The sequence below is a fragment of the Paraburkholderia sp. BR10923 genome, from assembly GCF_040948765.1.
GTDB lineage: Bacteria > Pseudomonadota > Gammaproteobacteria > Burkholderiales > Burkholderiaceae > Paraburkholderia > Paraburkholderia youngii.
Genome location: NZ_JBFPKO010000020.1, coordinates 113860 through 169830, shown reverse-complemented (window position 1 = coordinate 169830; position 55971 = coordinate 113860). Strand labels below are relative to the sequence as shown.

56 protein-coding genes and 2 pseudogenes (2 of these 58 cut by a window edge) are annotated in these 55971 nt (G+C 60.3%); 32 read left to right on the top strand and 26 right to left on the bottom strand.

The genetic code is table 11. The features are described from left to right. The 3 genes from AB3X94_RS30075 to AB3X94_RS30065 all read left to right on the top strand — a co-directional run. Positions 1–125, top strand: the final stretch of a protein-coding gene (locus tag AB3X94_RS30075) for an AAA family ATPase (RefSeq protein WP_368613487.1). 400 nt of this gene lie to the left of the window's left edge; only the last 125 of its 525 coding nucleotides appear in the window; its start codon lies beyond the left edge, outside the window; its stop codon occupies positions 123–125. 130 nt (positions 126–255) lie between these two features. Beyond that, a complete protein-coding gene (locus tag AB3X94_RS30070) occupies positions 256–558 on the top strand; it encodes a VF_A0006 family four-cysteine protein (protein ID WP_303246658.1) in 303 nt (100 codons plus the stop codon). A gap of 261 nt (positions 559–819) precedes the next feature. Beyond that, on the top strand, positions 820–1518 hold the full coding sequence (locus AB3X94_RS30065) for a TonB family protein (RefSeq protein ID WP_368613486.1): 699 nt from the start codon (positions 820–822) through the stop codon (positions 1516–1518). A gap of 407 nt (positions 1519–1925) precedes the next feature. On the opposite strand, the gene AB3X94_RS30060 is transcribed toward AB3X94_RS30065, so the two are convergent. From AB3X94_RS30060 to AB3X94_RS30045, 4 genes are all read right to left on the bottom strand, one after another. Next, on the bottom strand, positions 1926–2081 hold the full coding sequence (locus AB3X94_RS30060) for a hypothetical protein (RefSeq protein WP_246391884.1): 156 nt from the start codon (positions 2079–2081) through the stop codon (positions 1926–1928). Further along, positions 2078–3181, bottom strand: coding sequence for a PHB depolymerase family esterase (locus AB3X94_RS30055; protein WP_368613485.1), 1104 nt, complete (start codon positions 3179–3181; stop codon positions 2078–2080). The genes AB3X94_RS30060 and AB3X94_RS30055 overlap by 4 nt, the downstream gene beginning before the upstream one ends. A gap of 33 nt (positions 3182–3214) precedes the next feature. Continuing rightward, positions 3215–3631, bottom strand: a complete 417-nt coding sequence (locus tag AB3X94_RS30050) for a CopG family transcriptional regulator (RefSeq protein WP_176106400.1) — start codon at positions 3629–3631, stop codon at positions 3215–3217. 229 nt (positions 3632–3860) lie between these two features. Continuing rightward, positions 3861–4565, bottom strand: a complete 705-nt coding sequence (locus tag AB3X94_RS30045; RefSeq protein ID WP_176110446.1) for a hypothetical protein — start codon at positions 4563–4565, stop codon at positions 3861–3863. Positions 4566–5024: 459 nt separating this feature from the next. On the opposite strand from AB3X94_RS30045, the gene AB3X94_RS30040 reads away from it, so the two are divergent. From AB3X94_RS30040 to AB3X94_RS30015, 6 genes are all read left to right on the top strand, one after another. Next, the gene (locus AB3X94_RS30040; protein WP_176106399.1) at positions 5025–5228 is read left to right on the top strand and encodes a cold-shock protein; all 204 of its coding nucleotides are present in this window, start codon (positions 5025–5027) and stop codon (positions 5226–5228) included. 275 nt (positions 5229–5503) lie between these two features. Continuing rightward, positions 5504–5728 (top strand): hypothetical protein, encoded by a 225-nt coding sequence (locus AB3X94_RS30035; protein ID WP_176123685.1) that lies wholly within the window; start codon positions 5504–5506, stop codon positions 5726–5728. A 389-nt stretch (positions 5729–6117) separates the two neighbouring features. Then, complete coding sequence (locus tag AB3X94_RS30030) at positions 6118–6414, top strand: RidA family protein (RefSeq protein ID WP_312883545.1); 297 nt, start codon at positions 6118–6120, stop codon at positions 6412–6414. 562 nt (positions 6415–6976) lie between these two features. Next, a complete protein-coding gene (nthA, locus tag AB3X94_RS30025; RefSeq protein WP_368613484.1) occupies positions 6977–7666 on the top strand; it encodes a nitrile hydratase subunit alpha in 690 nt (229 codons plus the stop codon). Then, entirely contained in the window at positions 7663–8319 is a 657-nt protein-coding gene (nthB, locus tag AB3X94_RS30020) for a nitrile hydratase subunit beta (protein ID WP_368613483.1), read from the top strand. Before nthA ends, nthB begins: the two co-directional genes overlap by 4 nt. A gap of 35 nt (positions 8320–8354) precedes the next feature. Then, on the top strand, positions 8355–8711 hold the full coding sequence (locus tag AB3X94_RS30015; RefSeq protein ID WP_184228467.1) for a nitrile hydratase accessory protein: 357 nt from the start codon (positions 8355–8357) through the stop codon (positions 8709–8711). Between the two features lie 292 nt (positions 8712–9003). On the opposite strand, the gene AB3X94_RS30010 is transcribed toward AB3X94_RS30015, so the two are convergent. From AB3X94_RS30010 to AB3X94_RS29990, 5 genes and pseudogenes are all read right to left on the bottom strand, one after another. Next, on the bottom strand, positions 9004–10158 hold the full coding sequence (locus AB3X94_RS30010) for an ABC transporter substrate-binding protein (RefSeq protein ID WP_246392141.1): 1155 nt from the start codon (positions 10156–10158) through the stop codon (positions 9004–9006). A gap of 599 nt (positions 10159–10757) precedes the next feature. Beyond that, a complete protein-coding gene (locus AB3X94_RS30005; RefSeq protein ID WP_368613482.1) occupies positions 10758–12464 on the bottom strand; it encodes a 3-(methylthio)propionyl-CoA ligase in 1707 nt (568 codons plus the stop codon). Positions 12465–12764: 300 nt separating this feature from the next. Then, positions 12765–12887 carry a hypothetical protein gene (locus AB3X94_RS30000; RefSeq protein ID WP_255214999.1) on the bottom strand — a complete coding sequence of 41 codons (123 nt, stop codon included), beginning with the start codon at positions 12885–12887 and terminating at the stop codon, positions 12765–12767. 6 nt (positions 12888–12893) lie between these two features. Next, on the bottom strand, positions 12894–13247 hold the full coding sequence (locus AB3X94_RS29995; protein WP_368613481.1) for a ketosteroid isomerase family protein: 354 nt from the start codon (positions 13245–13247) through the stop codon (positions 12894–12896). Between the two features lie 272 nt (positions 13248–13519). Further along, a pseudogene (locus AB3X94_RS29990) lies at positions 13520–13687 on the bottom strand (IS30 family transposase); the annotation flags it as partial. A gap of 483 nt (positions 13688–14170) precedes the next feature. Here AB3X94_RS29990 and AB3X94_RS29985 point away from each other — a divergent pair. The 4 genes and pseudogenes from AB3X94_RS29985 to AB3X94_RS29970 all read left to right on the top strand — a co-directional run. Further along, positions 14171–15979, top strand: a complete 1809-nt coding sequence (locus tag AB3X94_RS29985; protein WP_368613480.1) for a cytochrome P450 — start codon at positions 14171–14173, stop codon at positions 15977–15979. A 414-nt stretch (positions 15980–16393) separates the two neighbouring features. Beyond that, positions 16394–16645: a hypothetical protein gene (locus tag AB3X94_RS29980; RefSeq protein WP_176106392.1), complete on the top strand. Its 252-nt coding sequence runs from the start codon at positions 16394–16396 to the stop codon at positions 16643–16645. Positions 16646–17170: 525 nt separating this feature from the next. Further along, positions 17171–18259 carry a hypothetical protein gene (locus AB3X94_RS29975; RefSeq protein ID WP_368613479.1) on the top strand — a complete coding sequence of 363 codons (1089 nt, stop codon included), beginning with the start codon at positions 17171–17173 and terminating at the stop codon, positions 18257–18259. Between the two features lie 174 nt (positions 18260–18433). Further along, positions 18434–18733, top strand: a pseudogene (locus tag AB3X94_RS29970) (hypothetical protein); the annotation flags it as partial. Positions 18734–18848: 115 nt separating this feature from the next. On the opposite strand, the gene AB3X94_RS29965 reads toward AB3X94_RS29970, so the two are convergent. After that, complete coding sequence (locus AB3X94_RS29965; protein ID WP_368613478.1) at positions 18849–19301, bottom strand: PPC domain-containing DNA-binding protein; 453 nt, start codon at positions 19299–19301, stop codon at positions 18849–18851. 158 nt (positions 19302–19459) lie between these two features. After that, entirely contained in the window at positions 19460–19885 is a 426-nt protein-coding gene (locus AB3X94_RS29960; RefSeq protein WP_368613492.1) for a CBS domain-containing protein, read from the bottom strand. Between the two features lie 201 nt (positions 19886–20086). Here AB3X94_RS29960 and AB3X94_RS29955 point away from each other — a divergent pair, with 201 nt between their 5' ends. Together AB3X94_RS29955 and AB3X94_RS29950 are read left to right on the top strand one after the other, a co-directional pair. Then, entirely contained in the window at positions 20087–21025 is a 939-nt protein-coding gene (locus tag AB3X94_RS29955) for an MBL fold metallo-hydrolase (RefSeq protein ID WP_368613477.1), read from the top strand. A 59-nt stretch (positions 21026–21084) separates the two neighbouring features. After that, entirely contained in the window at positions 21085–22194 is a 1110-nt protein-coding gene (locus tag AB3X94_RS29950; protein WP_246391880.1) for an SDR family oxidoreductase, read from the top strand. A 53-nt stretch (positions 22195–22247) separates the two neighbouring features. On the opposite strand, the gene AB3X94_RS29945 is transcribed toward AB3X94_RS29950, so the two are convergent. Both AB3X94_RS29945 and AB3X94_RS29940 read right to left on the bottom strand, forming a co-directional pair. After that, entirely contained in the window at positions 22248–22490 is a 243-nt protein-coding gene (locus tag AB3X94_RS29945; RefSeq protein ID WP_368613476.1) for a hypothetical protein, read from the bottom strand. A 182-nt stretch (positions 22491–22672) separates the two neighbouring features. Then, positions 22673–23164 (bottom strand): hypothetical protein, encoded by a 492-nt coding sequence (locus AB3X94_RS29940; protein ID WP_176106386.1) that lies wholly within the window; start codon positions 23162–23164, stop codon positions 22673–22675. A gap of 36 nt (positions 23165–23200) precedes the next feature. Here AB3X94_RS29940 and AB3X94_RS29935 point away from each other — a divergent pair, with 36 nt between their 5' ends. Both AB3X94_RS29935 and AB3X94_RS29930 read left to right on the top strand, forming a co-directional pair. Further along, a complete protein-coding gene (locus AB3X94_RS29935; RefSeq protein ID WP_368613475.1) occupies positions 23201–23599 on the top strand; it encodes a DUF2971 domain-containing protein in 399 nt (132 codons plus the stop codon). Between the two features lie 551 nt (positions 23600–24150). After that, the gene (locus AB3X94_RS29930; RefSeq protein WP_368613474.1) at positions 24151–24528 is read left to right on the top strand and encodes a hypothetical protein; all 378 of its coding nucleotides are present in this window, start codon (positions 24151–24153) and stop codon (positions 24526–24528) included. Here the strand turns inward: AB3X94_RS29930 and AB3X94_RS29925 are convergent. Then, positions 24485–25114 (bottom strand): TetR/AcrR family transcriptional regulator, encoded by a 630-nt coding sequence (locus AB3X94_RS29925; protein ID WP_368613473.1) that lies wholly within the window; start codon positions 25112–25114, stop codon positions 24485–24487. The two genes, AB3X94_RS29930 and AB3X94_RS29925, sit on opposite strands and share 44 nt — an antisense overlap. Positions 25115–25244: 130 nt before the next feature. Here AB3X94_RS29925 and AB3X94_RS29920 point away from each other — a divergent pair, with 130 nt between their 5' ends. Genes AB3X94_RS29920 through AB3X94_RS29905 form a run of 4 tightly spaced genes read left to right on the top strand, consistent with a single transcriptional unit; the run spans position 25245 to position 29080 of the window. Then, a complete protein-coding gene (locus AB3X94_RS29920) occupies positions 25245–26327 on the top strand; it encodes an alkene reductase (protein WP_368613491.1) in 1083 nt (360 codons plus the stop codon). A 50-nt stretch (positions 26328–26377) separates the two neighbouring features. Further along, the gene (locus AB3X94_RS29915) at positions 26378–27166 is read left to right on the top strand and encodes an SDR family oxidoreductase (RefSeq protein ID WP_176106382.1); all 789 of its coding nucleotides are present in this window, start codon (positions 26378–26380) and stop codon (positions 27164–27166) included. A gap of 42 nt (positions 27167–27208) precedes the next feature. Next, positions 27209–28072, top strand: a complete 864-nt coding sequence (locus AB3X94_RS29910) for an alpha/beta fold hydrolase (protein ID WP_176106381.1) — start codon at positions 27209–27211, stop codon at positions 28070–28072. A gap of 6 nt (positions 28073–28078) precedes the next feature. Next, the gene (locus AB3X94_RS29905) at positions 28079–29080 is read left to right on the top strand and encodes an NADP-dependent oxidoreductase (RefSeq protein WP_176106380.1); all 1002 of its coding nucleotides are present in this window, start codon (positions 28079–28081) and stop codon (positions 29078–29080) included. Between the two features lie 398 nt (positions 29081–29478). Here AB3X94_RS29905 and AB3X94_RS29900 read toward each other — a convergent pair whose 3' ends face one another. Then, the gene (locus AB3X94_RS29900; protein WP_176106379.1) at positions 29479–30057 is read right to left on the bottom strand and encodes a TetR/AcrR family transcriptional regulator; all 579 of its coding nucleotides are present in this window, start codon (positions 30055–30057) and stop codon (positions 29479–29481) included. 256 nt (positions 30058–30313) lie between these two features. Here AB3X94_RS29900 and AB3X94_RS29895 point away from each other — a divergent pair, with 256 nt between their 5' ends. From AB3X94_RS29895 to AB3X94_RS29870, 6 genes are all read left to right on the top strand, one after another. Beyond that, complete coding sequence (locus tag AB3X94_RS29895; protein ID WP_176106378.1) at positions 30314–30946, top strand: isochorismatase family cysteine hydrolase; 633 nt, start codon at positions 30314–30316, stop codon at positions 30944–30946. 93 nt (positions 30947–31039) lie between these two features. Next, entirely contained in the window at positions 31040–31390 is a 351-nt protein-coding gene (locus AB3X94_RS29890) for a CidA/LrgA family protein (protein WP_246391878.1), read from the top strand. After that, positions 31377–32087 carry an LrgB family protein gene (locus AB3X94_RS29885; RefSeq protein ID WP_176106376.1) on the top strand — a complete coding sequence of 237 codons (711 nt, stop codon included), beginning with the start codon at positions 31377–31379 and terminating at the stop codon, positions 32085–32087. Before AB3X94_RS29890 ends, AB3X94_RS29885 begins: the two co-directional genes overlap by 14 nt. A gap of 117 nt (positions 32088–32204) precedes the next feature. Further along, complete coding sequence (locus AB3X94_RS29880; protein WP_368613490.1) at positions 32205–32825, top strand: sensor histidine kinase; 621 nt, start codon at positions 32205–32207, stop codon at positions 32823–32825. A gap of 349 nt (positions 32826–33174) precedes the next feature. Beyond that, a complete protein-coding gene (locus AB3X94_RS29875) occupies positions 33175–33567 on the top strand; it encodes a tautomerase family protein (RefSeq protein WP_368613489.1) in 393 nt (130 codons plus the stop codon). A 622-nt stretch (positions 33568–34189) separates the two neighbouring features. After that, positions 34190–35218 (top strand): glycosyltransferase family 9 protein, encoded by a 1029-nt coding sequence (locus tag AB3X94_RS29870; RefSeq protein ID WP_176106374.1) that lies wholly within the window; start codon positions 34190–34192, stop codon positions 35216–35218. Positions 35219–35379: 161 nt separating this feature from the next. Here the strand turns inward: AB3X94_RS29870 and AB3X94_RS29865 are convergent, their stop codons facing one another. From AB3X94_RS29865 to AB3X94_RS29850, 4 genes are all read right to left on the bottom strand, one after another. Further along, positions 35380–37092, bottom strand: a complete 1713-nt coding sequence (locus AB3X94_RS29865) for a class I SAM-dependent methyltransferase (protein ID WP_368613472.1) — start codon at positions 37090–37092, stop codon at positions 35380–35382. Positions 37093–37130: 38 nt separating this feature from the next. Continuing rightward, positions 37131–41243, bottom strand: a complete 4113-nt coding sequence (locus AB3X94_RS29860) for a hypothetical protein (RefSeq protein ID WP_176106372.1) — start codon at positions 41241–41243, stop codon at positions 37131–37133. After that, on the bottom strand, positions 41243–44767 hold the full coding sequence (locus AB3X94_RS29855; protein WP_176106371.1) for a hypothetical protein: 3525 nt from the start codon (positions 44765–44767) through the stop codon (positions 41243–41245). The genes AB3X94_RS29860 and AB3X94_RS29855 overlap by 1 nt, the downstream gene beginning before the upstream one ends. 614 nt (positions 44768–45381) lie before the next feature. Next, positions 45382–45582 carry a hypothetical protein gene (locus AB3X94_RS29850; protein WP_176106370.1) on the bottom strand — a complete coding sequence of 67 codons (201 nt, stop codon included), beginning with the start codon at positions 45580–45582 and terminating at the stop codon, positions 45382–45384. Between AB3X94_RS29850 and AB3X94_RS29845 the strand changes: the two genes are divergently transcribed. After that, positions 45582–46013 carry a hypothetical protein gene (locus AB3X94_RS29845; RefSeq protein ID WP_176106369.1) on the top strand — a complete coding sequence of 144 codons (432 nt, stop codon included), beginning with the start codon at positions 45582–45584 and terminating at the stop codon, positions 46011–46013. The genes AB3X94_RS29850 and AB3X94_RS29845 overlap by 1 nt on opposite strands. Positions 46014–46470: 457 nt before the next feature. Here AB3X94_RS29845 and AB3X94_RS29840 read toward each other — a convergent pair whose 3' ends face one another. After that, complete coding sequence (locus AB3X94_RS29840) at positions 46471–46884, bottom strand: hypothetical protein (RefSeq protein WP_176106368.1); 414 nt, start codon at positions 46882–46884, stop codon at positions 46471–46473. Between AB3X94_RS29840 and AB3X94_RS29835 the strand changes: the two genes are divergently transcribed. Then, positions 46871–47974, top strand: a complete 1104-nt coding sequence (locus AB3X94_RS29835) for a hypothetical protein (RefSeq protein ID WP_176106367.1) — start codon at positions 46871–46873, stop codon at positions 47972–47974. The genes AB3X94_RS29840 and AB3X94_RS29835 overlap by 14 nt on opposite strands. Positions 47975–48605: 631 nt before the next feature. On the opposite strand, the gene AB3X94_RS29830 is transcribed toward AB3X94_RS29835, so the two are convergent. From AB3X94_RS29830 to AB3X94_RS29820, 3 genes are all read right to left on the bottom strand, one after another. Then, positions 48606–48899 carry a hypothetical protein gene (locus AB3X94_RS29830; protein WP_176106366.1) on the bottom strand — a complete coding sequence of 98 codons (294 nt, stop codon included), beginning with the start codon at positions 48897–48899 and terminating at the stop codon, positions 48606–48608. Between the two features lie 204 nt (positions 48900–49103). Beyond that, the gene (locus tag AB3X94_RS29825) at positions 49104–49448 is read right to left on the bottom strand and encodes a DoxX family protein (protein WP_176106365.1); all 345 of its coding nucleotides are present in this window, start codon (positions 49446–49448) and stop codon (positions 49104–49106) included. A 2-nt stretch (positions 49449–49450) separates the two neighbouring features. Continuing rightward, the gene (locus AB3X94_RS29820; protein ID WP_246391876.1) at positions 49451–50428 is read right to left on the bottom strand and encodes an NAD-dependent epimerase/dehydratase family protein; all 978 of its coding nucleotides are present in this window, start codon (positions 50426–50428) and stop codon (positions 49451–49453) included. 75 nt (positions 50429–50503) lie between these two features. Between AB3X94_RS29820 and AB3X94_RS29815 the strand changes: the two genes are divergently transcribed. Further along, positions 50504–51109 carry a TetR/AcrR family transcriptional regulator gene (locus tag AB3X94_RS29815; RefSeq protein ID WP_368613471.1) on the top strand — a complete coding sequence of 202 codons (606 nt, stop codon included), beginning with the start codon at positions 50504–50506 and terminating at the stop codon, positions 51107–51109. Positions 51110–51260: 151 nt separating this feature from the next. Here AB3X94_RS29815 and AB3X94_RS29810 read toward each other — a convergent pair whose 3' ends face one another. Together AB3X94_RS29810 and glaH are read right to left on the bottom strand one after the other, a co-directional pair. Continuing rightward, positions 51261–52499, bottom strand: coding sequence for an alpha-hydroxy acid oxidase (locus AB3X94_RS29810; protein ID WP_368613470.1), 1239 nt, complete (start codon positions 52497–52499; stop codon positions 51261–51263). Positions 52500–52584: 85 nt separating this feature from the next. Next, positions 52585–53517: a glutarate dioxygenase GlaH gene (gene glaH, locus AB3X94_RS29805; RefSeq protein WP_176106363.1), complete on the bottom strand. Its 933-nt coding sequence runs from the start codon at positions 53515–53517 to the stop codon at positions 52585–52587. Positions 53518–53612: 95 nt separating this feature from the next. Between glaH and AB3X94_RS29800 the strand changes: the two genes are divergently transcribed. Continuing rightward, the gene (locus AB3X94_RS29800) at positions 53613–54530 is read left to right on the top strand and encodes a LysR family transcriptional regulator (RefSeq protein ID WP_176106362.1); all 918 of its coding nucleotides are present in this window, start codon (positions 53613–53615) and stop codon (positions 54528–54530) included. Positions 54531–54664: 134 nt separating this feature from the next. Here the strand turns inward: AB3X94_RS29800 and AB3X94_RS29795 are convergent, their stop codons facing one another. Next, on the bottom strand, positions 54665–55288 hold the full coding sequence (locus tag AB3X94_RS29795) for an isochorismatase family cysteine hydrolase (protein WP_368613469.1): 624 nt from the start codon (positions 55286–55288) through the stop codon (positions 54665–54667). 254 nt (positions 55289–55542) lie between these two features. Between AB3X94_RS29795 and AB3X94_RS29790 the strand changes: the two genes are divergently transcribed. Next, on the top strand, positions 55543–55971 hold the 5' portion of the coding sequence (locus tag AB3X94_RS29790; RefSeq protein ID WP_176106360.1) for a helix-turn-helix domain-containing protein. Its footprint extends 84 nt past the window's final position; 429 of the gene's 513 nt are visible here — the first part of the coding sequence; its start codon is at positions 55543–55545; its stop codon lies off the right edge, out of view.

Below are 55971 nucleotides of genomic sequence, written 5' to 3'. Positions count from 1 at the left end.
GTCAATACGAACCATGGGAATCGGTAAACCTCGTCGTCGACACCGCAAAGGTTTCGGTCGAACAAGCCGTTGAAGCAATCATGCAGCACCTATTAGCGGCACCTCCGGATAATAGAACGGTTTAGCGTGCGAGACGCCGAGCATGCTGATTGCATGAGGCGGCGCTCGGCCAGTCTGAGACGTTCGACATTGGGGCCTGAATCGTCGACAATCGGTGGCTGCACCCTGTGATACCTCCGGACCTCGGCTACAAGCATGCTCAAACTCGCTTATCTCTTTCTCTCGATCACGCTCGCTACCCCGCTCTCGGCCTTGGCATACGGTGGTGATAATTCAGACTACGATCAATGCATTCTGCATTCGTTGGCAAATAGTCAGAGCAGCTTTGCGGCTCGCGAGATTAGCAACTCGTGCGACGCGCTTTACCGAAATGGCGCAATGCTTCTGCCGCGCGAAAGAGCGTATCACTTGTGTGTTCTGCAAAATGTGCAAACCGTGAGAGGAGCGTTCGCGGTCAACGAGATACTGCATGCATGCCGACGTCAAAATCAGATGTAGCACCGACGTCGTTGACGATTGCAGCGCTGAGATTCGCAAGATTCAGTTTCGATTGTTTCGTTGACCTCGCCCCGTCGTGACGTAGCGTGACCGTGGCATGGACGGCTCCTTTCGGAAGGTCCCAAGGTCCGAGTCGTCCTGAACCGGTCGCCGTCGGGCCCTGTGCGGCCAGCTTGAGACGTTCGATGCAGTCGCTTAGATCATTGACAATCGGTAGGGCTATGCCATTATTGCGCCCGTTCATTCTGCGACAATCGAAGCATGAAGCGCTTTGCAACGTTATTGTTTGGTCTATATGCGATCTCCGCTCTTGCACAGGCAAGCACGCAGAACGACGCGGGCACGAGCGCTGACGCTGTGCCAACATCCGCTCGGTTGGTATCTGCCAACGAAATACCTTGCGAGTATGGCTTGCCAGCAAACGCTTCCTACGGGACGGTCCCGCTTGGACTCGCCTCAGTCGCCGTAATAATCGACGAAAAGGGAAAAGTACAAAGCGCCAGGATTGCGCAAACGTCTGGCAACGCTGCTTTTGACGACCTTGCACTAAGTCAGTCACGTCTGGCCACCTGCAAGCCGTTTCCGGGCTTATTCGGCAAGAGCATCCCGATAGAGACGACCTTCGTGTTTGTGGCCGGCCCGGCACATCAACCCTTGCCGCAGAAGATCAGACGTCTGGTTCACTCTCACCTCGTATGGCATGGCGACAGCGTCAGTCTGCCGACTGTGATTTCAGTGAAATGTGCTCCGGACGGCAAGCTGTTGTCGGCAACGATCGTTCAGTCAAGCGGTAATTTTGCATGGGATGCAGCCGCTCTAAATGCGGTTCGACTCTCCGATCCGCTGCCGACCGATGATAGCGGGAAAACGCCGGCGCTCATCAAGATCACGCTCTATCAGCAGGAGCCAGTGCCGAAACGGAACGCCGGCGTACCTCGCAGTTGGGGACGGCATCATTGAGTGGATCGCGCACAATGAAACAATAATCGGCTGACGGTGCTCACGCGACTGCTTCGGGAGAAGTGTGACCGTCTGCAATGGGCGAACGACTGCTTTCGAGATTTGCGACTGTCCCTAAAGGGTCGGTTTGGTGCATTCGCCGACGGCCCGGTGGCGGCCAAGTGCCAGCGGTCGCCGTCAGGCAGAACCCGGCCACGAACCGCCGTTCACCTGCGTTTTCGATCGGACATTCGTGCGTCGGCTCCGCCCCGTGATCGGCCCTCCGATCGATCAACACAACCGCTCGTTCGTCGCACGAAGTGACTGCTCCGTTTGTGCCTTCTTCGCATGATGATGGGTGACAACAGGAGGGCAGACACACCGAGTACCTGCAACCCGCCTTCAACACCGCGAATAAGCCCTTTCGCTCAACCGACAAGGAGCGCCAGACCGATTGCCAGTTCGACGGCAATGATCGCAAGATTGGTTGGCAGGCGCGTTCGGGAAAGGAGCATGGCAACCTGCGCCTCCGTTGCGCGCCCTCCTTGCACCGGATACAGCAGCGCGGCGCGCTGGACGCTCACTGACGACGAGGATGCTCGAGAAAAAATCGCACCATCTCCGCACTGGCGTCGGGGCCGGATGGATCGGTATAGCTCCCGCTTGAAGAGCCTCCGGCCCACGCATGAGGCGCGCCGTGGATGATCCATAGTTCGGCATGTACCCCGGCTCGTGACGTCATGTGCCGGACCGTATGCTTGCGCGCCTGCCCATTAGCGCCCGACGGGCGAGCGGCTATCGGATCACTTGAGGAGAATCCGTGTACCAATCCGTTGGCGTTGGCAGGATGCACGGTCGCATCCGCGTCGCCGTGAAAAACGATGAGCGGGCATTGAGACGCCTGCGTGTCGTGAATGTCCGCTCGGCCAGGTTTGCGCGCTTTGGAGCCGGTCTTGCCGCCGCGCATTGCCGCCAGCGCGGACGGCAAGTCGTGCGCGCATCCGACGGGCAGGCCCGAATGAATACCCGCTGCTGCGTACAGATCGGGATAGGCTTGCGCGACGATCGCCGCCATCGCGCCGCCGGCCGAAAGACCGGCAACGAACACGCGTTTCGGATCGACGTTGTAATTTGCCATGACTTCGCGCGTGATGCCCGCGATCAGCGACGGCTCGCCGTGGTCGCGCAGCTGATCGGCAGGCCTGAACCAGTTCCAGCATTTCGAGGTATTTGCGCGTTGCGGCTGGGTCGGATAAGCGACGATAAAACCGTGCGTTTCGGCAAGGGCGTTCATCCGCGTGCCGGCTGCGAAATCGTCAGCGTCCTGCGTGCAACCGTGCAGCATGACGATGAGGGGCAGGGGATCACTGCGATATTGACTGGGGACGTAGACCTTGTAGTTACGCTGGCCCGCGGCGTTGACGTAGCGCCGCATGCTGAAGTGCCCACGATCCTGCACGTCCGGTTCGGTTTGCGTCTGATGGGCGCGATGCCGGGGTTGCAGGAGGTCGGCGAAGCGCGTTGTCGTCGTGTTCTCATGCCGGTCTGCATGCGCGGTTGCCACGTCCGTCGGCTCGCCACGCATGGCGCGTTTGACGATCTCCGCGGCCGCCGCGGCGTCATTGCGGCGAAAGAGGGCGAACGCCTCTTTCATCGAGTCCAGAAAGCCTTCGTTGAGTTTCATGTTTTTTCCGATAGCGGGAAAGAGTCAGGGACGTCAGCGAATTCGATCCGCCAGCGCGGCCTTGACCGCCGGTGAGGCATGGAGTGCGCCTCGAACCAGAATCGAGTCGATCGCTGCCAGCGCAAGTTCGGGTGAGACGTCTGTAGCAATGCTCGCCAGTCCCAGCACCTGAATTCTGAGTCGCTGACGGGCCGCGCATGCTGCCTCGAGGTCTTGTTTCGAGAAATGCTGGAGACCCAGTACAAGCTCACGGCGCGTTACGGTTTCCTTGACGGCAGGAGCATGAATCGACAGCTGATTGCGGATGGCCGTACGGATCAGATCCGTGCGGTTCGAGTAAAAGCCCTCTTCGACGAGCAAATCGATTTGCCCCAGATCGACTGGACCAAGATTGATCGTAATTTTTTCGGTCTCGCTACCTCGCGAGCGATCCGGCACTTCTTTTGCCATATGCAGAAATCCTCCAGTCACCATCCATATGGATGGTTATAGGATGATTTCAAGAGGGCGTCAACGCTGATCGCTGTGATTGGCCCGTGTGCGGTCTATCGGCAGAAAGACGCGGGCAGGGAGGTAACAGGCGATGTCGGTGTGCGTCGAGGCGACGCGAGGACGAGATGGATTGCGAGTCGTGTACTTCGTGTTCCAGTGCCACGGTCCCAGGGCCTTACGCCGATAATCAGCCAGCGCGGTGCCAGCGACCGGATTCCGGGCACACGGCGGCTGGTGCGCCGTTCATCCAGACTTGCTCCTCCTCTAATCGCTGCGACGACGGGCGGTCGATGTCGAAGATCACCTTGAGTGCGTGCCCGACATTGGCGTCTTCGATCGGAAGCTCCCACGTCAAGAAAATCTGGGTGAAGTCCTGGTCGGGCGCGAAGTCGGCCGCAGAGAAACTCTCGCCGCCACGCTGAATCACGCCATGGGGCTGGCCCGTATCGAAAATGACGGCTGTTCCGCGCTTGAGGGGAATGCATTGACCCGTAGAGGGAAACCGCAAGTCCAGGCCCTTGTCTTCACTCAGGAACAGATTGCAAAACGCGGCACTGCCATATTGCTCACCGTCATGGTGATATCTCGCGCCACGACAGGCCATCAGCGCCATGCCACTATCGGCGAGCACCGCGGGCAGTCCCAGGGCGCACGTCCAATCGGACATGGCTTGCACGCAGCGCTTGTAGGCCGGCCAGCGCACTTGCGTGCGCGCCAAAGGCATTGCCTCGACATCCCCAGGTTCCAGAGCGAGTCGCGTCGATATCTCTCTTTGCCAATCCGCCACCACGGGCGCAGGGGGTGAAGGTACATCGAGCGTGGTCCATAAAACGATGTCACTTACGCGTCGACTGCGGATGGCGTCGCCGCTCCAGAAAAAGGAAGTCAGCATATTTCTCATTTCATGCTGTCGAAGGGAGTTCGTCGAGGCATTGTAATGATTCAGCCTGGTCATCCCGGTAAAAATTGGCGATGAAGCGTTCATCACCTGGTCACGTAGCCAGGTCATTCCAGCGTCGGCTGCCCCTTTGGAAACAGCCAGACGTCAATCCACTAATCTGATACAAAGGCGCGCGGTGTATAACCTGCCTGGCATGCCATGCCAGGCAAGGGGCACAGCCAAGCGGTGTCGCATCGCTTCGTCAGCAGCGCGGCCCGCCTGCTGAAATGGTTGCAAAATAAGTGTTGACTCTGACCCGCCTGGCGGGTACTGTGCCGTTCGAAGTTCAAGAAGTTCGATTGCTGTTCATCAATTGCTCGCTCCTCAGCGGTATTCGTTGTCCTCTCCCTCCTTGAAGCTTCAAGCGCTCTTTGACAGAGCAAGTCTTCATTTTTTTCTCAAGGATTCTTCATGGAAACCGGTACCGTTAAATGGTTTAACGACAGCAAAGGCTTTGGCTTCATTACCCCGGACAAGGGCGGCGACGACCTGTTCGCTCATTTCTCCGAGATCCGGGCCGACGGCTTCAAGACGCTGGCTGAAAATCAGAAGGTGAGCTTCGAAACGAAGCAAGGCCCCAAGGGTCCGCAAGCGGCTAACATCAAGCCGCTGTAAAGTTTGAAGGACCCGGCATTCGACGAACGCCGGGTTGCAGCGACACCCTCGCGGAGTTTTTGTCTCCCAAAGTTGGCGCGATCGCCGTTAGCTGCATCTGCTGATTCGGCAGCTTAGCGAGCGCCATACGCCTTGTTGCGCCTCATTCTCTCCTCAGGCCTCAACGCCATCTTTCGCCTTCCGACTGCTTGATGAATCGGCTCGAGTGGCTTTGGGTCAACGCACGCGTGCCCTTTCGTACAGTACGTGCGCACTCCAATATCATTAAAACTAAAATGCAAAACAAACAAGTTCAACAATACAACGGCTATGCCGTCCAATCCTCGGCGCATCGTTTGCCCGACGGTAACTTCTCATCCAACCTGTTGCTCGAACGCCTCGATAACGCGCGAGCCGAAGGCCGCTACTGGTTCTATTCACTCGACTACTTCACGAGTGAAGAGCAGGCGTTGCAGTACTCCAGCCAATGGGCACGCAATTGGGTCGACACCCGCGGTTAAGGGCGACTCCACAGTTCGAAACATCCAGCGCATTCGAAGCGCCAGGGCGGTTGCAACCAAAGGCGCTCAAACATCCCGCAGGTTTTGGAGCGGCACGTCGTCGGCACGCGCGGCTATCGGCCCACCGTCCTTCTGGCCCGCCGATAGTGGCCTGAAAGATGGCGGGGCTCGGCCCGTGAAAAAACCTACCACCGAACGCAAGCGCAAAAAGGCTGCGGCAGTGGCACGACTGCGCAAGCAGAGCAAACGGTCGTTGCCGCCAAAAAAGCGGTATTGCCCGGAATTTTCCGGGCAGCCATGCTAAGGCGCCGGGCATCCCGCTAACCTCCGTATGGGGAAGAGTAGATCCCCAGCATCTAACGTGCTCTGTACGTCTTCAGGAGACTGCCATGGCCAAAATTGAAGCAAGGTTGGCGGAGATGGGATTGGTGTTACCGCGGCCACTACAGATGCCAGCTGATGCACGCATGTCACTGCCGTTCGCATGGGTGCGTGTGAGTGGAAAACGCGCGTTTGTCTCGGGACATGTACCACTGAACGCGGATGGAACCATAGCGCAACCCATTGGCAAAGTGGGCGCCGAAGTGTCCCCGGCCGAAGCGTATGCGGCAGCACGCCTCGTGGCTCTTGCCCAGTTGGCGAGTCTCCAGAGGGCGCTCGGCGACTTGGACCGCATTACAGGCTGATTGCGCGTTCTCTCGATGATCAATGTCGCGCCGGCTTTCGATCAGACTCCGCGTATCGCGAATGGCTTCTCGGACCTCATCCTTGACCTATTCGGTCCGGACGTCGGGACACACGCTCGCTCGGCAGTCGGCATGGTGTTGCCTTTGAATGTGCCCGTCGAATGCGAGGCGGAGGTCGAGATCGACGGACCGTGACGATCGTCTCACTATGTCATTGGGTTCTTTGCCATGGCCTCTACAGCCAGCGCGGACGAGCCCTCGCGACCATTGGAGCTGGTAAGCATCGACTGCCGCATGTCGTAACGTTGGGTGCTCGGTATGATTGACCGGTACCGGTCCGGTAAAGCCGATGGCCTGCCGGGTCCGTACGGCTCACGGGGTCGAGTTCGACGGTCATTTACGAGCCTCAACGCATAAGAAGGGCATTATCACGTTCGGACAGGAACTGACGGTGGGCGTCGCACTGATCGATGATGCTGCCCGAAACCGCGGATCGGCCGTTTGCATTCAACGTCTTGTCCGTCCATACTCTGTGAATGTCGCATTCTCGAAGGGGATCCAGGTGAGTCACGACCCCGTACATGACCCTTCGCGGCGTCACGCGACTCAACACCCTCAGGCGCATGAAGGACATGAGGGCAGCGCACTGCCCGACATGGATCTGCGTGTGCGTGCGCTCGAATCGCTTCTGATCGAGAAGGGCTACGTCGATCCGCAAGCGCTCGACGTACTGATCGAAACCTACGAAACGAAAGTGGGTCCGCGCAATGGCGCTCGCGTCATCGCAAAGGCGTGGAGCGACCCGGACTTTCGACACTGGCTGCTCGACGATGCGACAGCTGCCATCGCGTCGCTTGGCTTCGCGGGGCGTCAGGGCGAGCACATGGTCGCGCTGGAGAACACGCCGGGCGTACACAACATGGTCGTCTGCACGCTGTGCTCGTGCTACCCGTGGCCCGTGCTCGGCTTGCCACCCGTCTGGTACAAGTCGGCGCCGTACCGCTCGCGCGCGGTGATCGACCCGCGTGGCGTGCTAGAGGAGTTTGGCGTAGCGTTGCCGGACGACATCAAGATCCGCGTTTGGGATTCGACGGCCGAGGTACGCTATCTGGTGCTGCCAATGCGTCCGCCCGGCACCGACGCACTGAACGAAGACGAACTCGCCGATCTCGTCACGCGCGACTCGATGATCGGCACAGGCTTACCGCTCCCTGCGCAGCAGGCGACAATCCCCAACGTAGGTTCATCGTGAACGGCGCGCAGGATCTGGGCGGGATGCAGTCGTTCGGGCCGGTCGTGCCCGAGGTCGACGAACCTTACTTCCACGCCGACTGGGAGCGCCATGTGCTCGCGCTGACGATCACGATGGGTGCGACGGGCACATGGAATCTCGATATGTCGCGCGCTGCGCGCGAGAGCCTGCCGCCGGCGCAGTATCTGTCTAGCAGCTATTACGAGATCTGGTTTGCAGGCTTGTGCAAGCTTCTGGTCAACTCGGGCCTCGCCACGCCCGACGAGATCGACTCCGGCGTATCACGGCATCCCGCCGCGCCGGTGCCACGCGTGCTGGCTCATGACCAGGTCAACCAGGCGCTCTTTAGCGGGAGCCCCGTGATGCGCACGCCGCCGCATCCGGCCCGTTTTGCCGTCGGCGACGAGGTACATACGCGACTGCTCAACCCGCAAACGCACACCCGCTTGCCGCGTTACTGCCGTGGCAAGCGCGGCCGGGTCGTCGCAGTGCACGGCGCGCATGTGTTTCCTGATTCGAACGCGGTGGGCCGCGGCGACGATCCACAGTGGCTGTACACGGTGAGCTTCGATGCCGTCGAATTGTGGGGCCGGGATACCACGGCCGCTTCCGTTTGCGCCGATTGCTGGGAGCCGTATCTGGACAGGTGCTGAACGACATGCGCGTTCGCTCATCGAGGAAGACTTTCATGACTGCGCCCCCGGTGTCACTCGATGCACTGCCCGGCTTGCCACGCGACGATGCCGGCCCCGTCTTCTCCGCGCCCTGGGAGGCGGCGGCCTTTGCGATGGCGCTCTCGCTTCATGAGCGCGGCGTGTTCACCTGGGCCGAATGGGCGGCTCAACTCGCCGATGCTATCCGCGACGCGCAGGCGCAAGGCGATCCGGACCACGGCGACACCTACTATGTTCATTGGCTGACCGCGCTCGAACAGATCGCGACCGCGAAGGGCTGCCTGACGCGCGATGCACTGGTAGAGCGGAAAAACGCATGGGACGTAGCGGCGCGCCGCACCCCCCACGGGCGGCCGATCGAACTCGACTGAGCGGCAAACCGGCATCGCTGACTTAGCGATGGGTGAGGAGAGAGATATGGGCAGAATCGAAGCGAAGTTAGCGAAAATGGGATTGGCGCTACCACAGCCGCTACAAATTCCGGCGAATGTACGTATGCGTTGCCATTTGAATGGGTGCGTGTCAGAGGAAAAAAAGCATTTGTCTCGGGTCACGTGCCGCTGAACGCGGACGGGACCATTGCGCAACCGGTCGGCAAGGTTGGCGCAGAGGTTTCGCCGGACGAAGGCTTACCGAGCACGAGACCGACCCGAGCCAACGGCTTCATTTCCATAACGCGCAGCGAGACTCAGCTTTGCTGCCGAACGCCTGTTCACCAGGAATCGTTTCGATGATCTTGCAGTAGTCCCACGGCTGCTCCGATTCGTCCGGCGTCTTCACCTCCATCAGATACATATTGTGAATCATGCTGCCATCTTCCCGGATATATCCTTGCGCATACACGTCGTCGATCTTTTGTTTCTTTAGCTGCGACATGACCGCGGCTGGTTCGGTCGAGCCGACAGTCCGCACTGCCTTCAGATAGGTCATCGTTGCGGAATAGTCGGCGGCCTGCAGGCTCGACGGCATCTTGTTCATTTTCGCGAAATAGCGCTGCGACCACTTGCGTGTTTGTGCATTCTTGTTCCAATACCAACTATCCGTCAGCACGAGATGTTGCGCCGTCGCGAGACCCAGACTGTTGATATCGTTGATGAAGATAAGCAGCGCGGCCAGCGTCATCGTTTTCGTTACGCCGAACTGGTTCGCGGCCTTGATTGCATTGACGGCGTCGCCGCCAGCGTTCGCGAGTCCAAGGACCTGTGCTTTCGATTGTTGTGCCTGAAGAAGGAACGAAGAAAAGTCCGACGCGGAGAGCGGATGATGAACAGATCCCAGCACTTGGCCGCCATTCGCCTTCACGACATCAGAGGCGTTCTTCTCAAGCGCCTTGCCGAACGCATAGTCGGCGGTTAGGAAATACCATGTTTTTCCGCCTCTTTTAAGCACTGATGAAGCGGTTCCCTTTGCAAGGGCCATCGTGTCGTACGCATAGTGGACCGTATAAGGCGTGCATTGCTCATTGGTCAGCGTATCTGCGCCGGCTCCTACGTTGATGTAGGGAATCTTCTTTTCTCCGGCAATCTGATTGGTGGAAAGCGCGGTTGCAGAATTCGTCCCGCCGATAATCACATTGACACTCTCGCGGTCGATCCATTCCCGCGCGACCGATGCTGCTATATCGGCCTTGTTCTGATGGTCCGCATAGAGCACCTTGATCGGCTTGCCGTTGACCTGGCCTCCGAAATCCGCAATGGCCATTCGAATTGCCTCGAGGCCGCCCTGCCCATCACCTTCGGAATACAGTCCGGAAAAATCCGTGATGAATGCGATGGTCACTGCATCGCCAGTTGCGCGCGCGTCGCTGTACATCACCATTGCGCTGACAGTCGTCGCGACCCCCAGCAGGCGAAGCATAGGTGATCTCATGTACATCGCTACCTCCACGTACTTCCACGTGCCTCTACCTGCGCGCGGTTTCTGCTTCTCGTCCCGCGCCCGCGAAGAAAAGCATCTGAACGAGATTCGAAGCCCGTCGAACCTGCACATCGCGGCTATATTCGATGCTAGTCCGGACTGCGCAAAATGCCAGGTAAAGATGCGATGTAGTGAATATTCGACCGCTCGCGCAAACATGCGATGAAACGCGGCGACGGCCGCGCCGAATGTGCGGCGGTGATGAGGAAATGGTAGCGTACGCCTGCTTCTGTGCCGGCCGGAAGCTCGCCTCCGACAGCCGACGGCTGCAAGATTGTCCGTCGGACGTGGGCGCCCACGAGTCTGGCAGGGCTGAGTCGTGTGTCGCTCTCACGACGGGCTGAGCGCCTGCACTGAGCATTCAATCTTTGCTGGCGTCTTGTTTGCTGCTGATAGCCGCCGTGCATGTCGCTGTCTGTCTGTGGCGGGTTGGGGTCACCCACGGCCGGCTGCACCAAATGGCGGTGCGGTGGCGGTCCCTTTGACAGCCTCCTTTTCGATTATTCCGCCGCAGGTTTTGACCCGGCGCCTTCCATTGCGCGCTCGTCGGCAAGGGGACAGGGCTCAACTTCGAGCGCCGACGCCAGCAGGTGGTCGCTGAACTGCTCGCGCAGCTTCAGTTTGTGCAGCTTTCCAACGGCCGTATGCGGCAATTCGGTGACGAAGATAACGTCATCGGGCATCCACCACTTCGCGACCTTGCCCTCGTAGAACGCGAGCAGTTCGTCGCGCGTGACCTCCGCGTCCTTGCGTTTGACGACGACGAGCAGCGGCCGCTGCAGCCACTTCGGATGGGCGCAGGCGATGCAGGCTGCCTCTGCGACGCCCGGATGCGCGATCGCGATGTTCTCGATTTCGATCGAACTGATCCACTCGCCTCCCGACTTGATCACATCCTTGCTGCGGTCGGTGATCCGCATAAAACCGTCCCCGTCGATCGTGGCCACGTCGCCGGTCGGAAACCAGCCGTCGACGAGCGGCGAGTCATCCTTCTGGAAATACCGCTTGATCACCCACGGACCGCGCGTGTGCAGTTCGCCGAACGCGATGCCGTCCCACGGCAGGTCGCGCCCATCGTCGCCGACGATCTTCATGTCCACGCCGTAGATCACGTGCCCCTGCTTTTCGCGCAGCCTGCGCTGCTCTTCCGGCGGCCGCTGTGATTGTTCCCAGTTGAGTTTTGCGAGCGTGCCGAGCGGTGACATCTCGGTCATGCCCCATCCGTGAATGGCTTCGACGCCGTATTCCTCGAAGGTGCGCAGCATCGCCGGCGGGCACGCGGACCCGCCGATCACCGCGCGTTGCAGTGACGACAACCGCACGCCCGCTTCCTTCATGTAGTTGAGCAGGCCAAGCCAGACGGTTGGCACGCCGGCGGAATACGTGACGCGCTCCGCCTGCATCAGCTCGAAAAGGGATTTACCGTCGAGATCTTTGCCCGGAAGGACGAGTTTCGCGCCCGTGAGCGGCGCGGCATGCGGAATGCCCCATGCGTTCGCATGAAACATCGGCACGACAGGCAACGCCGAGTCGTGCGCCGATAGACACATCCCATCCGGCAGCGCACCGGCGTACGCGTGCAGCACCGTGGAGCGATGCGAATACAGCGCGCCCTTTGGATTGCCCGTCGTGCCCGAGGTGTAACAAAGGTACGATGCCTGGCGCTCGTCGAGGAGCGGCCAGTCGAATGCGCCGTCGTGCGGCTTGAGAAACGTCTCATAGCTGATGAGCGGTATGGGCGTCTGCACCGCAGGCAGATGCGCGTCATCGGCAAGCGCGATCCACCTACACACCTTGGGACAGAGAGGCGCAAGGTATTCAATCAGCTGCGAGAACGTCGTATCGAACAGCACGTAGCTGTCATCGGCGTCGTTGATGATCCATGCGATCTGCTCGGGGAAGAGCCGGGGGTTGATGGTATGACACACGGCCCCGAAGCCCGTCGTGCCGTAATAGGCTTCCAGATGGCGGTAACCGTTCCATGCCAGCGTGCCGATCCGTTCGCCCGGCTGCACATCCAGCGCGATAAGCGCCTGCGCCAGTTGCTTCGCGCGCTTTTCGCAGTCGCGATACGTGTAGCGATGTACGTCGCCTTCGATGCGCTTTGACACGATCTCGGTAGTGCCGAAGTGCCGTGACGCATGGGCCAGCAGTGAGGAAACCGTCAGCGGCACGTCCATCATCTGTCCGAGCAGCGGTGTCGTCATAGCCGAGTCTCCCTGCTATTGCCGCGAGCCCGGAATCGCGTAAGAGTGCTAGAAATATCGGACACGTCACCCGCCCGGTAGCCAAGCCTTCCGGTTATTCACCATAGTTGAGGCCTGCGAGTGTTGCAAATAGATAAGATGGATATTGTTAATGTCTCGCGTCTGTAGCACCCGCAATCCGCACGCTGAGACTAGCCATGCGCATGTCAGACGGTAGCCGGCCCAATAGTTGCCGCTCAGGTAGCTTAGAAAGCAGCCATTCGAATGCCTCGTCTACTTCCTGAACGTGCCAGATGCCCTTCACTTGTTCTCTTCCGCATTCCATGTGTGCGCGATCGTGCGCCACTTGCCGTCCGTGCTCCTCGTCATCACCTTTAGCAATACGCCTTTGTATTGCGGCTTCTTGCCATCCTTCTCCTGCACCGCAGTTCAGTCGGCCGTTTCGTACATCACGTTGCCGACCTGGCTCGCGCGCACCACGTCGATCGCGTGATCGTGAACGCCGGCATCGAAGTGGCTCTTGAAGAGCTTTTCTATTTCGTCGCGCCCTTGAACGATCTTGCCGTTACCCCGCGATACGATCGCCTTTTCGTCGTATAGCGCGGCGAGCCCGTGAGCGTCGCCTTTGTTCCATGTTGCATTCGCATCCGTGACGAGCTTGTTCTGGGCAAGCGCGGGATGCATAGTGAAGAGCGCTGGCAGCGCAAAAAGTCCGCATGTGCCGAAGTGCTTCAAGGTGTTGTTAATCGCTTGCCTCCAGTAGTGAACGTCGGCGAGCGGCATGAGTGCTCGTCGTGCGGCACTCACGTTCACGCTTAACTCACTTCGGCCTCTCGCAGGTGCGTGGAGTATATGGATGGGCGTGTCGTAATCAATTAACGGAGATCATTGCTAATGCTATTGACCAAACGTTAGCAAACCGGATTGACCCGTAACTGCAATAAGCTACGCCGGTGAACTCGTCACGCTCATAGTGAATGTTTCTGTTTCAGGCGGTCCGCTGACTCACTGCTCACGCGGTCGATAGTGTTACATCGACCGGTTGAATCCGCAGTTACATATTGGCGCAGCCGTCCATTAGTCGACAGCTTCGCTGGCTTTGGTCGTTTGGCGAACCGTGCCGCCTTCCACTGCGCGACCGAAGCACGATACGCGAGGCATCCACCACGTGTCGCCGCATTGCGCGTGAGCTCTCGTGAAACGGTTGTTGGACTGCGTCCGATACTTTCAGCGTCGTCTGGCCGGCGACAAGGGAGCAATCGGGTGGGCAAATATGTGGCCAGAGCACAAGCTGATCAAATGGCGGTGTCCCCTTTCGCACGCTGGTGCCACCACACTCCGTCAAAGCGCCGCAACAAGGGGCTGTGGGCGGAGTTCCAGGATCTGTCGGTGACAGCTTTAGAAGGGCGGCGTGAAACTAGAAAGTTCACTTGGCTGGTAGCATGGGACAGCTATCATGCAGTCACAGAGCGCATCCTGGTGCGCTCGAAGATTCACACGCGATGCCGGTGCAGGGGTTCATGCAGTTAAGGCCGTCCGCCGAACTTCTGGCGCTCGCGGTTGCTGCCATACTCCTCCCGCGTCGCGGTCCCGCACCTTTCTGGCAGCTGGTTCGACCCTTCCCGAGCGGGACCGCGACAAAGCCAAACGGTCTTTCGCGCCCTCCTGCCCGTGATGAGGGCGCTTCATTGGGAACGAGCGCGAACATGAGTTCAACTCTTCAGATCGTAAAGCCGGCCCCGGAAGATTCGGTAGTCGTCGCACGGACGAAAGACCTGGAGGACGAAAACGTCCAGGCGGCTCACCTCGACGGAATTGATCTGGTTGTTATCAGGCACGCCCAAGGCGTCTGCATTTACCAGGGCCGATGTCCGCACGAGGGTACCCTGTTGTCAGAGGGCGCATTAAAGGACGACGTACTTACTTGCAGGGGGCACGGTTGGCAATTCGCCTGTCCATCGGGACAGAGGCGCGGTATCAGCACTTCAGATCTGAAGCGATTCGAAGCAATTATCGAAAACGGGGAAATAAAGGTTGATCGAAATGAAGTGCTTGCATGGAAGGCGCAACAATCCTCCTGCGCGGCTGCTGTCGAGCAGGCCGCCCGCCCATCACCGGTTCGTAGCGTTAAGCAGCTTCCGGGACCGAAGGGTGTTCCGCTCCTTGGCAACCTTCTGGACTTCAGGACCCGCCAGTTGCATTTGCTGCTCGAGAACTGGTGTAGAGAGTTCGGCAGCATGTACACCTACACGCTAATGGGTCGGAGATTCGTTGCGATTGCAGATCCGGTTCTCGTCAATCAGGTCCTCCACGACCGGCCGGGCACCTATCGCCGCTGGGACGTAATCCAGCGCGTCGCGCATGAAATTGGTGTTGATGGCGTGTTTTCGGCAGAGGGCGATACCTGGAGGAGACAGCGACAACTCGTCGTCAAGGCACTTGACCCGGTCCACCTTCGCGCATTCTTTCCCTCGATGCGCATGATGACCTCGCGGCTACTTAGTCGATGGGAGACAGTCGCGCGTAATCGTCAATCCGTAAACATTCGCCAGGAGCTCATGCGCTACACAGTGGACGTGGCGACGAATCTTGCGTTCGGCTATGACATGGACACCCTCCAGAGTGATGGCGAAATCATCCAGCAGCACCTCGCAGTGATGTTTCCAATGATTCAGCGACGGATAATTGCCCCGTTCCCCTATTGGCACTACTTCAAACTGGCACCGGACAGGCAACTTGACCGGGCTCTGGTGGCCGTGCGGGCTCTGACACAGGTTCTCATCACACGCAATCGCGCCCGATTGATGCAAGACGCGATCACTGACGCGCTTCCTTCGAACCTCCTTGAGGCGTTGCTCACGGCGCAAGAGGAAGGAGAGGCACCGCTAACGGACGAAGAAGTGATGGCAAATGTTTTCACGATACTGCTGGCCGGCGAGGACACGACCGCCAATACGATCGCCTGGATCGCGTATCACATGTGCACTCACCCCGAAGTCCAGAACAAAATGCAAGCTGAGGTCGATTCTGTCATCGGGGAGGGCGCAATACTCGAAGACGCGGATGCACTTGATGATCTCGTGTATCTTGACGCGGTAACCAAAGAGACCATGCGTCTGAAGCCGGTTTCCCCGGTTACCAGTTTCGAGCCGAATTTCGATGTCCAGTTAAATGGCATCGCAATTCCCAAGGGTACGGTGCTGACGCTCTTGACGCGACAGCCCGCGCTGCAACCAGGTAGCGTTTCCCCAATGCGAACATTTGACCCTGACCGTTGGCTCGGCGCGTCCGGTGCGACGAGCAGCCATCAGGTAGGTTTCGTTCCATTCGGCTCAGGACCCCGGTTGTGTCCGGGTCGCAAGCTCGCCCTGATGGAAGTTAAATCGGCGCTCGCAATGATGTGCCGCAATTTCAACATATCCCAGGCAACTGACCGAACCGCCGCTGTGGACGAGATATTTGAGTTCACGATGTTCCCGGAAGGCCTCTTTGTGAGGCTGGAACAACGTCACTGACTGGCCTCAGGCAAACAGCGTTGATCCGGGACAGCGAACTCAACCTCACGACGCCAGATCTTGCAGGTCGGGTCCGCTCCGATCAGTGATTCATTGTCGCGAACTGAACGATCAGTACCCCGCTCGACGTCCCTCACCCCCCGAACGAAGTGGAAGGTGAGATTATCCAGGCATCGAAATCGAACCGCACGTCGATCCGGCGAACCTCGGTGCTTCCACTGCTGATTTCAGTCTCGCTTATGTCGCGGTTTCCACGTTCCTGGCTTCTGAGCGCCGGCAGCTCGCCAACAATCAAAAGAAAAGGGGCCGAATTTGGTTGACTTGTATCGGCCATCACCGACCAAGTATCCAGGAGTAGGATGTGATCTGTGAGAAACGGCCGTCTAAGGAAATGAAGGGCGCGGAGCTGTCGGAATGAAAAAAATCGCATTTTTATGGAAGGTGGTCAGGGACGATTTGCGCGTGCTCTTATATGCGCTGCGGCAACCCGACCGTCCAAGATGGCTGATGCCCGCGACCGCTCTGGTGGCTCTGTACGCGGTCGATCCTTTCAATGTTGCTGTTCCATTCGTCGGGATTGTGGACGACGGTGTGCTAGTTCCGCTGGCATTGCATTTGATGGTCCGTTGTCTGCCAATCCAGTTGCGACGGCTACGCCGCCTATGATGAAATCAACATGATGCAGCGTTCACGTCACGCCGCATGAATCAAGGCGCAGGACCCGAGTTGATTACACAGGACCGCACTGTAAAGGTGAGTGACGGCTATTAGGGAAACTGAGGGTCTCTTGTCGGTCGGTTTCGGCCGATCCCGTCGGGCGGCAGCCGGCCATGACCGGTCGGCCGCGTCTGATCGGCCAATGTCCGTTCATGGTGGCGAATGAGCCAAACGATGTCGCTGATTGCACTCGCCACGCGCTTGACGGCAGGATGGATCGATTCCAGAGCCGGCTCCCATCAGCGACTGCATGATTGACTGTTGTCGTTGTCACGCCGCCGCTAACCATCACGGCAACTCGCCCTACGCTCGCGGAAAGAAAGTCGAAACGGATGCCATATCAACCGGCGTCTCATGCGCCGTCACGCTTAAGTCACGCGCCCATGTTTCCATCTATTTCGGTTTGTTACCGGCCGCCTCGGAAACGACGGTGCCCCGACTTTCCCGACTGCATAGCTGCCTCAGGAGATGAGCATGCGAAGCATTCACCCCCTTTACGCAACAAGCCGCATTTTCGGCCGCACCGCGCTAGTGTTCACCGCATTCTGCTTCGCGGCTGGTGCCGCCGACGCGCAGACCTCGGCGAAGCCGCTCGTCACTCCGGGTTTTAGCATGGCCGTGTTCGCGACGGGTTCAGGCGGGCTGATGAGCGCACCTGACTCACTGGCCGTGCTTGATGATCACGTTTGGGTCGGCTATGCAAACAACGGCGCACCGGATGGCTCGAATGGCGCAATGAGCGTGATTGTCGAATACACGCTGGACGGCAGCGTCGTGAAAACGTATCAAGTCGCGGGACACAACGATGGCCTGAAGGTCAATCCGTACACGCGCGAGATCTGGGCGATGCAGAACGAGGATGCGAATCCGAACCTCGTCATCATCAATCCCGCGACCGGCCAGGCCTCCAAGCCGTATTCCTTCGCCAAAACGCTGCACGGTGGCGGCTATGACGACATCGTGTTCAAGGACGGCCAGGCCTACTTCAGTGCTTCCAATCCCACCCTTAACGCGAGTGGCAAGAATACGGGGCCCGCGATTGTTCGCGTTGTGCACCTTGACGCAAACAGCTGCAGGATCGACGTCACGCCGGTTATGAGCGGCTCGCTCGACGCCAGGAACATTCCGTTTGGCACGGTGGCGACCCTCAACCTGACCGATCCGGATTCAATGACGCTAACGCCGTCGGGCGATGTACTGCTCGATGATCAAGGAGATGGCCAGCTTGTCCTATTACGCACGTCGGGCGATGAACCGCGCGTGCAATATCTGCCACTTCTCGGCAACGTGCAGGTTGACGACACGGTATTCGCCACTGCGCGACGGGGCTACCTGCTGGTGTCCGATACGAAAGCCAACATGGTGTACAAGATCAGCGCCAATGTCTGGCAGCGTGACGCAGCTTTCTCCGCCTCGACGGGAGTGGCCGCTACGGGTAGCACGCCGGCAGTGCCGGCTTATGTTGGCCAACTCGATCTGCGGAGCGGAGCGCTTCTACCGCTGGTCACCAATTTGGCCAATCCGCACGGCATGGTCTTTGTACCGACAGGCGACCAGCAATAACGGCCGCGCATTGATTGCCGGGTGACGTGATCGCCGTGTGCGGTTTCGCTGCGATCACGTTGGCCGGTACGTTGCCGTACCGGCGACGACGCAACTCTGGCGTGGCCGCCTTCGTCTGCTCCTGGTAGTCGATCGGCCTTTCACTATCGATGATTGAATGTCCCTTCAGGGCCCGATCAGCGACACTCGCATGCTTCAACGATCGCGCTGGTTGGGACGATGGCGGTCGGCGAAACGAAACCGTGGTCGGTCAAGCACACGTTGCCGATCGAAAACGGTCACGGCCAGGTGCGCGTGACGCGCGCGGTCAATTCGGCGCTCGCGCTGTGCAAAGACTTCGTGTTCTCGGTGCAGGACGGCGACGGCCCGAACGCGCCCGAGAGGTGGTTTGCGGCGAGCGCGTGCCAGCAGGACAAGGGCTGGAAGTGGGCGACGGCCGAGCCGGCGGTCGCCCGCTGGGGCAATTTGCAATAAAGAAGCGGCGAATGTTGCTCGCCGCTTCCTCCCTCCGTCTCCTTCGCACTAAAACATCGCGGTCGTAGACACCCCTTCGACGGCCCCTATGGCGATTCTATTCGTGCCATAGCGATCAACCTGTATCCAGCGCGATCAAGGCGATCCCGCCGAGCTCGCTGTGGGACGTTCGACGCAGGTGGGCTGGTGCCTCGACCAGCATGACATCGAGCGTCGGACGCACGTGCAGTTCTTGAATGTGGCCGCCGACGGTGCGGCCGCCTTTTAGTCCAAGGAGTCCGTGCAGATGCAGCGATGGCCGGCCATCGTCTCCCTTGGCGACATCGCCCAGGATGGAGATCACCTCGCACTGCTCGTCCACGGAGATCGGCTCATAGGTCTTTGTTTCCCAGTTGAGCCATGCGACGACGCCGCACTGCAGCGCGCCTATCGCACTGACCCGGGCGCCTTCGATCCCATTGTCGCCAGCGAAAGCTTTGAGGCCGCCGACGGCTTCCTCCCCCGTATCGAAGACGACCACGTAGGTGCGGCCACCCTGGGCGTCGGTCTCCAGCAGCTTCGATTTCATGTTGGCTCTCCTCTGTCTTTATCGTCTGCTATGTGCACTCTGCGATTCCCGAATTTACAAAGGGCCGGGTGAATCGTGCGTGGCCCATCTTGCAAACACATGTGGCACTCAGGACAGTCGTGAGTACCGCGCAACTTGCCGGGGCGACAAATGACGCGTCAGCGGTCGGGCGTCGAAGGCGTGGATACGGCGGAAAGCGTCGAAGAAGTGCCGCCGTCCGCAGTCGTTGCGAGGTCCCCGAGCGCGATGATGCCGACGAGATGCTTTTCCCGATCCACCACGGGTAGCCGGCGAATCTGCGCATCCGCCATTTTCTTTTGGGCTACGTCGAGGTCCTCGTCTTCGAAGCACCAGTTGACCGGGCCGCTCACAATGTCCTCGATCGGCGCGTCGGACGACATTCCTGCAGCGATCGCGCGCACGACGATATCGCGATCCGTCACCATACCGAGGAGGTTGGCGCCATCGCAAACCGGCAAGGAGCCGACGTTCAGTTCGTCCATCAATTTCGCCGCTTGCTGAATACTTTGCGCTGCGCCGATCGTGGCGACGTCGCGGGTCATTACTTGTGCTACTGAGGTCATGGTTTGCTCCTCGTCGAGGTTGAACTGTAGTTTCAATCGCAGCACGGGCCATTCCAGAAAAGCGGTTGGTTGTTTGGGTATGGGCATTGCGGCGACCTATTCGTGTCATGCCAGAAATGGGTTCTAAGGTGTGTTGCTTCGGTGCCAGCCGCTGCAAGTCAAGCGCCGCGCCCGAAGTCCACGCCGCCCACAGACAGTGTCATGCATAACGTAAAACGGAATCCACGCAACCAGGTTGACGGCGCGCAGAGCCCCGTCTGCCCGACCTGCGGCACGCAGTATCCACCGTCGAGCACACCGCCGCGACAATGTGCGATCTGTTGCGACGTTCGTCAGTTCGTGCCGCGCGAAGGCCAGACCTGGACCGATCTCGCGAGCCTGCGCGTCAAGCACGCAAACGCTTTCAAGCGGCTACGCGCTGGCCTGTACGAGGTTCGCACGCAACCGCCATTCGCGATCGGACAGCGTGCGCTGCTGGCCACCACCGCTGCCGGCAACGTGCTATGGGACTGCGTTACGCTGCTCGACGATGCCACGGTCGACATCGTCGATGCGTTGGGCGGTCTCAGCGCAGTGGCGATCTCGCATCCGCATTACTACGCGACGATGGTCGAATGGGCACGAGCCTTCGGCTGTCGTGTCTGGCTGCATGACGCCGACAGGCAATGGGTGATGCGCGACGATCCCGCGTTGCTGTACTGGTCCGGCGAGCGCATCGCATTGAATGACGAGGCGACGCTGTTGCGGGTTGGCGGACATTTCCCGGGTGCAACCGTGATGCACTGGTCGAACGGCGCGGGTGTGCTGCTATCGGGCGATGTGCTGCAGGTCACGCCGGGACGCTCGCACGTTTCTTTTATGTACAGTTATCCAAACTATTTGCCCTTGTCGGCGAACTGCGTGCACGCGATCGAACAAGCGCTCGACGGCGAAGCGTACGACGCCGTATACGGCAGTTTCGCGAATGCGGAGATCGAGCGCGATGCGAAGCGGGCGGTGGCCGATTCGGTTGCAAGGTACGTGGCGCTTCTCGACGATCGCTCGGTGGGTGTGATCGTCGATTGCGCAAACGAAGGTCGAGTGAAAAGACCAGCGCGGGAGGCGGCGCGTGACGACCGCTTACGCGCGCGTAGGAAATGAAAGACATGGAAGGGCATAAGGCTTGCTCGATCGTCGGCACATCGAAGAAGGAGAAGCCCATGTCCAACGATCGATCGACGAGCGCTCCTGGCCGCGAGTCGTTAGCGCAAAACAACACGCCCGCAGACCAGGTGTCCCACGGGCGCCGCAAGGTCGTGCAAAGCGCCGCGGCCGGTCTGGCCGCGGTCTTCGCCGGAAACGCGCTCGCAGCCGATCCCGGCGCGCCGGGTAGCCAAGCCGCTGACGCACCCGCAGCACCCGCAGCGCCTGCCGTTCCCGACGCGAACGCGGCGCTAAATGATCCGCGCGATCTGTATCCGCACCCGCCGTTTCAGGATCAGCAGCAGCCGTGGCCCGGCCTTGCGAGCCGCATGACGCCGCGTCCCGATCATGGCGAGTCCAGCTATCGCGGCAGCGGACTGCTGGCGGGCCGCAAGGCGTTGATCACCGGCGGCGATTCGGGCATCGGCCGCGCGGCGGCGATCGCGTTCGCACGCGAAGGCGCAGACGTATCCATCATCTATCTGCCCGCCGAGGAGCCGGACGCGCGCGAGGTAGTGGCACTGATTCGCGGCGCGGGTCGCAAAGCGCTCGCGATACCCGGCGACCTTCGCGACGAAGCGTTCTGCAAGCAGGCCGTCGATCGCGCGGCGAACGGCATGGGCGGCCTCGACATCCTCGTCAACAATGCGGGACGCCAGCACAGCCACGATTCGATTCTCGACATCAGCACCGAGGATTTCGACTGGACCTTACGCACCAATCTGTACGGCATGTTCTGGATCACGAAGGCTGCGATCCCGCATATGCCACCAGGTGCGGCGATCATCAACACGAGTTCGGTCAATGCCTACAATCCGTCGGTGAACCTGCTCGACTACGCGATGACGAAGGCCGCGATCGCGAACTTCACGAAGTCGCTGGCCAAGCAGATGATCTCGCGCGGCATCCGCGTGAACGCGGTGGCGCCCGGTCCGTTCTGGACGCCGCTGCAGGTCAGCGGCGGCCAGACGATGAAGAACCTCGAGAAGTTCGGCGCCGACACACCGATGGGACGTCCGGGTCAGCCTGCGGAAATCGCGCCGGTTTATGTGGCGCTGGCGATGGCGCGCGCGAGCTATGTGACGGGGCAGGTGTATGGCGCGACGGGCGGCGAGGGTCCGCCGTGAGCGTGAGGGCCAAGGGATCGCTGCGCGGCGCGATGCGTGGAACACGCCGTTTTCTACTTCGGGTATGCCCACGGCGGGCAACCGGCCTGATTTTCGCAAAGCCAGTAGTAGCAGGCGGCTTCGTGAGAGGCAAAATCATCACCGCGCTCACGAAGGCGCTCTCGCCATTGGGCGACGTCCATTACCGAAGCATGCGCACCGTCGGCGGTCCAGAGCGCTGCCATCAGATATTTGTCTACTTCGATCGGCGTCCCATTAACGATAACAGTCGGGATTGCCAGGGATTCAGTCAACATGGACCAGGTCACGCTCGTCGATTGCAGTAGTATGACGGTACGCCGATTGCTAGCGCCCATGTGTGTTCGTAACGGCTGCGTTTCGGACAGACCGGTATCCGCGGCGCGAGAAGAAATCCAGCGTACTGGCGCTTTGACCATTTGTGACACCACGGGACAGACGAAAAAGGCGGTTCAAGCCATCAAATCGCGCTGTGGCGCAAGGCGCTGGCCGAGCGCGCAGAATCCGTCGGAAATGGCCCGGCCGCGGAGAGGTGCCGCGTGACCGGCATTGATCGAAGCATTCTTCTCGCTGTCGAGTGGTCCGTGAGATCATGTAGCTCCCAGGCCAGAATCCGTAATTCGCGTTCGACGGGGGGAACGGGGTGAAGGCTAACGTAAGTCAAGGCGTCAAATGCCTCGATCAACGTGCGTGCGAGCACACACGCAGCGCCGATATCCCAAAGTTCTGGCCCCGATGTGGGCTGAAGCATGGGCCCCAGCTTCTGCAGACTGCACGCATGGCAAAGCAGCTTCGTAAAGATGGTCTCAGCGTACGACAGATGTTTCTCGCTGACGCAGCGTCCCGCCAGACGATCCGACATCGCGCGTGCGTGAGCAAGAATCGCATCGTATTCGCTGAGAATCGCGATGTACCGCTGGGGGTTCATCTGAATAGAGTTCATCGTTGACACGCTACAATCCACGGACTTGCTACGCTCGGAACAACTATGCGGCTTTACTACCTGACGGCTGAAAAGCGGGCGAAGAAGAGTATCGCCGAACGCAGGTTGAAAATCTCGCTTTTTGAGGAACTCAAGGATCCTTTCGAGTTGTTACCTCACGTTCTACCGAGCCGCGCGCATCGAAGGGTCGCCGAGGTATTGCGCGACCATCTGTTAAAGCAACGGGGAGTGATCTGCTTTTCGACTGATTGGCAGAATCCGGTTATATGGGCGCACTATGGCGCGAAACACTACGGCGTCTGTCTCGGGTTCGACGTTCCTGACAGTCTGGCTATGCGGGTTAGCTATGAGCCGAACCGCCTCGACTTTGACATCGATCTCTCGGCGCCCAATGCCGGTGTTACTCATGACATGAGTAAAGGCCATGCTCCTGACGAAATTTGAAACCTGGCGATACGAGAACGAATACCGAGTGATGGGAGAACTGCGAGATCAGGACACTGATGGCCATTACTACGTCGACTTTGGCAAGGATCTAATGCTGCGGGAAGTGGTCATTGGGGTGCGCAACGAAACTTCTCAACGGGGAGTAGCGGAGTGGATCGGGGATTTAGGCCATGACGTCGCGATCGGCTGGCGTTCAAGCAGTTCAAAATCACTGAGCAGCTTAACCTGCCTGTCCTCCTGGCCGGTCATGGCAATTCCAAGTAGCAAGGCATCTGCTGCCATAGACCAGCGGTCGCGCGACCGGTATCGGAAGACGACACTGCGATGGACCCACATCCTGGAGGCTGGAAGTATCCTGGGATCTTTGCTGGACGACATAGCATGGGACAAGGAAGCGCACCAAAGCAAAAAGGGACGCCTTGCGTCCCTTTTATTTCACCCGTCCGAACAATCAACGATCTCTGTCCTGATAGCTCGCGCAGCTGGCGGATTCCGAATACAACCGGCCATTGGAATGTTGGCTTTGTGCATTGCCCGAGCGGCAGCTTGTGGCCCAGGCAAGCGTCCGCTCGCCGGCCATGTTGCGGTCAGACCTTGGTCTGTTCTGCCATATCGAGGGCATCGTCGACTTCAATGCCGACGGCTTCCAAGGTACAACGGCCGTTCGGGCGATCGTGTCTGTCGCGACGTCCAGTGCCAGTGCTTCGGTGATCAACTGGGCCCGCTTGCTGACGGACAGGTTCGGCGGCGGCGTCGGCAACCCGTTCGCCAGTTTTCTGATCCCGTTGACATGGATCGCCGCTGCTCGCGATCTTGTGCTCCCACCTGCTGTGCGTTGTTTCGCAGGCCTTCCCGACATCCGGTTCGCCGCCGGTAACGGAGTTATTCGGGCCTTGCCGACGTGCCGCTGCCGTGATTGGGCGTAGGTTCGCCTGCGGTCGACGACGGGCCCATTGACGCCAGAATCTGGTCGCGGCAAACCGCAAGAATTTCGTCGGCCAGCGGCGAATCGTCCGGGCAGGCGCGCGACATGACAATGGCACCGACCGCGTGCGCCAGTATGTCGAGGGACCTGGCTCTCGCCAGGCGTGTGTCCTCACCGTTCAACGCACTACTCTCGGGATTCAGCACCGTCAGCAGGCTCTCAATGCCGGCCGCGAAGGTGGCGCGAACTGCTTCCGGCTGACGCGCGGCATCCCCGCCCAGTGCGGCCATCGTGCAACCGGTCGCGCGGGTGTCCCGGTGCTCGCGAGAAAGGTAGTACCGCACAAACTCAGGCGCGTCCACACCCACGCTCAGCGCCACGGTCTGCGCGATTCCGCACGCCGCCGATTCCGCCATCAGATCTGCCTTGGAGCCGAACTGCTTGTAAAAGCCGCCGTGGGTAAAGCCGGCGGCGGCCATCAGATCGGCAATGCCGACCCCATCGTAGCCGCGCTCCCGAAACAGCTGCGACGCCGTCTCGACAACGTGCTCACGGTTGGCCTGTGCCTGTGCCTTGGTGATCTTCATGGTCTGGCCACGATGGGTTCATGTGTGAAGGCTTCATTATACATTGATGTCGATCGTCATCAAAACCTTGACAGTTTTGATTATGATCGTCATCATTGGTCCTGTTCCCAACCTCGAACCTGACGCAAACATGACCGACAAGACGCTTTTCGAGCCCTACACCCTGGGCCGTCTTACCCTCGCCAATCGCCTTGTCATGGCGCCGCTGACCCGCAACCGCGCCGGCGTGGGGCTGGTGCCCAGCGAGCTGGCTGCGACCTATTACGCGCAGCGCGCCTCGGCCGGCCTGATCATCACAGAGGCCACTCAGGTGTCGGCGCAGGCGCAGGGCTATCAGGACACCCCCGGCTTGTACACCCCCGAGCAGATCGCCGGTTGGCGCACGGTCACCGAGGCTGTGCATGCGAGGGGCGGGCGCATCTTCGCGCAACTCTGGCACGTCGGCCGCGTTGCGCACATCGATCTGCAGCCGGGCGGCGCCGCGCCAGTCGCACCGTCAGCCATTCGTGCAGCGACCAAGACCTTCGTGAACAACGGATTTGCCGACGTCTCCGAACCGCGCGCTCTGGAACTCGCCGAACTGCCGGGCATCGTGAACGACTTCCGCCAGGCCGCGGCGAACGCCATTGCAGCCGGCTTCGACGGCGTGGAGATCCACGGCGCCAACGGTTATCTGCTGGAGCAGTTCATCAAGGACGGAGCCAACCAGCGCACTGACGCCTACGGCGGCTCGATCGAGAATCGCGCGCGCCTGTTGCTGGAAGTCGTCGCCGCCGTGATGCAAGAAATCGGCGCCGACCGCACCGGGGTGCGCATCTCGCCCGTGTCGCCGGCAAACGGCATTTCCTGCAGCGATCCTCAGCCGCAGTACGACTACATCGCCGGGCAGCTCAGCGCGCTGGGCATCGTCTATCTGCACGTGGTCGAGGGTGCGACCGGCGGCCAGCGTGATGTCGCACCGTTCGACTATGACGCGATGCGCCGCCGGTTCAGGCAAACCTATCTGGCCAATAACGGCTATGACCTCGAACTCGCCACCTCCAGACTCAACGAGGGCAAGGCAGACCTGTTCGCCTTCGGCCGCGCCTTTATCAGCAACCCCGATCTGGTCGAACGCCTGAAGACCGGCGCGCAGCGCGCGCAGCCGGACTTCGCCACGCTTTATGGTGGCGGCGCTGCGGGCTATACCGACTACCCCTCAATCACCGCTTGACGCGCGCTGCCAGCGTCCGTGTCGAACCTCTTTTACAAAGGAAACAAACCATGACCACGCTTCCGACGGTGCTCGTCACCGGCGCCTCCTCTGGCATCGGCGCGATCTACGCCGAGCGCTTCGCCGGCCGCGGCCACGACCTCGTGCTGGTTGCACGCGAAAAGGCGCGCCTCGATGCGCTGGCCGCGCGCCTGCGTGAAGAAAGCGGCGTGGCCGTCCAGGTGCTGCAGGCCGATCTCACCCAGCCCGCTGACCTGGCTACGGTCGAGACTCGCCTGCGTGACGACACTCGCATAGGTATCCTGATCAACAACGCCGGGATGGCCCAGTCAGGCGGCTTCGTCCAGCAGACGGCCGAGGGCATCGAGCGTCTGATCGCGCTCAACGCCACGGCGCTGACGCGGCTCGCAGCCGCGGTCGCTCCGCGCTTTGTGCAGTCTGGTACTGGCGCGATCGTCAACATTGGCTCGGTGGTGGGTTTCGCGCCCGAATTCGGCATGTCGATCTACGGCGCCACCAAGGCGTTCGTGCTGTTCCTGTCGCAGGGACTGAACCTGGAGTTGTCGCCTGACGGCGTCTACGTACAGGCGGTGCTTCCGGCGGCGACCCGCACGGAGATCTGGCGACGCGCCGGCATCGACGTCAATACGCTTCCCGAGGTGATGGAAGTCGGCGAACTGGTTGATGCGGCACTGGTCGGCTTCGATCGCCGCGAACTAGTGACTATCCCGCCGCTGCACGTGGCCGGGCGCTGGGAGGCCCTGGATGGCGCGCGTCAAGGGCTCATATCGGACATTCGACAAGCCCAGGCGGCCGAACGCTATCGGCCCGAAGCCTGACCGCCACAATGACCGGGGCGGCACCCCCGACGAGAATCGACCATGAACTTCAAAGCGCTGCAGGCGTCTTATGCCCACGCTCAGACCAAGCTCGTAGAGGCGGGCGGAACCACGTTCGCTTATCGGGAACTGGGACAGCATGGCGGTACCCCGCTAGTCCTGCTCAACCACTGGGGCGCCGTGCTGGACAACTTCGACCCGCGCATCGTAGATGGCCTGGCTCGTGAGCATCACATTCTTGCCATCGACTATCGCGGAATCGGTTTGTCCGGCGGCACCGCGCCGGTGACCGTCGACGAGATGGCGCGCGACACTATCTCGGTGATCCGCGCGATGGGTTTCGATCAGGTAAATCTGCTCGGCTTTTCGCTTGGCGGTTTCGTGGCGCAGGACGTGGCCCTGAAGGCGCCTGCCCTTGTGCGCAAGCTCATCCTTACCGGCACGGGGCCCGCGGGCGGTCAGGGCATCGATCGTGTCGGTGCGGTGTCGTGGCCGCTGATACTCAAGGGCCTCCTGACGCTACGCGACCCCAAGACCTATCTCTTCTTCACCGCTACGGCCATCGGCCGGAAGGCAGCAAGCGCCTTCCTGAAAAGACTGAAGGAGCGCCGCGCCGATCGCGACAGGGGACCGACACCTCGCGCGTTCTCGCGCCAGCTCAAGGCGATCAAGGCTTGGGGCCAGCAGGTGCCGCAGGAGCTCGCCGGCCTGCGCATGCCAGTCCTGATCGCCAATGGCGACAACGACATCATGGTGCCCACCTCACTGAGTCTCGACATGGCTCGCCGCATTCCCCATGCGCAGTTGGTCATCTACGAAGACGCTGGGCACGGCGGCATCTTTCAATATCACGCTGACTTCGTGTCGAAGGCGCTGGCGTTCCTGGCAGCACCCTACCTTGGTTAAAGCAACATGCAAGCACTCACATTCAAACGCTATGGCAGATCACCTGAGATCGAGTTCGCCGACGTTCCACGCCCCACGTTAAAGGCGGATGAGTTGCTGGTGCAGGTCCACGCGGCCGGATTGAACCCAATCGACAACATGATTCCGGCGGGCACGTTCAAGCCCGTCCTGAAGTTCGAATTACCAGCCACGCTAGGCAGCGATATTGCCGGCGTGGTGGTTGAGGTTGGCAGTCGCGTGACGCGTTTCAAGGCGGGCGATGCCGTTTTTGCCAGTCTCTTCGATCTTGGCAGAGGGTCGATAGCCGAATTCGCGGCGGTGCCGGAAAGCGTTGCCGCACCGAAGCCGGCCAAGCTCGACTTTGTGCAGGCCGCTTCCGTTCCGATGGTTGGCCTCACCTCGTGGCAAGCATTGAAGGAGCGTGCCAATGTTCGATCTGGCCAGAAGGTGTTCATACCTGCGGGGTCGGGCGGTATCGGTACCTTCGCGATCCAGCTAGCAAAGTACCTCGGTGCCAAGGTAGGAACGACCACCAGCACGGGTAATGTCCCACTGGTCACCACGCTGGGCGCAGACGAGGTGGTTGATTATAAGAAGGAGAACTTCGAAAAAGTGCTGCGGGGCTACGACGTGGTGCTCGGTACACTGCGAGGCGATGCGATCGAGAAAGCCATCGGCATTCTCAAACCAGGGAGCAAGGTTGTCTCGCTCATCGGTCCGTTGGACGCAGCGTTCGCACGCGCACGACGCCTGAATTTCTTTCTAACGTTCGTGTTCGGCTTGATGAGCCGAAAAATCATGCGCCTTGCAAGAAAACGGGACGTCACCTACTCATTTCTATTCGTCCGTCCCGACGGCGCCCAACTCGCCGAAATTGGAGGACTTCTCGAGTCGGAACACATTCGTCCGGTGATCGACAGGGTTTTTTCGTTCGAGCAAGCGAAGGAAGCGCTTGAATACTTGGCTCAGGGACGCGCGAAGGGCAAGGTCGTCGTGAAGATCAAGTGAGTGGCCAAACGGTTGACTGTGCAGGAGCTTGCCCTGGCGACTGAAGACGCGGGTGACCAGGTTAAGGCTCATGGAGAATCGGATGGCCGGTTAGAGGGCAGAGCCGACGCCCGAACGTCCGGGCAAAAGCGCGAGCGAATGACGCTTGTTGGCCCGACTGCCGCCCGATGCGGTCGGCTGTAGTCGACCCGTTGGAGCCGTTCAATCCCAAGTGACTCGGCGTCGCGTTTTGGAAGCACAGCGGTCATTCGCCGAACCAATCCACTCATTCGTGCCATGGGAGGAAGCGGAGCAGGCCGCCGCGAAGAAGGCAGTCAAACGGCCGAAACGGAAAGCCGTGCCTGTGTGACTCGCGGGCGGCGGACCATCGCCGCACGCTGAGGACGCTCCGTCATCAGCTAGCGCGTCCGCGCCTCGAAGATCCCCTGCTCGACTCCGGCAGACCACTTCTTGTCTCCCGTCGCCCGCGAAAGCATGTTCGCGCCGACCATCGCAGCAAATCCGAAAACCAGCTCTTTCTCCGAGAGCGGACACGCCGGGTCTGCCCGTGCGATCTCCACGAAGGTGGAGAACAGTTCCTCGACACCTTGCCGGTACGCCTTGTTTAAAGCCGCGCTTGCGTGATGGGGCGCGGCATCCTGTCCGAGCGCCACCATCGGGCAACCCTGCTCGACCGGCTTCCTAGTGAAGTAATACGAAATGAGGCGTTTTAGTGCGCCTGCAACCGGTTGCCTCGCTGACATCGCCTTTGCTTTCCAGTTCTGCACAGAGCGCGCAAAGCCAGACGAGCAGGCCTCGGCAATCAAGGCGTCCTTCGATTCGAAGTGGTTGTAGAACCCGCCTTGCGTCATTCCTACGCCGGCCATGATCTCGGCGATGCTGATAGCGGCCACGCCACCGCCGCGCACCGCTGCATCTGCCTGATCTACGATTCGCTGCCGGTTTTGTTCCGCCTGCTCCCGGTTTGAACGTCCCATCGAAACACCTCCTGTTACCGCGAAAATCTGGAAAAACCAGTTGGACGCCTGACGGCGTTAGATGTTGTGCAACCTCTATTCTAATACACTCGTTCCGACATGCGGGCCAGACGATCCGATAGCCGAAAACATCATCTTCTACCTTGCTAAACCCCGTGAGCCACGCATAGAATAGATTACGCATAACATGTATTTTGCGCGAGCGATGCAACGCTGCAGGGTCGGTGGTGCATCCCGATCCGACAAGGAGTATTCAATGGCCACTTACGAACCTGGTATCACCGCCGTGCTGTGCGTGGATCTGTACAACGATTTCCTGAGCGAGGGAGGCAAGCTTTTCCCCTGGGTCAAGGACATCGCACGCGAAAACAACATGCACGAGAACCTTCGCTCCATCGTGCGGACTGCGCGTGAAGCAGGGATCGCGATCTATCACGTTCCGCATCATCGATGGGAGCCGGGCGATTACCTCAACTGGAAATACCCATCGCCTTATCAGCTGGGCGCGTCCGAGCGGCAGGCCTTTGCCAAGGGCACGTGGGGCGGAACGTTTCATGACGACTTTCAGGTTCAGCCTGGCGACATCGTCGCGACGGAGCACTGGGCGTCGAGCGGCTTTCCGAACACGGACCTCGATCATCAACTCAAGCGTCACGGCAAGGAGAGGATCATCCTGATCGGCTTGCTCGCGAACACGTGCCTCGAAGCGACCGCCCGGATCGGGATGGAACTGGGCTATCACGTCACGCTGGTGCGCGATGCGACTTCCGCGCGCTCGCATGAAGCGCTTCATGCCGCGATGAATATCGACGGGCCCACTTACGCGCACGAGATTCTCGCCACCGCCGAAGTCGTGGCGGCGATGAAAGGCAGCAATCAGCAGGGGTGATCCGTCATGTCCACGATTCCCAAGCCGGCGCCGGTAATCGGCGCCCGAACAATCGAGTTGGCGGCGAGGCGCGGTCTACGCCAGAGCCGGCTCATGCAGATTGCGCTGATTTCCGCTACATGGTGGACGGCGACTGGTGTCGTGCACTTGCTAGCGCTCCCTGTGCCAGCCGGGATCGTGGGAATGGCGTTCGCTCTGCTCCTGTTGGCGACGCGGCGCATCAGCCTGTTCGCATTGCGTCGTGGTGCGGAATGGTTCGTGGGCGAAATGATGCTTTTCTTCGTGCCGGCCGTCGTCTCTGTACTCGATCATCCGGAGCTTATCGGACGCCTGGGCGCGGAACTGTTGCTGATCGTCGTTCTCAGCACGCTTGCGGTCATGACGGTCACGGCGTTGACCGTCGAGCTGTTCTATCACTGGAGGACGCGTCATGTCCGTCCTTGAGCGCGCGCCGGCGGTATTCGTGTGGTCGATCGCAACGATCGGTCTTTACTGGATCGCGAAGCAGATCTACCGACGCCGACCGCGCATCTGGGTTGTGCCCATTGCAGTCACACCACTGTTGCTCATCACGTTGATCGTGCGCCTTCATGAAACATATCGGCACTATATCGGCGGAACGGGCTGGCTCGTGACGCTGCTCGGTCCGACCACCGTCGCGTTCGCGGCGCCGATCTATGAGAAGCGGTCCATCATCCGCGCTTACTGGCCGATCCTCCTTATCGGCGCTATCGCCGGATCGATCACTGCAATGGCGACGTCATACGGACTCGCGGCGTTGTTTCAGCTCGATCCGTCCTTGCGCCTGAGCCTCTTGCCGCGATCGCTCACGATGCCTTTCGCGATGGCCGTATCGAATGAGATCGGCGGCATTCCGAGCCTTACGGCGCTCTTCGTGGTGGCGACGGGCGTCGTCGGAGCGATCGTTGGAGACGCGATGGTCTCGTGGCTCCCGGTGCGCTCGAGTCTCGCGCGCGGCGCGTTCCTCGGCATGGGCGCGCACGGAGCGGGAACCGCGAAGGCGTATCAGATTGGACGAGAGGAAGGATCGGTCGCCGGATTGGTGATGATTTTCAGCGGGCTGCTCAACGTGGCCGTTTCGCCGCTGCTCGCCCTGCTTCTGCAGTCTGTTTCGAGTTGAAGATGACGAACGCGCAGTGACGATTCACCGCGCGTTCGCTCTCCTGCGCAGCTACCAGTCTGCTTGCTCTGCTTCTCGACACCTCGTCATCCGTCAGCCAAGGAGGGCTTGTACGATATGGAAGATGGCAATCATCCTGAACCACCCAGCCAACTATTTGCGTGCTTTGTCCATGAGGTAAACCAGCCGCTCGGCGCGATCGTCACGAATGGGGAGGCGTGCCTCCGTTGGCTCAAGCGCGAGGAACCGCAATTCGAGAAGGCAGCGGCCTGTGTGCAGAGCATGATCGACGATGGGCGGCGCGCGAGTGAAATCGTCCAGCGCATTCGCACCCTCGCGACTGCATCCGCACCGCAGCAGACACGGCTTGAAGTGAACGACGTGGCGCCTATCGTTCGTCAGGAGGTGTCCAATCATGGCGTCTCGCTGCGACTGCGGCTTGCCCCCGGTCTGCCGCCACTGCTTGGCGATCGGATTCAGCTTCAGCAGGTTTTCCTCAACCTAATCCTAAACGGTATCCAGGCTATGGCCGACATCGCCGACAGCCCGCGCGAGCTTCTGATCGAATCGCGTCTGGACGCCGGCGGATTCGTGATCGTCTCCGTGCGCGACGCAGGCACCGGGATTGCCCCGGAGCATGCATCCCGGCTGTTCGATGCCTTTTTCACGACGAAGCGCGGCGGCATGGGGATAGGTCTGGCGATTTGCCGTTTAATCGTCGAAGCACACCGGGAATGATATGGGCGTCCGACAACGCCGGGCACGGCGCGACATTTCAGTGTCGTTTGCCGGTAATAGAAGCAAGCGCCAATGGTAAGTGAATCGTTGTGGTTCGGCGTGATGTGCTGACGTGCAACAACGACTCGCCTCAAATAGGTAGAGCCGACAAGACGCTCGCAGACGGCGTTTGATCACCAGTTCGTCCGCCCCCATCGTCGAGGTAATGCTCGTGCGACTCTTGACCACTGACTTATCTTTCCTCGGCGGGAACATATGCAGTAGCCTAACCTCGTTTGTACTGAACGCCGCCGACTTCGAAGTGGCGCTTCATGGCAACCGAGCCAACTTCGTCAATGGAGCTCTAGAAATGCCACTCGTGCGAATCAATCTGACAAAGGACGCCTCGCCCGAGGCTGTTCGCGCTATCAGCGATACCGTGTACGAGGCGATGATCAATGTCGCCAACGTCCCGCAACACGATAAGTTCCAGATCATTACTCGCCACGCGCTAGACGAACTGGTGTATCCGGCCGATGGATATCTCGGCATCTCATACTCTCCTGGAATCGTGTTCATTCAGGTCACCTGGAACGCGGGCCGCACTATCGACGTCAAGAAAGCCTTTTACAAGGCGGTCGCTGACGGAATCCATGCGAAGGCGGGGGTGCGCAAGGAGGACATCTGGATCAGTCTGATAGACGTTGCAAAGGAAAACTGGTCCTTCGGCAATGGCGAGATGCAGTACGCGCCCAAGGAGTAAGGTAGCTGGTGATAGTGACCGTGGTGGCGGGCGTCGCGCCCGCCTTCGGAAGAAGCATTGCTGTCTGCGCCGTGCAACGCAGAAGGTCGCATGGCCCTCTTTGGCGTTCGACCGTGTAATCCACTGAAAGACCTGCCTTCGAGAGGACGTGGAGATCTCGCCGCGCGCCGCCGGGGCCGTACCGCGCATCCGTTGGAAGCGCTCGGATGCTAACGACCTCATTGATTCGCGTAACCAACGGTCAGCGCTCTACCATCCCTCGACAGCACCACCACTATGCAATGGTGATTCTGTAGCGGCAGAATCGCGGGCAGCCCTGCGTGCTGCGCGTAGCCAGCAACGCGCATCTCGCTCGGTTCGGGCCATTTGGCTGCGGATCAATCGACGGCCGCGTTCAGGGTGCTCCGCGCGAACGGCAATCAAGAATTACCTCTTGCATTTGACGAGGCAAAGGCTACTATTTCATCGGTCGGCCGATCGTCTGGAGGCGTCGGTCAGTCATGATCTTCGCAAATAGATCGGACCGCCGCATGGAGCAAGTGACGCCTTGCCTTGACGGTCGCAACGGCTTAGACGCTCGCCATGTCCAAACCCTATCGGCATCGCCTTTGAGGGACTTCCAATGCGCCGACTGATCCTGCGCAACATGCAGTCTCCCGGCGACATCGTGATGCTGACAGCCGCCCTGCGTGACCTGCATCTTTGCTATCCGGGCCAGTTTCTTACCGACACCCGCACGCCATGTCCGGCGCTGTGGGAACACAATCCCTGGATTACGCCGCTCAACGAGGACGATCCGGATGTCGAAGTGATCGATTGCGAGTATCCGCTGATCCACCGGAGTAATCAGCTTCCCTATCACTTCATCCACGGTTTCAGCCAGTTTCTCAACGCGAGGCTCGGACTCGACATCCGGCCGGCTTGTTTCCATGGCGATATCCACGTGTCTGACCAGGAAAAGCGGTGGTACTCGCAAGTCGAGGAGATCGTCGGCGAGGCGTTGCCTTTCTGGATCGTCGTTTCAGGCGGCAAGCCCGATTACACAGCGAAGTGGTGGGATCGCGAACGCTATCAGCAGGTAGTCGATCATTTTCGCGGTCGCATCTTGTTCGTGCAGGTCGGCGAAGGCGGACACCGGCACCCGCCCTTGCGCAACATTATCGACCTGCGGGGGCGCACCGATCTTCGACAGCTGGTCAGGCTCGTCTATCACGCTCAGGGCGTCTTGTGCCCGGTGACGTTACTGATGCATCTCGCCGCGGCCGTCGAAACGAAGCCGGGCATGCCGCCGTCGCGACCGTGCGTGGTTGTCGCGGGCGGCCGTGAGCCCACGCATTGGGAGGCGTACCCGACGCATCAGTTCATACATCGCGCGGGCGCGTTGCAGTGCTGCGCAGACGGCGGCTGCTGGAGGTCGCGCGTCACACCGATCGGCGACGGTGACGAGAAAGACCTGCCCCAGAATCTCTGCGTTGATGTTGTCGGCCACCTGCCGCGCTGTCTTGACATGGTGACAGCATCCGATGTGATTCGCGCCATCGAGCTTTACTTCGAGGGGGGTGCCGTTTCGTATCTGGCGCATCCGGGCCAATGGTTGAGCGCGCTGACGCACGGGCGCGCCGAGAACGCGCACGCGTCGCATAGCCGTTAAGGAACGCTCCGTCCGTGGTTCGCATCCTTCTGTCAAGAAACAGTAGCCCGTAGAGCCGCGTGATGCGCGTAATCCACCGGTGCGTCGTAGCTACGCCAGAGCCCGTCAGCGGATCTAAGTAACGGAGAGAAACTCCGGCCACTAGGCCGCCACGCAGAACATCAGGGCGTCGTCCACCACACGGCCCCGGAAGGACTCACCTCCACGCGCGTAAAGCGTTGTTGGACGGCCTCACGGACCGAGTCCCACCCGTAATCGTCGCCGCAGATCAATCCTCCTGGCCTGAGCTTAGGCCTCCAGACGTCGATATCGAGGAGCACGGCGGACGTTTCATGGCATGCATCTATAAACACGCAGTCGATGCTCGCATCATCGAACAGATTGGCTGCTAGCCCCGAATGTCCCGGCACGGAGGTCACGCGCAAAGTCGGGTACCGTGCAAGATTGTCCATAAACCGCCTCCTTGATGGCAGAGGCCAACCATCCATCGAGCCGTCCATGTTTCCCATGAACGATTCAACCGCGTAAAAATCGATGTCACGGTTGGCAAAGCGCATCGCAAGTGCAAGAATCGACCCGCCTTCGTAACAGCCTATTTCGACGTATCGGTGTATGGATCGACGGTTTGAGACCAGTTCGAAGACTTCACTCATACTACCGCCGCCGAGTGACATCGCGCGTGGAACGCCATTGAGTACACGATCGATCAACGCATCCGTAATCCCTTCCCACCTTGTTCGCGCAGGTGGGTAGACCTGCATGATCTGGGAACAGAAATGAAGTAGTTCGCCCGGCAAATGGTGACTGTTGGGAGGTATGAGCAAAAAGGGATCCCTAGACCAATTTGAACATTGGCCGAACCAGAACATCGCCAAGTACCAGACGTACGGATACGTCTGCAGCGAACGCGTGCCGCTCACCTCGTCGGCATGTTCACGCGACCAGAATTTGGCGGCGCCGCCGCAGTGAAAGGAGCGTTGCGCAAGGCGGCCAGCCGTGAGGTTAATGAAGAGGCCGTCGCGATAGTCAAAAATTGAATCCCAGTACACCCAGTGCTGGCTCCACAACGCGTTATCAAGCAACTCGACGCGATCAGGGGCGTTTTCAGCAAAAAGCACAGCGTTGAGCACGCCTTGGTCACCGTGACCGGGAAACGGGCCTTTCGCATTGAAATCGGCCGCATTGCAACATTGTGCCCACTTGCGCAACACGCGTTTGTTCGCGTCTGTAATCGCGCAAAAATATAAGGAGGTACTCATATAGCGCTGGTTACGCGCGGGCGTTTCAATACCGTATACACGGTACGATTCGTCATAGTCCGCGCCATCACCGTCCCGGCCCCCGAGAAATTTCCCGGTTGCAAAACAACGCTCAATCTCCGCGTCGACGTTGGAGCAAAGTATACAGTCGGAATCGATGCCAACTACCACATCGTAGTCGTAGTGTTCGGCAAGTGTCCAAGCAGCGTACGCTTTCAACTCCCACGCGTTCACGTAAAGTCCGGCGGCGCTATATTGCGAGGAGTCCATGAGCACGACGCGTGCTGCCGCAGCGAGGCATTCACGTTGAGCCTCGCTCAGCGGGCACTTTTCGTTGACAACGATGAAGATGTCCGCCTCCGGTTGAAATTCAAGTACGCTGTTGACCGTAGCGAGGGTGCCAGGAAAGAAGTTAAAGTCCGTTACGGTGACAAAAGCATACCGGACCAGGTTTTCCCCGGCGGTATGCGGATGCGGTTCCCACCCCGGCTTCGATAGAACCGCCTGTTCCGACGAACCCGTCGCGGTCGCCATGTCGCGCAGACGCGCAAGGTCATTCCGTAAGCGGCGGATCTCATTACGCAGCGTCTCTTCGGTCCACGTTTGTTGATCCATGATTGCGCCTCGGGAATGCTTGATCGATGACAGCAAGCTCAGAGTTTGAGAGCATGGTGCTCCACGAAGACGATGCGGCGTCCTTTGCGCGTCGGCACCTTGCCATAGGGATTCGCGCCGTCGACGACATATTCCTCGTATTCCGCGACGACAAGCCTTAGATGCCCGCACGCGTCCTTCTCTGGAACCGACACTTGCCCGTTCCAGAGAACTTGCGCGGGCGCGCCCGTCGCAGCCGCGCCCGCGCCTGGTGTCACGACGGCGCCAGTCAGCAACTGCCAACCAAAATCGTCGCCGAGACGGGGCTCCAGCCGCTCGACCCAGACCTCGATCACGCTGGTTTTTGCAGGCACGACGTCGGCTGCGGCGGACTCGCTCTTTGCCTCCTGCCATCCACTCGAACTCGCGTAACCGGTACCGGACACGGTGACCTGCCATTGGCGTGGCTCTGTCGCCGCGATGGCCACCCACCGGCCCGGCGCGAGCGCCAGAAAATCCGCCAGCACGATTCCCGACAGCCATGCCTCGTCCGCCGAGATCGGCTGGTAGCGCGCCAGCGCGAGACGGATCAACGGGAAGTAGGAGCCTGTCGCGGCAATCTCGATGTCGCAATGCCACAGTTGCCGGTCGGCATCCCAGAAGACGTCGTGTGGCGCGACCTCGAGCTTCAGCGTGCCGGCTGGCACGCCCGGGGGATTGAAGCCCGTTGCCTTGAACGTCCCCGGCCGCTGATCGGCCTCGGTGGCCGGGGCGCCGGGTGGCAGCCATTTGCCGCTTGCATCGGGCGCGAAGCGCGCGAGCGGGAAGTCGCCCCGCCGCGGGCCAATGCCCGCAACCAGCGCCGAATCCCACACCGGGTCGTTACCCCACAAGGTCGCGTAGCGCTTGAGAGGATGGCCGTTCGGCTCGCTTTCGGGGTCGCCCGTGAAGTCCGCGGGCGGCAGCACCACCGCGAGCATTTCCCCATAACCAGAAACGTTCCACGGCCGGTCCAGATACACGCGGATGCCGCCGCGTCGTTCGCTGACCGCGTGGCCGTCCGTATCCTCGTCACGGCGCCAGCCGAAGGTCGGCACTGCGTAGAGATACGAGGGAACGGGAGGCGGTGCCGAGTTTGGTATCCATCTCACGCTGCTCGATCCGCTCACCTTGATGTGCTCGTCGGTGGTCGTCGTCGCGCCGGAGTCGTCCTGGCCCGTCAGGATCGCGGCGGGCATGAATTCGCGAAACCGGGTTGTCGCGTCAAACGCGTATTCGATCCGCCGATAGCGAGTGTCGTGAAATTCGTGCGACTTGGGCAGGATGCCCTTGAGAAGCGCGTTGATGCCGACGAGGTCCGCTCCGGCAATGCTGTGCTCGGGATGTCCGCCGCCCGGGTTACCGTCCTGGACGTTCGCGTAGTCCGTACTGTCTGTAATTTTCACGGAGAATGCGACGTCGTCGCGCTGACGGTCGCCCGGCGCCGCGCCATCGTCCGAAGGTTCATGCCAGCGGGCCAGCAGGTCGAGGCGATCGGTGGTAGCGAGCGAGCAGTTCACGAGCATCATCGGTCGTACGGAAGTGCTGCCCAAATCGCGCTTCATGATCTGCAAGAGCGAAATGTCGGGCGCCACGAGGGGGCGCTGCACAGCATGCACGATCGTCAACTCTCGTGCTGGCGTGAGCATCCAGTGTTGTCCGTTAAGCGCCCGCGTGCGCTGCGCGTTCTGGTCGAATGCCTTCAGCCACCCGAAGATGCCCATATTTGCCAGTGACGCGTCATCGAGCGTCGACGACAGCCTGATGCGTGCACGCACGCCCTTGGGAAGAGGCACGCGCAGGCGGCGGCTGGCCGCATCGAACCACGGTTTCGCCGCCCCGCCGTCAAAGACCTCGATGACGAAAGGTTGTGCCTCGGGCCACGCGCCACCGGGGTAGAAGGGGACCAGGATGATCTCGTCGTCCGCGATGTTCGGATGACTGAATATGCGCACCGCGACGGTGCCCGCATATGGATCAGGCAGATAGGTCATCGCCCTCCCGTCTTCGTACACGGCGAAGGTGGTGTCGGAGGGCGATCCGCCCAACGGCCCCTGCATTGGTAGCGTAACCTCGCGCAGCACCGCATCGGGATCCTGCGCGTCTCGATCCTTGTCATGCGCGAGCATCGTGAACGTAGAGGGATCGACACGGCCTGCGTGATCGAGCATGCCGTGATGCTCGACGTCGCGCGCGCTCACGCGCGGCGGCAGCGCGGCCCGATGCGCTTGCTGTGCGGACGGCGTGTCACTATCCGCGGGTGTGTCATTGAAGCTGCGGATCGCCATGCAGTTCATCGATTCGCCCTCCGCCGGCGCTTCGACCGCGCCGCCGTCCGACAACAGTCCAACCACCGGCGCGGCCACCGGCTCGAAGCGAAGATACGTCTGCGCGTGCGCGTCAGGTTGCTCCGAGCCAAAGTCACCAGTGCGGAACGGCAATGAGTTACCGGCCAGATCAACAGCGCGCGCCCTGATCCAGTAGCGGCGGCCAAATCGTAGCCGAGGCAGTGAGGCCTTCACCGCCTTAAAGCGCGAAGTGAGCTGCACACCAGGCGGCACGTCCGCCTGGGTACCGTCCGGTGCCTGATCGACTGCGTCGTTGGGCAGGATAGCCTGCCCGGGCAGCGGCGCCGCGAGACTCCAGCCGTGCCATGTCATGAGGGCCTCGTGCAGCGAGAGCACCTTGGTGGTGCTCGCTGGGTCGGGTGGTGTCGTGGCGGCGAGCCGGATGGTGCTTTCCTCTTCGCCCGCCGCTGGCTGCACGGTCACTTTTCCATCGCCTAGCGAATAGGTCGCAGTCCGGCGGCACAGTGAGGCCCAGGCACCCGTCGTCGCATCCCAGATGTCGAAGCGATAGCCGCGCACCAGGTCCTCGGCATGCAGAGGAACCCTATCGGACTTACTACCGCCTATCTGATTCTCGAGGGAAGCGTTGCGGTCCTTGTTTGCAGCGAGACGGCTCGACAACCAGTCGCCGCGCTCGCGTTCCACGAGCATCAGTCCGGCCGTCCTCAGTGCCGGCGCGCCGATCGCGTCTTCCTGCCGGGTGACGGGATCAACGCGCGCATCCGGATCCGTGCGGCGCAGCAGCGAACGGGCAAAATTCATCGCCTTCAGTCCTGCACTGTCGATGTCCGCTTGCAGTAATGTGAAGCGCTTCGCATCGAGATCGAGCAACCCGTCTTTCACCAGATATTTCGCCCCCGGATCGGACGTGGCTTCGAAGGACTTGGCGCTCAGAAGCGTGCGCGTGACGGGCGCAGCATGGCCAGCGACGTGTGTGGCAAGGGCGCCCTTCGGAAAGACGAGCTGCACCGACAGGTCGGCTTCATTCGACGCCTTGAAGTCGTTGGAGAGAAGCAGATCGACAACCAGACCAAGCTTTCGCAGCAAGGTCGGGTAAGAGCCCATGGACGCGACAATCTGATGAAACTCCAGTTGTTGCGCCAGTTCATCGGGCTTCGGCATTGGCGGACTGACATATTCGTTCCACGCGGCCTTAATGCGCGGGTCATCCGTTCGCGTCACTTGTCGGCGCGCAGCCGGGGCGAGGGGAGTATGAAAGTCACTGAATTGCTGGAGCGCGAAGTTCAATTCGCGCGAGTCGGGGCCGGGAATGTCCCCGTCGATCTCATCCAGCAAGAACACCGCCGTCATCCATTCGCCCCAGTCTCGGCTGTCGACGAAATCCGAGACGGGCGGCAAGTTGTCGCCTGCCTTCGCGGCCAGGTCGCCATAGAGCGACGCCACGCGATTTCCGAGATCGGTCGCGTCGAATGTTTTGATGGTGTGCTTCGAGTAGTCCGTGAAGCTGTAGCTCCGGACACCTAGATCGGCACGGAAGAGTGCGCGCCAGACCGCGGAATCGGGCATGCCTAGCGTCGGGTCCAGCCGGTCGGTTGAACCGCCGCCGCCCATCGCCACCGATACACTCTTGTGGTTGTACGACACCTTCAGGCTGCCCTTCGCCAGCGAATTCGGCCAGTCGAGCCAGTCGGCGAAGCTGTCGAGTCTCTTCGGGTCACTTTCGCAATCGAGCCTTGGAGAGAGAAAGACCGAAAGCCGCAGTTGCTTGCCATCGTCGCTGTAGCCATTCGGCAGCGCGGTCAAAACGAACGATTGCTGGGCCATCAGACCGCCTCCACGGCGAACGCGTCGCAATAGTCGGCCCAGACCTGTTCGTTAGGGACCTGGTCGATGAACTTCGGATCTCCGGCGCTGCCCGCAAATTCCCGCCTGCAACGCACCGAGACGGACGTGCTGAACATGAGGATGTCAATCTCGACGGTGAGCTGCGCCTCGCCGTATACAATGGATGAATTGCCGGCTTTCTGGTAGCCGAGTTGCAAATTGAAAGTCAGCGACACTGAAATGAGTGCGAGTACGCACAGCTCGCCGTGAATGCGCACATATCCGGCAAGCTCAACCGTGCCTTGGCCTGGTGTCGGTTCGAGCCAATGGAAATATACGCCGGCCTTGATCTCGACGCTGCCGGACGCGACGCCGAGATCGATCGCGACCATCGCGCCGAACTCGAGCGCTGCCTCAATCTCATTTACACCCGCCGACGAGATGCCAATGCCGAAGAAGCCACCGCCGCCGATCATCGACACCGCCAGGCTAAACGGGTGCTCGCGTTGCGAAAAATAAAAGTTAACGCGCGCCGGGGTGGCGTCGAACGGCAGGCTGAAGCTCGCGCCTAATGATACGTTCGACAGCACGAACACGCCGACTCCGATCGTGGGCAGCGTCAACGAATAGGAAGCGCCGATTCCGCTTGGCGTCACCTGGATCGCCGGCGGATCGGAGAAGCCGTTGCCGGGAATGACCTGCCGCAATGCATTGACGAACTCGAGCGGGCCGCCGAAGGTCACCGCGTCCTGGCCGTCGCGCAGTTGTACGGAGACGTCGGGCTTCTGCCCGCGCTTTGCGTTGAACTCGAGCTTTTCGAACCAGAGGATGATGAAGCCGAAGAGGTTGACCTTGAAGTTGTTCAACGTCGCACTCGCCTGAATGGTGGGCGAAGCCGCAGACTGAATCGGCGTGGTCACGATGCCACTCATCACGAGCCGCGTGTCCGGTCCGCTCGGGTCGGCGCGCGGGATGATCAATCCAGCAGGATCGCTGCCGACCACCGTGGTGCTCCAGTCGAAGCTCGCTTCGACGCGATCCGGGAAGTCCCGCGATAGAATCTTCGGGACTTCCTCGCCCGCAAGAGAAGCGCTCTTTTGCACGATCGCGCCGAGGTCGATCCCGCCGAGCAGCGTCGCGTTGTTGAAGAAGTCTGTCGGGTCGAACGTTGAGTTCTTCACATTACCGAGAGCCGTGAGGACCTGGTCTGCGGTGCTCGCGGTCTTCCCTGCCACCGGACCGGCGAGCTTCGACAGGCCGAGCAGATTCATCTGCGGACTCGCCAGCGCGCCGAGCGTATCGCTCTTCGCCTGGTCCGTACCTCCACCGAAGTTCAGCGCCTGCGAGCTCGTGAACTGCAGGAAGACCTGTCCGGCGTTGGCGGTGGCGTCAAAGCCGTTCTCGGAATAAAACTTCGGATAGGTCACCTCAGAAATAAAGCCGGGCTTGCCGAGCAACTTCTGCACGGGTTTGATGCCCACGTTCGCCCGATATATTTGCGGATAGAAATTCGGGTTCGTGTTGTCATGGACAGTGACCGGGCCGGCGTGCAGCGTGATATCGGCCGTGGGGAGCTTCGTGTCACCCTTGTCTGCGTCGGTGCCCGGTGCGTAGGCCACCACGCTGCCGCCGAGCGACGTGCGCAACTTCGGTTCGGGCTGCGCGGCGTTGTAGGCCGCGATCAGGTTGCTCGTGGTGTTGGTGTTCTGGTTTGCCGGATCGCCGACGAACATCAGCGGCATCGAGAAGGTGACGCGGTTGCCCACCAGATCCGTCGCCGCAATGTCGAACATCACGTCGGCCGGGTTGTTCGGGTCGCTCGTTGGCACCATCGGCCAGAACAGCATGCGCGCCTCGATGGTTGGGTTCTGGTAGGGATCACCGGCCGTCGGATCGGCCGCCACGTGACTCGCGGTGCCAACTACTCCGGGGTCCATCAGGTCGGGCGTGATGCGCGTCAGGATCTCGACGCTCGTGAACGGGAAGTCTCGCCCGTTATTTGGAGAATTCGTGCCGTCGTAACTCCGTCGCTGCTGACGGACAAGCAGGAAGAATCGCTGTCGCAACACAGCGATGCGCCCGGGCCCATCTTTGCCGAGCGGCTCGAAGCGCCGCTCGGTCACCTTGACGAGCGAGGCCGCGTGGCCAAACGGACAGAGAAAGCCGGCATACACAACACGCACATAGTGATCGCGCCCAAGCGATGCCAAATGTCGCCACTGCTCGAGGTCGATACCTTCTGGCCTGACCTCCCAGTTGCCTTCTGCGTCGAGCAACGCACCAAGCGCCGACAGATGCAGCCGCTTGGCCTCACTGCCGATCGGGCTGTAGCTGTTGCCCTTGCTCGGCGTCGCGTCGAAGCCCGCCATCAGCGTAACGAGCATCGAGCGGTCCACCGGATCCAGGCTCATACGGATCACATCTGGATTGGGACGGCCGGGCGGAGGGCCTGGCAAGCTGATCACCTGGTAGAGCGTGGGAAGTTCCGACTGCGGCCTATAGTCGGGCGACCAGATCGCGCGCATGCGGCCAGGCGCGCCGGGACCGGTACCTGATGAACCAGACGACAGTCGCGTATGCCATAACTCTGTGTGACCATTTCGCGTCACTGGCGTGATACTGTGCGCCCACCGCGCCGGTTCGAGTGGCGATGTGATCACCCGGTAGGGCAGTTCGAGCGCGGTCACGCTGTCTGGCGGCTCCTGAGGTCCGAGCAGCAACGTGAAGAACGGCAGCGTGGGTAAGCGCGTGACGGCGCCTGGGCTTGCCTGACCGAACACGCTGAACGACTCCAGCGCGGCCATCGACAGAGCGGTCAGGCTGGCCGTGCGCGCCGCATCACCGCGCAGGGCCGGATACTGCTGTTCAAGCGCGGCCGCCGAACTCAGAAGATTTTGCCGCAATACCGCAGTGACGTGCGCGGATTCATTGCCAGACGTCGTCGACGCGCCAGACAACATGCTCACCGCCTGTTGCGCGAGCTGTATCCCGGATTGCGCGATCGCATTGGTGAGCGACGCTGCGTTCTCCGGCGCGCTGCCGGCGAGCTGACTCAGGAACCCGGATGTCTCATTTTTCAGGCTGACGAGCGCTGGATCGCGGACCAGCTTCCCGATCCAGTCAAAGCTGATTTGCCCTCCAGACGGTTCCGGGACTGCGCCGCTTGCGCGCCGCATGGGCCAGTCGCGCAGCGCCCCAAGAATCGTCGGCAAATCGAATGCGATGCTCGATTGCTCGTCGGGCATCGACACGACGATCCGGCTCGCTGCGGCCATCCGGACGCGCGCAACCGGCAGAACGCCGGGCACGGCGTCTTCAGTGCCGGCAATGTTCTGCGGCGGATAATTCTTGTCGGCGGTGACTTCCTGCTGGCCGGCGGCCTCGGCGTCTTGCCCTATCGTTTGCAGGAACGCCTCTTCTCCAAAACTTTGCGGCGGAAACTCTACGGCTATATAGGAGTCGCTCGCGGTACGGTCAAGACGCGGCGGATTCTCCAGGAACGCGAAGCCAGAAAAGCGCAACATGAGGACCAGCAAATCATCCGGACGCAGCACCTTGATGCTCGCTGGAAATACAAGCGGCCCCGACTCACCACATGGTTCACCTTCGCCCGTTTGCAACTCATTCTCACGTTCCGTGTCGGACTCGCATGGTTCGGCCTCCGAAGGGACGACGCAAACCGGTTGAACGCGCGGTGGGTACGGTGCGTATGGAGCATAGGGCGGATAAGGAGCGTAAGGCGGATACGGCGGGAAGGGCGGATATGGCGCAGCAAACGTGACCGGATGAGATGCCGCTGGAGCGGCCGGGTCGCACGGAACGCAGCCACTCCCTTGTTGTTGTTCGTCATCCGGATTTTTCACGCGAGGTCTCCTGCGGCCTGGTAGGAAAACCGTGGATAGCGTGCAGGCAAACCAGACACTAAAGGCCGCCTTTGCATTGTCGAAATATTAGCATTCGCACGTGGAACTGCTAGGATTTTGATGAGTGGCTCTGGGCGTGCGTTTAGCCTGCGTAAGGGTATGGGCGCCTTGACCGTATTCACGGAGGTACAGCCATGCCCGCGCAATGCAATGACGATGATCGGCGGGATTCGCTGCGCGATCTACGCGACGACATCGACGATCTCCGCCAGCAGCTAGCCGATCTGCGCCACGAATGGCATCACGGCGAAGCCCCACGCCATGACGATCCGCTTGTCGATGCGCTGATCGATCTGCGCCGTCGCCTCGATGCGCAGCATGAGGCCGACCGGCGCGCGGACCGTGCGCTGTGCGCGCTCGCCGAGTCGGTCGAGCGCCTGGCGCGAAGCGTGCACGAGTGCAACGAAGGCTCGCATTGCTTACCATCCTGTGGATGTCCGCCTTATCCGCCATTCCCTCCGTATCCGCCATTTCCCCCGTATCCGCCGTTCCCGCCTTATCCGCCTTATCCACCGTGCGCGCCGTGCCCGCCGACGCAGGTCTGCTGCTCGCCGCCGTGCGTTTCGTGCAAGCAGCCATGTGCCCCATGCAAGCCGCCGAGTTCGAGCAGCAGTTCTTCGTCATCGCCGTCTGCGAGTGCACTTCAACCTACTCGTGGCACTGGCTGATCGCGATCTCAAGCGCGTCCAGTCCAACCTTTGCTAACGATGTCTTGGGAATGAACGGGCAATCGAGGAAACCGGATTCCTTCCGTGTACCCGCAACAGGAGACATGACATGTCGTATGACGACGCACCGTTCGAGTCCGATCTGCGCCGCCGGATTGAACGGCTCCGGGACGAACTAGACCGGCTGCGGCTGGACTCGGCTAATGTCAGCGAACCGTCGCTCCGCGAACGATGCGACGATTCGCGCAGGGACTGGCGTGATGACAGACGCTCGCTCTCCGCTGAGGCAGAGCGGCTGAAATGCGCGCTGGCGGACGCGAGGTGCGAACTGCACGCCTGTCGAGAGCGGGAGCGCAAACGGGAGAACGAACGTTTGCACGCGGAGGAGCGGGAGCACGCGTTGCGGGAAGAACTCATCCGGATGACGGAAAGTCTAGCGTCATGGCTCGGCGACGAGAACTCACGAACGGATCGCGCACGACTCATCGACGTGCTCTGCCGCGAAATCGAGTGTTTGACGAAGGAGATCGGCAGGTGCAAGGACGGAGCGCACCAAGGTGGCTCCACGCCGCCTTGTCCGCCATATCCACCGTATCCACCTTTCCCGCCGTATCCCCCTTTTCCGCCTTACCCGCCTTATCCGCCGTGCTCGCCGACGCAGGTCTGCTGCACGCCGCCGAGTGTCCCGTGCAAGCCACCATGTTCCAGCAGCAGTTCTTCTTCGCGTCTCAGCAGTTCGTCGTCGTCCTCGTCAAGTCCCAGCAGTTCGTCTTCTTCTTCATCGAGTCCCAGCAGGTCGTCGTCGTCCTCGTCAAGTCCCAGCAGTTCGTCTTCTTCTTCATCAAGTCCCAGCAGTTCGTCGTCGTCCTCGTCAAGTCCCAGCAGTTCGTCTTCTTCATCAAGTCCCAGCAGTTTGTCGTCTTCTTCATCGAGTCCCAGCAGTTCGTCGTCTTCGTCATCTAGTCCCAGCAGTTCATCGTCTTCGTCGAGCAGCAGCTCGTCCAGTTCGAGCTCCAGTTCCAGCACGACGCCGAAATTGCGACGCGTCATCCTCGCGGGAATTAGCAATGCGGGCGCATATCTCACTCCGTTTGTAAATAATGAGAGTCAGGGTCAGGGTGTGCTAAGCGAGATGCTCGCGGGCGTGTGGGACTTCAACAGCGATGCGAGCCAAACGGGGGCCGGCGCGCCCGACCCCTCAGGCTTTATCGTCGTGCCGACCGTCCAGAGGCGGCTTTATTACCAGCAAAAAACGGTGGCACAATTCGACTACAATACCGGCGTCACGATTCCCGCAGATGTCTCCCGCTGGAGCGATTATCAGAATCAGTCCACTCTGGGTGAAATACCGCCGCTACCGCCTCTCGCAAGCAATAGCGCCATCGGGGGCGACTTGGGAAACGACAATCAGGATGTGGTCGGCAGCTTCGTCTATGCGCATCACTTGATCCGCGATTTTATGTTTCTGGATGCAGCGCGCAGCGACGATCCCGCTCAAGGGGGCGCGGATAACGTTGTTCCAACCGGCGAGCGGCTGTTCACTGCTGTTTTGAACCAAACGGTGCTTCAACCCGTGTTTGGCGCCCCACTGGCCCTCTACACCCGGGGAGTGGGACCTCAAAGCTATAACAAACTGCTTCTCGCCAGCAACGGTTCGGAGGTGACAGATACCTCCAAGCCGGCGTTCTCCTTCGCCTCTAAAATCGTGGGTTATTCCGCCCTGTTGTACGAGCTCCAGGGCCAAGATGCAGACAAAACGAGTCCAAACTGGTTCGGAGTCGTCGTGCCTGCAGGACAGGTCAAGGTCAATTGGTCGAGCGTGGTCATTTACTTTCACCCGAGGCCGAGACAGGCGAACTATTTCGACACTGACTATCCGAATAAGGCGACCATGTCCGGCTTTACCAAAAACGGCGTACGCCACGCGGACTGGAAACAACTGTTCGGCTACGTCGATCGCTTGGGCGCCCAATTGGCGGGCGCCATCATAGACAATCAGGATTGTGGCCAGGTCGTGATCGTTCCATTCATGCAGGAGTCGGACGCAGGCACCGCCGGAATATTGCCTACGCAGTGGTATTTCATTGTCAGCGACATTCTGGCTAGTGTCATGTCACTGAGGGCGAGCGGACAAATCTGATGCGTTGATGTCACGGCACATCCCGTCATGGACTGGCCGCCGTCGATGGGCCGGGGGGCTCGCGGTCAAGACTGGATACCTCACTCAGGCGTGAGTTTCTGCCTGTGCGGGAAACGCCATCGAGTCAGGATCCGAAGAGCAAGACGGACGATGCGTTTGGCCAAACGCCGCCCCAACTTTCCTTGGCCAAGGGAGGGTCAATCCAAAGCGGACCTGCAACCACGCTGATCGCCGAGCTTCAAGACACTCCGTTTGGCCAACGGATTCTGACAAATGACGGAGTCGACTGATCTGGGATTTTTGCATCCCGTTTGAACGCGAGGCGCGAGGGGCGGTAGGTGCGCCGAAGGAATGCATTCAAATGCCTGAGTCGCGTGCATTTTCCGTTGTTAGTTACACATATCAGCCTTTTGAGGATCTCGTGACCGATACAGAATACACGTTGGCGTTGGCAGTAGACTTATACAAAAATGTATTATCCCTCGTGTCACGCGCATCCCGTAATGATTGATCACCGGTTGTCAGTGCGGAGTAGGAACGGAGGATTACAGTCGCCGGAATCTGGAATGGCTAGACTCTTGCCGGGACTTTGGACAATTCTTGTTAGGGTGCCCGCCTTGTCGGCCGGGAATCACAACAACTTCGGTGACTCAGATTGCAAGTGGTAGGCGTCGCCTTCCTGCCGCGAGACGAAGCCTTCGAACACGAGTGGGGAAGTGGTGTGGGCGGGCGAGTCCGGCGACTGCTCAACAAGCCCGAGAAGGCGTCCGTTCTCCTCGATCGCGTGCACGAGCTCGCGACACAGGTCCGGAAAGGCCGCAATGAGTCGCTCACCGAGCGCGGCACGTTGTGTCGCCGCATCCGGGCCTTGCGCGGCCGCAAGCGCTTCGTACGTCGCCTTCAGGTCAAAAAGCTTTTCAAGCATCGGATTTCGAAAGGTTGGGTTGGAACGGTCATGCTTTTATCGGTGGTCATTCGGTGACCGCACAACGAGCGTATTCGCTAGAGTACTGCCATGAGCACGCCCCTTCCTTCGGCTATCCGTGTGCCTATTTTAAGTACTTGCAGCACGGATTGCCCGCGCGGCCTGTTAGTTTCCCAGGGCCGCTCGCCTGATGGCGGGGAAGCCTCAACCGCGGGCAGCCAAGGTGACCACAATCAAAGCCGAAAAGACCAGCGCCGGGGCGAGATGCCGGAATGGCTCCCGATTTCGCACCAACGTGAAGAGCGCGCCGATCATGATCGCACCGGCCAACGTTAAGCCCAAGACTCTGGTTTGTTGTCCAAGAAGAAGTGCCGCACTGAGCAATTCGAGCGCGCCACAGAGCAACTGAAACCATGCCGGATAGCCCCAGCGTGCGAAGTCGCGCTTCACCGCGCCGGGCCTTGCGAGATTGACCACGCCAGCAATCGTGAACAGCACCGCGACGATCATCGCTAGGGTTGATTCGAGAGACGCACTGCTCCACGCCATCGTCATGCTCCGTTAGTTTGCTGAAAGTGTTTTGGTGCAGAGAGGTCCGCAATCAGGCCAGGGCCATGGGGTTCCCACTCGAGAACTCGCCGGGCATGCTGAGCGCTTACTGTCTGGTCGAGCGCCAGTGCGTCAGCGAACGATCCAAGCGATTTGCGAGCATCGTCGAGCGGCCAGAGTTCGACACGATCGGCGCCGACCGAGGCCCGAATCGCTTTACCCATTTCGGCAACGGCAACAGCATCTTCCGCGACCACGTTGAAGATCTGTCCCGTGACTCGACTGTCTCCGGTTGCCGCCTGTTCCACCGCGCTCAGATAAGCCGTGGCGAGATCATCGACGTGAACGGCCGGCCAGTGATTGCGACCATCGCCGACGACCCTCACACTGCCAGTCTGACGGACCATCCCGGCAAGCATGCCGAAGATGCCGCCACCGTAGCCGTGCACCATCGCCGGCCTGAGAATCACCGCGGCAATCGAACGGCTCGCTGCTAGCGCCCGCACATGTTGCTCCACTGCGGGCCGCCAGGCGACGAGTGGTGTCGGGTTCAGCGCTGATGCTTCAGTCGCGGGTTCTCCCGCAGTATTGCCGTAGACCCAGGTGCCCGACGTATAGACAAACACCGCGCCCGGACGCAAATGCGAAAGCATCGCTACAACCGCGGCCTCATCAGCAGTAGCGGCGGAAGCGTCGTTGGTCGACGCGGCGTGCACCACGCCATCAGCGGCACTGGCAGTCACAGCGAAAGACTGTGGCTCACGCAGGTCGCCGACATGGAGTTTCACACCGAGACGTGCCAGCGCGCTGGCAGCCGCCGACCTGTCCTGGCGCACCATCGCCGTCACCTGATGGCCGCGGCTGATTGCCCTGCGCGCGATTGCTTGCCCGATGTAGCCCGTACCACCCGTAATGAATAGTTTCAAAGCGTTCTCCCCAACGATTGCCTGCGAAGTTGAATAGTCACCAAACGAGACCAAGCAGTCTCGTTTCAGCGAAGGTAAACGAGACTGATCAGTCTTGTCAACTACCCGGCGATCTGGTATTTATTTCGTATGAACGCTTCCTCTCTTCCTGGCCTGAGCCCGCTGCAACGCCGCAAACGGACTGCCATCCTCGATGGCGCGAAAACCGTTTTTTTAAGCGAGGGTTTCGGCCTGGCAACCATGGACGATGTCGCGGCGGCCGCCGGCGTCGGCAAACAGACGGTCTACCGCCACTTCAAGTCGAAGGAGGCGCTCTTCGTTGGTCTGGTGAGCTCGATGTGCACTCAGGTGGGCGGAGTTCTAGCCAGTGCTCAGAACGAGCAATCCGATGGCGCACCCGAAGTCGAGCTGCGCGAGTTGGGATGGGTGTTGGCACAAATCCTGGTCACGCCGGATTATCTCCGGCTTTACCGGGCCATCGTTGCTGAGGCCGAGCGTCTTCCGGAACTCGGCCAGGTGTTTTACGAAAATGGGGCAAAGGTCGTGCGTGCCTTCGCCGCAAAAATTCTGCGAAAGCGATTTGACGAACCGACTGCTGCATTGCGAGCAGCTACATTCGTTCAGTTGGTGCTAGGCGACGCGTATTTGGAACTGTCAATTGGCTACACGGTGCCCGATGTTGAAGCGCGCTTTGCGCTGCAGATTGACGAGGCGGTGACGGCTGCACTTCGCTAAGGAGCGCCGCATAGGAGGCTGCGAAGCGCGCCCAGCGCCGCGCAGGGGAGGTAGTTTCTTGAAGTCCACTGGATGCGGAATCCTGATTTATTGGCGGTTGGTGTTTTCGTCCACCGGCAGGGTCACACGTGATCCGGTCGGAACGCGCCGTTCAGGCCAGTATTGCGCGATCGATCTCGCCAATCGCTACCTTGCCGAGCATCGCCATGTTTCGGTCGACTTCGTCCCTGAGAAGGCTGATCGCATGTCGAACACCCGACGCGCCGCCCACCGCGGCGGCGTACATGAACGGGCGCCCGGCGAATACGAAATGTGCGCCGAGCGCGAGCGCCTTCAGAACATCTCCCCCTCGCCGGATCCCGCTGTCCAGCATGACGACGGTCTTGTCTCCAACGGCATCACAAATCTGCGGCAACACGGATAGCGGCTCGACCGCCCCGTCCAGTTGGCGCCCACCGTGGTTCGACACGATGATCCCGTCCGCGCCAATCGCGAGTGCGCGCTGCGCGTCGTCCGCGTGAAGGATCCCTTTGATGACCAGATTGCCGTTCCAACGTTGACGAATGCTTGCGATGTCGGACCATGACAGATGGTCGCGACCGGCGGTATCGCGTACCGCCGAGTCGGACAGCATCGGCGCCCCTCGTGTCGCGAACGAGTTCTCGAAGTGGGGCATGCCGTGATTGATCAACGTCCGGGCGAAAGTGCCAAGCAGCCAGCGTGGGTGGGAAATGCCATCCATCGCAAGACGCAGCGATGGTCGCAACGGCAGCGAGAAACCGGTACGCACGTTGTTTTCGCGATTCGCCCAAACGGGAATGTCGACTGTGAGGACGAGCGTAGCGAAGCCAGCGGCCTTGACACGCTCGATCAGGGCGTCGCGGCGCGCGACGTCGCCGGGTAGATAAGCCTGGAACCAGGTGCCAGGCGCTGCCGCCTGCACCGCCTCCATGGGAATGAGCGAGGAGCCGCTCATGATCGCAGGGATATTTTCATCCATCGCGGCCGTGGCCAACGCAATGTCGCCCCGATATGCCGAGATGGCACTGATTCCGACCGGAGCGATTCCGAACGGAGACGAGTAGGTGTGGTTGAAGATCGTTGTCTGCTGCGATCGATGAGACACGTCGACAAGCACTCTTGTGCGGAATTTCAAGCGTTCGAACGCAGCCCGATTCGCCGCGATCGACATTCCGTCCTCCGCTGCGCCGGAGATATAGCCGTAGAGCGGACGCGGCAGAACGCGCCGTGCCGCCCGCTCGAAGTCCGCGAGCGAGAGGATCTGGCGCAGCCGCCGGGGGAGATGTTGCTTGACCCCGTAAGCCGCTTGTTCAACTCGCCCGACGGACGTCGTTTCGTGCACGCTCACGTGCTCTGCGTAGTCGTTCATTTCACCGTCTCACTGTGTTACATCGAAATCGCTGCGTTGGCCCTCGGCGGTCGGTGTGCCCGATCATGCCAGAGAGCGGATGACATCAATACGCAAACGAGCCGCGCTGGCGCATCAGCTCGCGGAACAGCGATTCGTTCGGTTGGAATGGCGCCCGACCGTGAAGGTAAAAATAGTTGTTCAGCACCACCAGACCGCCGACCGGCAAAGACACTTCCTTCGTGCCGGCCGACGTTTCCATCGACTGGGACAGTGAGCGGAGAAATGCCGCTTCTTCACGGTTGGACGGCTGAACGAACTGGTCGATGAACGAGATCGACAGACCAAATTCGCTTTGAAAGAACAGCGGCCGCTCGATCTGCTCGCTGACGTTCTTGGAATCGGATCCCTTGTAGAAGAACGGCTTGGTTCCGAGCTTGTGATTGACGAAGCGATCGCGCTCTTCCCAGTCGTCCAGGTGCAGAAACCGCGATTCGCCGCCGACCGCGCTTCGCTCCGCGAATTTCATCATCAGCAGCCAGTCCGTTGCGTCGCTCACGTACGTGCCGTCGGTGTGCATCGTGAACAGCCGGTATGCCTGACGAAGATATGAGTCGCTGTTATCGGTGTGCTTCACCACGAAGCGGGCGTAGTACGTTCCCGACATCGCATCGTGATTGCTCGGGCCGAGGAAATGACCGATGGCCGTACCGAACTTCACGAAGTCAGAAGGGTCTTGCGAAAGGTCCTGGAGGCCGATGGTGAAACCGCCGTGCCGACGGTCCTTGACCAGCTCGACGAGCATGTCGGCAAAGTCGTCACCGAGACGCTCGACCAGCAGATCGGCAAGGTGATGGCGCATGAACGGGACATACTCGAGATTCTGGACGTCGATATCGCGCACGTCCGCCAGGAATCCGGTCAGTGCGTTCGGGTCGACCGTCACGTTCATGATGCGGTGATGGGTGGGATGCGCCGACAAGCGGAAAAGCGGTTGCCGGTGCGTGATGGAACCAGGGTTGGTGGTCAGTGCGTCCATGTTGTCCTCCTGTTGTTTCAGGGCTCTATTTGATGCCTCTTCTTTGATATCATCCAGACGCATTGCGCGAATGTTTATTCGCTCCTGGAGATTAAATGATCGACGCCCGTCAACTGCGATACTTCGTTGCTGTGGTGGAGGATCTGCACTTTGCCAAGGCAGCGGATCGCTTGAACGTCGCGCAATCTGCGCTCAGCGCCCAGATTCAACGCCTTGAGCACGAGATGGGCGTTCGTCTCCTCAACCGCAACAAGCGACAGCCCGTCACGCTGACCGATGCGGGGCGTTTGTTCCATGCCGAAGCGGTTGCGGCGCTACGTCATATCGAGCGTGCGGATCAGGTCGGCCGGTTGGCGGCCAGAGGCCTCGCCGGTGTTGTGCGGATTGGATCGGTCGCATCCGGCGTGAGCAGCGGCGTGCTCTCGAGGATGCTGCGTCAGTTTCGGATCACGCACGGCGACGTGCGAATCGAGGTCCTGGCCATGGAGACTCCGCGTCAGTTCGAGGCGCTTGTCAGCGGCGAGATCGATGTGGGTATCGTGCGGCCCTGGCGCCAACATCCGGCGGGGATCGTGGCCACGATCGTACAGACCGAATCCCTTTTGGTCGCGATGGCCGAGGATCATTCATTGGCGGCAAGCGACCACGTGTCGGTCAGCGAGCTAAAAGATCAGCGTTTTATTTCCCCCCACTTCGACGACGACGGAGGATTCAGCGAGGTGCTCACCGCGCTGGGCTTAGCGGGAGGCTTCGTTCCTTTTCTCGAACATCGCGTTCATGACTTTATCGCCGCGATCAGTCTTGCATCGGCCGGTTACGGCGTGGTCGTTGTCCCGGAATCGATGCGCAACTTCACACAGCCGGGAATTTGCTATCGGGCCATCGCGGATTTCGAGTATCCGTGTCATCTCGCAATGGCCAGCAGGCGACGGGAGTTTTCTCCCGCCGTTCGCGCATTCGTGAAGGAATCCTTCGCGCTGTTCTCCGGCCTCGCCCCATCAGACCCAGCTTGAATTGAACTCGCAGGTCTGTCAGTGACGATCCATAGATAGTCAATCACCATCCCCAGATGGTAATCATGGGTGAGTCCTTCATGGGTTGTTGCTAATGGATTGATCGCTAGAGTCCGTCATCGTCGGCATAACACCTATGCCGGCAGTGCTGTCAGCAATTCGGCCGTCGTGACGATCGAATGGGCAAACGTGGGTCCGTTCAGTTCGTGGGCGGCTCGCATCATTTCCGGCGAGAAGGCGGCGGTCGCGTCGCGCACGAGCGTCACGTGATAGCCGAGTTCCATTGCGGATCGCGCGGTGGCTTCGATGCAGGTGTTCGCGAGCAGGCCAACGGCGATGACGTGCGAGATTTTGTGCTGCTTGAGCTGGAAATCGAGGTCCGTGTTGGCGAAACCGCTTTGCGCCCAATGCTCGTGGATGATGATGTCGTTTTCCAAGGGAACAAAATCGGGGTGCCATTCGCCGCCCCACGTCCCTTTTGCGAAGGACTGGCGCTTCTGCACGATCAGTTGCGTCGGATTCGGATGGTCCCAGTCTTCGTAATCGCCAGGTTGCCAGCGGCGATGCGGGACGTAGAACACCTGGATGTCAGCTTTGCGTGCGGCGCTCACCGCTGCGCGCAAATTGTCGAGAAGCCGAACGTCGTTGGCGACTGCCTCGATCATCGGAAAGATCTTGCCGCCATGCGACAGGAAATCGTTGTAAGGGTCGACCAGCAAAAAACCAGTGTGTTCGGCGCGATAGATAAGGGCAGACATCGTGTTCTCCCGAAAGGGGGGTTGGGCGGGGCGTGTCGCAACCGGAGCCCGGCTGCGCAATTCGTCTGCGCGGACTTGCGCGCGCGGACGTCACACGAATCGATTATAAATATGAATATCATAGAAACAAGTCTAAGCGTCGTATCCATAACCAGTGTCAGGTTTTGAATGGACAACGGGTGACTCGGTCAGCCGTGTATGCGAGGGATACGAATTCGTGTTACTATGAAAAAAAGAGGTTCTGCGGAGGCGAAATGAAGCGTAGAGAGAAGGTAATGGCCACGGTATGCCCGGTTGCGCGATCGACGGAAGTTGTCGGTGACAAGTGGACAACGCTTGTCCTGCGCGAGATGTACATGGGGGCGACCCGGTTCGAGGAAATCCAGATTCAGACGGAAGCGACGCCACAGATGCTGGCCACGCGCCTGAAGTCGCTGGAAGCAGACGGGATGATCGAGCGCCAACCGTATCAGAAGAGGCCGGTACGGTACGAATACCATCTCACACAGAAAGGGCGGGCGTTCTATCCAGTGATCCAGGCGATGCGTACATGGGGTGAAACCTGGTGCAAGAGCAAAGGCGAGGAAGTCGCCGTACGGTTTATGCATCGGGTGTGTGGGCACGAGGTCGGGCTTGACTATATCTGCCCGTCTTGCGGCGAATACGTAGAGCGGAGCGATCTC

Excerpts from the sequence above, each read along its gene's own strand:
- AB3X94_RS30070 (WP_303246658.1), top strand. The coding sequence starts at position 256 with ATGCTCAAACTCGCTTATCTCTTTCTCTCGATCACGCTCGCTACCCCG.
- AB3X94_RS30010 (WP_246392141.1), bottom strand. The coding sequence starts at position 10,158 with ATGGTGATGTACAGCGACGCGCGCGCAACTGGCGATGCAGTGACCATC.
- AB3X94_RS29935 (WP_368613475.1), top strand. The coding sequence starts at position 23,201 with ATGCGGCTTTACTACCTGACGGCTGAAAAGCGGGCGAAGAAGAGTATC.
- AB3X94_RS29850 (WP_176106370.1), bottom strand. The coding sequence starts at position 45,582 with ATGCGAGCCTTCGTTGCACTCGTGCACGCTTCGCGCCAGGCGCTCGAC.
- AB3X94_RS29815 (WP_368613471.1), top strand. The coding sequence starts at position 50,504 with ATGAACGCTTCCTCTCTTCCTGGCCTGAGCCCGCTGCAACGCCGCAAA.
- AB3X94_RS30030 (WP_312883545.1), top strand. The coding sequence starts at position 6,118 with ATGGCCAAAATTGAAGCAAGGTTGGCGGAGATGGGATTGGTGTTACCG.
- AB3X94_RS29985 (WP_368613480.1), top strand. The coding sequence starts at position 14,171 with ATGAGTTCAACTCTTCAGATCGTAAAGCCGGCCCCGGAAGATTCGGTA.
- AB3X94_RS29945 (WP_368613476.1), bottom strand. The coding sequence starts at position 22,490 with ATGTTGACTGAATCCCTGGCAATCCCGACTGTTATCGTTAATGGGACG.
- glaH (WP_176106363.1), bottom strand. The coding sequence starts at position 53,517 with ATGGACGCACTGACCACCAACCCTGGTTCCATCACGCACCGGCAACCG.
- AB3X94_RS29910 (WP_176106381.1), top strand. The coding sequence starts at position 27,209 with ATGAACTTCAAAGCGCTGCAGGCGTCTTATGCCCACGCTCAGACCAAG.
- AB3X94_RS30045 (WP_176110446.1), bottom strand. The coding sequence starts at position 4,565 with ATGCTGACTTCCTTTTTCTGGAGCGGCGACGCCATCCGCAGTCGACGC.
- AB3X94_RS29800 (WP_176106362.1), top strand. The coding sequence starts at position 53,613 with ATGATCGACGCCCGTCAACTGCGATACTTCGTTGCTGTGGTGGAGGAT.
- AB3X94_RS29950 (WP_246391880.1), top strand. The coding sequence starts at position 21,085 with ATGTCCAACGATCGATCGACGAGCGCTCCTGGCCGCGAGTCGTTAGCG.
- AB3X94_RS30035 (WP_176123685.1), top strand. The coding sequence starts at position 5,504 with ATGCAAAACAAACAAGTTCAACAATACAACGGCTATGCCGTCCAATCC.
- AB3X94_RS29955 (WP_368613477.1), top strand. The coding sequence starts at position 20,087 with ATGCATAACGTAAAACGGAATCCACGCAACCAGGTTGACGGCGCGCAG.
- AB3X94_RS29905 (WP_176106380.1), top strand. The coding sequence starts at position 28,079 with ATGCAAGCACTCACATTCAAACGCTATGGCAGATCACCTGAGATCGAG.
- AB3X94_RS29900 (WP_176106379.1), bottom strand. The coding sequence starts at position 30,057 with ATGGGACGTTCAAACCGGGAGCAGGCGGAACAAAACCGGCAGCGAATC.
- AB3X94_RS29925 (WP_368613473.1), bottom strand. The coding sequence starts at position 25,114 with ATGAAGATCACCAAGGCACAGGCACAGGCCAACCGTGAGCACGTTGTC.
- AB3X94_RS29965 (WP_368613478.1), bottom strand. The coding sequence starts at position 19,301 with ATGAAATCGAAGCTGCTGGAGACCGACGCCCAGGGTGGCCGCACCTAC.
- AB3X94_RS29995 (WP_368613481.1), bottom strand. The coding sequence starts at position 13,247 with ATGCCGCTCGCCGACGTTCACTACTGGAGGCAAGCGATTAACAACACC.
- AB3X94_RS29875 (WP_368613489.1), top strand. The coding sequence starts at position 33,175 with ATGCCACTCGTGCGAATCAATCTGACAAAGGACGCCTCGCCCGAGGCT.
- AB3X94_RS29865 (WP_368613472.1), bottom strand. The coding sequence starts at position 37,092 with ATGGATCAACAAACGTGGACCGAAGAGACGCTGCGTAATGAGATCCGC.
- AB3X94_RS29795 (WP_368613469.1), bottom strand. The coding sequence starts at position 55,288 with ATGTCTGCCCTTATCTATCGCGCCGAACACACTGGTTTTTTGCTGGTC.
- AB3X94_RS29840 (WP_176106368.1), bottom strand. The coding sequence starts at position 46,884 with ATGACGCGTCGCAATTTCGGCGTCGTGCTGGAACTGGAGCTCGAACTG.
- AB3X94_RS29825 (WP_176106365.1), bottom strand. The coding sequence starts at position 49,448 with ATGGCGTGGAGCAGTGCGTCTCTCGAATCAACCCTAGCGATGATCGTC.
- AB3X94_RS29830 (WP_176106366.1), bottom strand. The coding sequence starts at position 48,899 with ATGCTTGAAAAGCTTTTTGACCTGAAGGCGACGTACGAAGCGCTTGCG.
- AB3X94_RS30050 (WP_176106400.1), bottom strand. The coding sequence starts at position 3,631 with ATGGCAAAAGAAGTGCCGGATCGCTCGCGAGGTAGCGAGACCGAAAAA.
- AB3X94_RS29870 (WP_176106374.1), top strand. The coding sequence starts at position 34,190 with ATGCGCCGACTGATCCTGCGCAACATGCAGTCTCCCGGCGACATCGTG.
- AB3X94_RS29890 (WP_246391878.1), top strand. The coding sequence starts at position 31,040 with ATGCAGATTGCGCTGATTTCCGCTACATGGTGGACGGCGACTGGTGTC.
- AB3X94_RS29810 (WP_368613470.1), bottom strand. The coding sequence starts at position 52,499 with ATGAACGACTACGCAGAGCACGTGAGCGTGCACGAAACGACGTCCGTC.
- AB3X94_RS29860 (WP_176106372.1), bottom strand. The coding sequence starts at position 41,243 with ATGGCCCAGCAATCGTTCGTTTTGACCGCGCTGCCGAATGGCTACAGC.
- AB3X94_RS30055 (WP_368613485.1), bottom strand. The coding sequence starts at position 3,181 with ATGAAACTCAACGAAGGCTTTCTGGACTCGATGAAAGAGGCGTTCGCC.
- AB3X94_RS29975 (WP_368613479.1), top strand. The coding sequence starts at position 17,171 with ATGCGAAGCATTCACCCCCTTTACGCAACAAGCCGCATTTTCGGCCGC.
- AB3X94_RS29895 (WP_176106378.1), top strand. The coding sequence starts at position 30,314 with ATGGCCACTTACGAACCTGGTATCACCGCCGTGCTGTGCGTGGATCTG.
- AB3X94_RS29915 (WP_176106382.1), top strand. The coding sequence starts at position 26,378 with ATGACCACGCTTCCGACGGTGCTCGTCACCGGCGCCTCCTCTGGCATC.
- AB3X94_RS29880 (WP_368613490.1), top strand. The coding sequence starts at position 32,205 with ATGGAAGATGGCAATCATCCTGAACCACCCAGCCAACTATTTGCGTGC.
- AB3X94_RS30005 (WP_368613482.1), bottom strand. The coding sequence starts at position 12,464 with ATGACGACACCGCTGCTCGGACAGATGATGGACGTGCCGCTGACGGTT.
- AB3X94_RS29920 (WP_368613491.1), top strand. The coding sequence starts at position 25,245 with ATGACCGACAAGACGCTTTTCGAGCCCTACACCCTGGGCCGTCTTACC.
- AB3X94_RS29855 (WP_176106371.1), bottom strand. The coding sequence starts at position 44,767 with ATGTTGCGCTTTTCTGGCTTCGCGTTCCTGGAGAATCCGCCGCGTCTT.
- AB3X94_RS29980 (WP_176106392.1), top strand. The coding sequence starts at position 16,394 with ATGAAAAAAATCGCATTTTTATGGAAGGTGGTCAGGGACGATTTGCGC.
- AB3X94_RS30040 (WP_176106399.1), top strand. The coding sequence starts at position 5,025 with ATGGAAACCGGTACCGTTAAATGGTTTAACGACAGCAAAGGCTTTGGC.
- AB3X94_RS30015 (WP_184228467.1), top strand. The coding sequence starts at position 8,355 with ATGACTGCGCCCCCGGTGTCACTCGATGCACTGCCCGGCTTGCCACGC.
- AB3X94_RS29885 (WP_176106376.1), top strand. The coding sequence starts at position 31,377 with ATGTCCGTCCTTGAGCGCGCGCCGGCGGTATTCGTGTGGTCGATCGCA.
- AB3X94_RS30065 (WP_368613486.1), top strand. The coding sequence starts at position 820 with ATGAAGCGCTTTGCAACGTTATTGTTTGGTCTATATGCGATCTCCGCT.
- AB3X94_RS29960 (WP_368613492.1), bottom strand. The coding sequence starts at position 19,885 with ATGACCTCAGTAGCACAAGTAATGACCCGCGACGTCGCCACGATCGGC.